Here is a 56,305-nt window from a genome sequence, read left to right on the forward strand (position 1 = left end):
TCCCCCTCCCCCCCCCTTTCCTTTTTTTGTCCCGCCCCCCGCCCGGGGGGGGGGGGGGGGGGGCGGGGGGGGGGGGGGGCCCGGGGGGGGGGGGGGGGGCCCCCCCCCGCGCGACCGGCCACGACGAAGCCGCGGCCGGGGAACGACCCGGGAGACGGGTCAGATGGTTATCGCATGCCCCACCAGGAGGCTCACCGCCGCGGCGATCGAGTCGGCGTCGATGCCCGCGTGGCGCAGCTGCTCCTCGGGGGTCGCCGAGGACGGCATGGTGCGCACGCCGAGCCGGACCATCCTCGGCTGCGGACGGCCGTCGGCGAACGCCTCCGCGACCGCGTCGCCGATCCCGCCCTCGGACCGGTGGTCCTCGACCGTCAGCAGGCAGTCCGTGGCCTCGGCCGCCGCCTGGAGCGTCTCCGCGTCGACGGGCTTGACCGAGTAGAGGTCGATCACCCGGACCGCGATCCCGGCCTCGGCGAGCATGCCGGCGGCCTTCAGCGCCTCGTGGACGGTGACACCGGCCGCGACGACGGTGACCCGGTCGTGCTCACTGGCGCGCAGGACGCGGGAGCCGCCGACGGGGAACTCCTCGTCGGGGCCGTACAGGACCGGTGTGGCGCCGCGGCTGGTGCGCAGGTAGCCGATCCCGGGGAGCTGGGCCATGTGCCGCACCAGCCGGGTCGTCTGGTTGGCGTCACAGGGGTAGAGCACGGTCGAGCCGTGCACGGAGCGCATCATGGCGAGGTCTTCGAGGCCCATCTGGGACGGGCCGTCCTGGCCGATGGCCACGCCTGCGTGGGAGCCGCAGAGCTGGATCGCGGTGCCGCTCACGGCGGCCATCCTGATGAAGTCGTGCGCCCGGGTGAGGAAGGCCGCGAAGGTCGTCGCGAACGGCAGGTAGCCCCGGGCCCGCATGCCCACCGCGGCGGCCACGAGCTGCTGCTCGGCGATGTAGAACTCGAAGTAGCGGTCCGGGTGGGCCTTGGCGAACGCCTGGACCCGCGTGGAGTCGGCGACCTCCCCGTCCAGGGCGACGACGTCGCCGCGCACCGCCCCGAGCGTGGCCAGGGCCTCGCCGTAGGCGTCGCGGGTCGCGACCTCGTCGCCGACGTCGTAGCGGGGGAACGCGGCCTCCCGGGACGGGGATGTCGGCCGGGGCGGCAGCTCGGGCGGCGCGGCCACCTCGACACGGATGTCGCGCACCCCGCCCAGTTCCTCGACGGCCTCCTGCGGGTGCGGCAGCGGCTTGCCGTGGAAGCCCTCCGCGTCCTCGGTCTCGGCGACGCCCCGGCCCTTGTGGGTACGGGCCAGCACCGCCGTGGGCCTGCCGGTCGTCGTGGTGGCCTCGGCGAAGGCGGCGTCGATGGCCTCCACGTCGTGGCCGTCGACCTCGATCGTGTGCCAGCCGAAGCCGCGCAGCCTGCGTTCGTAGGCGTCCAGGTCCCAGCCCTCGCGGGTGGGTCCGCGCTGGCCGAGCCGGTTGACGTCGACGATGAGGCCCAGGTTGTCCAGTCCGTCGTAGGCGGCGGCCTCGGCGGCCTCCCAGTTCGAGCCCTCGGCCATCTCGCTGTCGCCGCACAGCACCCACACGCGGTACGGCAGCCGGTCGAGGCGTTTGCCGGCGAGCGCCATACCGACGCCGATGGGCAGCCCCTGCCCGAGGGAGCCGGTGGCCACGTCCACCCAGGGGATGCGTGGGGTGGGATGTCCCTCCAGCACGCTGCCGTCGCGCCGGAAGGTGAGCAGTTCGGCCTCGTCGACGACGCCCACCGCGCGGTAGAGCGCGTACAGCAGGGGCGACGCGTGGCCCTTGGAGAGGATCAGCCGGTCGTTGCCCGGGTTGCCGGGCCGGTCGAAGTCGTAGCGCAGATGGTGGGCCAGCAGGACGGCTGCCAGGTCGGCGGCCGACATCGACGACGTCGGGTGGCCCGACTGCGCGGCGTCGGCCGCGCGGACCGCGTCCACGCGCAACTGCTGTCCCAGTTCCACCAGTTCCTCGGAGCGCATCGTGGGATTCCTCCTTCGGGATGGGTCGTCGGCGGCGCCCGGCCGACGGGCCGCGTCCCGCCGGCCTGCGGGAAGCCTCCTGTCCCGGACGGGTCCCCGGGTGTCCGCACGTCCTGGGCCGAAACCCGGGTACGGCCGCGGGCCGGTTCCGGCACCGCCGGCACCGCCGGCACCGCCGGCACCGCCGGTCACTCGTGGTCGTTCGGGTAGCCGCGCTCGCCCACGACCGGGGACGACGGCGGCACCATCACCTTGTAGCGGCGCGCGATGCTCGCGAACACCACCGTGCCGATCAGCCCGACCGCCATCAGGATCAGTCCGATCACATCGAGATTCGCGCCCTTGACGTGCCAGTCCGTCGCGAACGTGAGAATCGCTCCGACGGCCATCAGGACGATGCATCCTCCGAGACCCATGGAATATCACCTTTCTGTGCGATTGCCTCGCGGGCTCCGGGTACCCGGGGCGTGAACCGGTATGCGGCCGGTCGCTTCCGGTCGTCCGGTCCCTTCCGGTCATGGAGAGGAGTGAGCAGAGGTGAGGATCGCGTTTCTGGTGGCCCCCGAGGGCATCGAGCAGGTGGAGCTGACGGAGCCGTGGCAGGCCGTCGTCGCCACGGGTGACACACCGGTGCTGGTCTCGACGGAGCCGGGGCGGGTGCAGGCGTTCGACCATCTCGACAAGGCGGACACGTTCCCCGTCGACCAGGTGGTGGACGAGGCCGACCCGGCGGAGTTCGGCGGGCTGGTGCTGCCGGGCGGTGTCGCCAATCCGGACGCCCTGCGCATGAACGAGAAGGCGGTCGGGTTCGTGCGGTCGTTCTTCGAGTCGGGCAAGCCGGTGGCGGCCATCTGTCACGCGCCGTGGACGCTGGTCGAGGCGAACGTGGTCGACGGGCGGACCCTGACGTCGTGGCCGAGTCTGCGGACGGACATCCGCAACGCGGGCGGCACCTGGGTGGACGAGACGGTCCAGGTGTGCGGCGCGGGCCCCAACACACTCATCACCAGCCGCAATCCCGGCGATCTCAAGGCGTTCACGGACGCCTTCACCAAGGAATTCGCGAGGACGTCGACACCATGAGCGGTCCGGCGGCCCGGGAATTCTCCCGGCGTACGAACCTCGTTTGACGCGGGGGAACGAGGGGACGCGGGGACCATGCTCGAAATCGGATACACGATGATGACGGAACAGGTGACGAGCGACCACTATTTCCCGTGGCCCCACCTTCCGTTATCACCCCGCGGTGGTCGCGCAGAAGGCGGCGACCCTGCAACTGCTCTCCGAGGGCCGTTTCCGGCTCGGTCTCGGTGCCCCTCGGGATTGCGGTGTCCGGCGAGCAGTCCTGCGCCCTCGCGGGGCGGTACGCCGACCTCGTCATCGCCACGGAGCCGAAGGCGGGGCTGCTGGAGGCGTTCGACCGGCACGGGGGCGGGGGCAAGCCCCGGGTGGGTCAACTGCCCGTGTGCCACGACTCCGAGCTGCCGCACCCGGATTCCTTCGAGGCGGCGACCCGGTTCGTCACCGAGGAGGACGTGGCCGCGTCGATTCCGTGCGGCGACGACGTCGACGCGTTCGTGGACGCCGTACGCCCGTACGCAGAGGCCGGGTTCACCCAGGTCGCGCTGGTGCAGATCGGCGGCGACTCCCAGCCCGGCTTCCTGGAGTGGTCCGCCAAGTCCCTGCTGCCCGCGCTGCGCGACGCCTTCGGCTGAGGCACCGCGCGGTTCCGGGAACCCTCGCCGTCACGTGCCGAGCACACCTGGCAGCACCAGCAGGCCGAGGAGCACACCCGTGACGGTCCAGTGGGGCGAAGTGCCGCCGCCGGACGGGTGGACGGCGTGCAGCACCCCGGTGGCGAGGCCCGCGACGAGGTTCCCGGCGACCAGCAGGGCGCCGGTCAGCAGGAGTTTGACGGTGGTGCGGCCGGGCGGGGCGGCGAGGCAGAGCGGGACGAGCACACCGGCGGTGAGGACGGCCGCGAGCACGATCGTGACGTACATCTGCCGGCGCGCGGTGGGCAGGTCGTCGGCCAGCAGCCGGGCGAACACCAGGGTGCCGGCCGGTCCGAGGAGCGCCAGCAGCAGGGCCACGTCGGTGTAGGAGGGGCGGCCGTAGCCCTGGGCGAGCAGCAGCAGGACCAGGCAGAAGAGGAGCGTGGCGGTGTTCTGGCCGGTGACCCTGCGCCGCAGCGGTCCGGTCGTGACGGCCCGGACGGTCGGCGGGGCGCCGGCCAGGAGGAGAACGAAGGCGGTGGTGAGCCAGGGGTTCAACGGCGGTCACCGTCCCCGGGCGGAGGGTTCGGCGGGACGTCGTGGTGCTGGTCCCGGACGGCGCGTACGGCCAGGCAGGCCGCCCAGGCGCCCAGCGCGGCGGCCGAGGCGCCCACGACGACCTCCAGGACGTCGACGGGTCCGATCAGGACGAGCCACAGCCCGAACAGGGCGGGCCACCACACCACAAAGGTGACGGCGTCCCGCCGCGCACGCCGGAGTCCGCGGCCGTTCATCTCCCACACCACCCCCGACATCCGCATGGACCCTCGACATCCGGTACAGAACCATGCGCTTCGCCCGCCGTCCGGGTGCCACACCACGGTTCACCGCGTGTCGCGGACGACGAGGCGTCAACGCATCCGCATCCGGCACCGGCACCCCCGGCCCCCGGCGCACAGCCGCCACGGCGGCGTTCACCGCGGGTCGTCGGACGTGAGGCGGGCTCGTTGGGGGACGACGGTGTACTTCGGGTCCTCGGCGGAGGCGACGCCCGCGGCGAAGATCCCGAAGCGGGTGCAGGCCGACCCGGCGAGCAGGGCGAGTCCGCCGGCCAGCGCCGCCGGCCTGCTGCGTCCGGCGAGGGCGGCGCCCGCGGCCCCGGCGAGGGTCAGGACGCGTGCGGCCCGCAGCAGCCGTCCGCCCCTGCCCTCCCGCCAGGTCTCGGCGACGACCGGGCCCATGGCGCGTTCGGCGGCCCTGCTCGCGAGGGTCTCGCCGGCCGCGGCGAGCACGGCTGCGCAGCGTGCGGGCGTGTTCTCGGCACGCGGTCCGGCGACGAGGGCCATGCCGGAGGCGGCCGCGGTCGCGGACGCGGCGAAGAGGTAGGGCAGTTCGCGGTGGGCGCCGTGCCAGGCGGGGACGGCGGTGTCGGCGGCGAGCACGGCGGTGTAGGTGGCGAGGGCGGGGCCGAGGGCGGCGGCGACGGCGGTGGCGGCGGCACCCGACCTGGGGGCGCGGCCGGTGACCGCGCTCAGGGCCGCGGCGCCGGCGGCGGGGCCGTACGCGGACAGCAGCCAGGAGCCCATGCTCATGGGCGAGGTCGGTTTGACGACCCGGAGCATGTGGGCGAACCGCTCGGGCCGGCCGAGGTCGTGCACGAGGGCGGCGGCGGACAGCGAGACGGCCGTCAGCGAGGAGACCTTGAGCGCGGTCGCGGTCGTGCGCCGCCCGGTGAGCTGTGCCCCGGCGGCGAGCACGGAGCCCGCTCCGGCGAGCCCGCCGAGGAAGAAGTAGCCCGCGATGTCGCGCGGTGCCCACGACGGCGCCTTGATGACCGGGCGGCCGTAGTAGGAGGTGAACTCGGCGCGGTCCACCATCAGTTGCTCTCCCCTGCGGCGCCCGCTCACCGGCCCCGCCCCTTGTGTGCGAGGGCGGGCAGGGCGTACGAGACGGCGCAGCCGGCCAGCAGGGAGAGGGCCGCCGCTCCCGCGTGCTTCCACATGGCGGGCAGGTCGCGGGTGGTGACCTGCGGGTCGGGCGGGAGGCCGTAGGCCTCGGGTTCGGCGAGCAGCAGGAAGAACGCGCCGTCCCCGCCGACGCCGTCCTCGGGGTCGTGGCCGTACAGCCGCGCTCCGGGCACCCCTTCGTCCTGGAGCTGCGAGACGCGGGCGGCGGCGCGGTCGCGCAGTTCGTCGAGGGGACCGAACTGGATGGACTCGGTGGGGCACGCCTTGGCGCAGGCGGGCTCCTGTCCGGCGCCGAGCCGGTCGTAGCAGAGGGTGCACTTGAACGCCCGTCCGTCGCCCTCGCGTTGCTCGATGACGCCGTAGGGGCAGGCGGGTACGCAGTAGCCGCAGCCGTTGCAGATGTCCTCCTGGACGACGACCGTGCCGAACTCGGTGCGGAAGAGGGAGCCGGTGGGGCACACGTCGAGGCAGGCGGCGTGGGTGCAGTGCTTGCACACGTCCGACGACATCAGCCAGCGCAGTTCGCCGGGTGCGCTCCGCCCCCCGTCGGCGAGGGGGAGTTCGGTGCGGCCCTCGGGTGCGGGTACGCGTTCCTCGACGAAGGCGACGTGCCGCCAGGTGGAGGCGCCGAGGGCCTGGGTGTTGTCGTACGACATGCCCGTGAGGGAGAGGCCGTCCTCGGGGACGGCGTTCCACTCCTTGCAGGCGACCTCGCACGCCTTGCAGCCGATGCACACGGAGGTGTCGGTGAAGAAGCCGACGCGCGGCGGCGCGTCCTCGTGTCCGGCGTCCCCGGCCGGGTCCTCCTCGGGGCCGCTGAACAGGTTGCGGGTGAACAGGTCGCTGTCGAAGAGGTTCACGGGCGGGCCTCCGTCCCCGTGCTCGCGGTGATCCCCGCGCGGCGCCGGTAGTCGGCGACGAGCCGGGGCAGTTCCGGTCCGCGCGGGCGGCGGCCGGGGCGGATGTCCGCGGTCAGCGCCTTGTCCTCCTGGATGTGGGAGTCGGGGTCGAGCGCGATGGCGACCAGTTCGTTGGCGGCGTCGCCGGTGGCCACGCCGTTCGGCCCCCAGTGGAAGGGCAGGCCGATCTGGTGGACCCGGCGGCCGTGCACGGTCAGCGGGATGATCCGCTCGGTGACCAGCACCCGGGCCTCGACGGCGTTGCGCGCGGTGACGACGGTCGCCCATCCCCCGTGCTCCAGGCCGCGTTCGGCGGCGAGTTCGGGCGAGACCTCGCAGAAGAACTCCGGCTGGAGCTCGGACAGATAGGGCGACCAGCGGCTCATCCCGCCGGCGGTGAAGTGCTCGGTGAGCCGGTGGGTGGTGACGATGTACGGGTAGACGTCGGCGCCGGGCTCCGTGCCGCTCGGGTGGTAGCGGTTGCCCTCACGGGACATCGACCGGCGTACGGGAGAGCGGGACCGGTCGGGGTACAGGGCGTTGGTGAACGGCGAGTCCTGCGGCTCGTAGTGGGTGGGCAGCGGGCCGTCCTCGAGACCGGCCGGGACGTAGAGCCAGCCCTTGCCGTCGGCCTGCATGATGAACGGGTCGTCGCCGCGCAGCGCGTCGGGTCCCCTCGCCCCGTCCGGGGGTACGTGGTCGGGCGCCCGGTCGGGGATGAAGTCGGGCACGTCGTGGCCGGTCCAGCGCCGTTCTCCGGGGTCCCACCACACGTACGCCTTGCGGTCGCTCCACGGGGTGCCGTCGGGGGCGGCGGAGGCCCGGTTGTAGAGGATGCGCCGGTTGGCGGGCCAGGCCCAGGCCCATTCGGCCGCCACCCAGTCCTGTTCGGTACGGGGGGTGCGGCGGGCGGCCTGGTTGACGCCGTCGGCGTAGACACCGCAGTAGATCCAGCAGCCGCAGCGGGTCGAGCCGTCGTCCTTCAACTCGGTGTAGGCGCTGAGCGGCGCGCCGTCGGGGCCGTGTCCGTTGATCTCGGCGAGCACGGCGGCGGCCACCGGCTCGCGCAGCGGCCCCTCGACCGGGTAGTCCCAGGTCAGGTCCTGGATGGGCCGGTCCATGGGGTCCGTGGAGGAAGCGAGGCGTTCCTTGATGCGGCGGCCGAGGTGGTACATGAACCAGAGGTCGCTGCGGGCGTCCCCGCGCGGTTCGACGGCGGCGTGGTGCCACTGGAGCCAGCGGTTGGTGTTGGTGAAGGAGCCCGACTTCTCGGTGTGGGCGGCGGCCGGGAAGAAGAACACCTCGGTGGCGATGTCCTCGGTGCGCAGCTCGCCCGTCTCGATCTCGGGGCCGTCGCGCCACCAGGTGGCGGACTCGATGAGGGAGAAGTCCCGTACGACGAGCCAGTCCAGTTCGGCCATGCCGAGGCGTTGGAGGCGAGTGTTGGCGGAGCCCACGGCGGGGTTCTCGCCCAGCAGGAAGTAGCCCTTGCAGTCCCCGTCGAGCTGCGCCATGACCGTGTCGTAGGTGCTGTGCGAACCGGTCAGCCGGGGCAGGTGGTCGAAGCAGAAGTCATTGTCGGCCGTCGCCGCGTCGCCGTAGTACGCCTTCAGCAGGGACACGAAGTAGGCCCGCATCTCGCCCCAGAAGCCCTTGTCTGTGCGGCTGGCGGCGATGAAGTCGTCCAGCGTCTCGTGGGCGTGGGCGTGCGGCATGGGCAGATAGCCGGGGAGCAGGTTGAACAGGGTGGGGATGTCGCTGGAGCCCTGGATGGAGGCGTGGCCGCGCAGGGCCTGGATGCCGCCGCCGGGCCGGCCGATGTTGCCGAGCAGGAGCTGGAGGACGCTCGCGGCGCGGATGTACTGGGAGCCGGTGGTGTGCTGGGTCCAGCCCACGGCGTACACGAAGGCGCTGGTGCGTTCCCGCCCGGAGTTGGCGGTCAGGGCGTCGCAGACCTGACGGAACGTGTCCCGGGGGATGCCGCAGACCTGCTCCACGAGCTCGGGGGTGTAGCGGGCGTAGTGCCGCTTGAGGATCTGGTAGACGCAGCGCGGGTGCCGGAGCGTCTCGTCGCGGGCGGGCACGGGGTGGGCCTGGGCGCCGCCGGAGCCGTGGGTCTCGGAGCTGCCGGGCGGCCGGTCCGCGGCCTGTGCGGCGCGCTGTTCGTACTGCTCGTCCACCTCGCCGGTGGGCTGCTGGACCTGGCCGCTCTCGTAGCTCCAGCTCGTCGGGTCGTAGTGGTGGCGCTCCTCGTCCAGGCCGGAGAAGATCCCGCCCAGGTCCTCGGTGTCCTTGAAGTCCTCGCCGACGAGGGTGGCGGCGTTGGTGTAGGCGAGGACGTACTCGCGGAAGTCCTTCTCCTCGGTCAGGACGTGGTTGACGATCCCGCCGAGGAAGGCGATGTCGCTGCCCGCGCGGATCGGCACGTGCAGGTCGGCGAGGGCGCTGGTGCGGGTGAAGCGGGGGTCGACGTGGATGACGCGGGCGCCGCGCGCCTTGGCCTCCATCACCCACTGGAAGCCGACGGGGTGGGCCTCGGCGAAGTTGGAGCCCTCGATGACGATGCAGTCGGCGTGCTGGAGGTCCTGCATGAAGGTGGTGGCGCCGCCCCGGCCGAAGCTGGTGCCGAGGCCGGCGACGGTGGAGCTGTGGCAGACCCGGGCCTGGTTCTCCACCTGGACCACGCCGAGGCCGGTCAGCAGCTTCTTGATGAGGTAGTTCTCCTCGTTGTCCAGCGTGGCCCCGCCCAGGCTGGCGATGCCCATGGTGCGGGCGGTGCGCAGTCCCTCGTGCTCCCACTCCCAGCCGCGCCGCCGGGTCTCGATCACCCGGTCGGCGACCATGTCCATGGCCGTCTCCAGGTCGAGCGGTTCCCACTCGGTGGCGTACGGACGGCGGTGGAGGACCTGGTGGCCGCGGGCGGAGCCGGTGGTGAGCTGGAGGGTGGCCGAGCCCTTGGGGCACAACCGGCCGCGACTGACCGGCGAGTCGGGGTCGCCCTCGATCTGTACGACCTCGTCGCCCTTGACGTACACCTGCTGGCCGCAGCCGACGGCGCAGTAGGGGCACACCGACTTGACCACGCGGTCGGCGGTGTCCGTGCGCGGTCGCAGCCGCTCGGTCCGCGGCGACGTGGCGGCCCGGCCCCGGCCGAGCGGGTCGGCGCCGGTCAGCTGGCGGTAGACCGGCCAGCGGCGCAGGGGTTCGAACACACTCATGACGGCGTCCTCGTGTCGCGGGATGGTCCGGCTCCGTCCGGTGGTCCCTCGTCCAGGCTCGCGCGGCGACGGTGCGGTCGCGACCCGAGGGGCGGGCGGGTTCCGTGGCGCCGGGTACCCGGGAACGCATCCGGTACGCCGTACGACATACGCGCGCTCCCGTGGGGGCCGCGCACCCGGTGTCCCGACGGACCGGGGTGACCCTAGGCGGCGTTCCTCAGCACCTCGTCGCGCACCTGGTGGCACGAACGGCTGATCAGACGGGAGACGTGCATCTGGGAGATGCCGAGCTCCCGCGCGATGCTGCTCTGGGTCATGTCCTTGAAGAACCTCATGTAGAGGATGGTCTGTTCGCGCTCGGGCAGCGCCTCCAGATGGGGCCTGACGGCCTCCCGGTCCACGACGACGTCGTAGTCCGGCTCGGACTCGCCCAGGGCGTCGGCGAGCGAGAACCCGTCGTCGCCGCCCGGCAGTTCGGCGTCCAGGGACAGTGCGCTGTAGCTGTCCAGCGCCTCCAGGCCGGCGTGTACGTCCTCCTCGCTGAGGTCGGTGTGCGCGGCGATCTCGGCGACGGCGGGCCGGTGGTCCGTGACGCCGCGGGACAGCTCCTGGCAGGCGACGCGGACGCGGTTGCGCAGTTCCTGGACCCGGCGTGGCACGTGCAGGGTCCAGGTGTGGTCGCGGAAGTGCCGCTTGATCTCGCCGGTGACCGTCGGGACGGCGTAGCTCTCGAACGCCTTGCCCCGCTCCGGGTCGTACCGGTCGACGGCCTTGACCAGGCCGAGCGCCGCCACCTGGCAGAGGTCCTCGTAGCTCTCGCCCCGGCTGCGGAACCGCCCCGCGAGGCGTTCGGCCATCGGCAGCCAGGCTTCGACGATCTCCTCACGCAGCGTGTCGTGCCGCTGTCCTTCCGGCAACGCGGCCAGTTCCCGGAACGCCTCCCGTGTGTCGGGGGCGTCGTCGTGCGGATGGTGCTGCGCATGTGCAGTGGTTCGCATGATGCGTCGCAACTCCCTCGGGGACGAAACACTCTTTTTGCCCATGCCCGGGTCGGGGACGGGCAAACACGCGCGTGACGCGCGACATGACGTCGCAGCGCGAAAGGGGAACGAAAGGGGAGGACGCCTGATCCCCGAATTCCTGGGCACCCGAGGGTTCAGGAGGTTCGGATCATGGTTCCTATTCTGCTCGTTCTTCTTCTGGCACTCATTCTGTTCGGCGCCGGCTTCGCCCTGAAAATCCTGTGGTGGATCGCTCTCGTCGTGCTCGTGGTGTGGCTTCTGGGATTCCTCGTCCGCGGAACGTCGGCCAGTGGGGGCAGGGGCCGCTGGTATCGATGGTGAGGAAACCCACCAGCGTGGGGAAAGCCGGGGAATTCCGTTCCCCGGCTTTCTTCTGTCGGTGCCGCTCCCGGGACGTCAGTGCCGCTCGCCGGGCCCGCCGGGCACCCGCGCCAGTTCGGGCGACGAGGTGTCGAGCGGCACGGACCAGGACCGCACGAGGCCCAACTGCACGGCCTGGCGCGGCAGTACGGAGTCCAGCAGCCAGTCGGCGGCGACCCGGACGCGGTTTCCGGGCATCGCGGCCAGATGGTAACCCCGGGTGACTGCTCCCGCGAGCGGGACGGGCAGCGGGACTCCGAAGGGGTTGACGGCGGCCTTCGCCCCGCCGAGGTCGACCGCGAGGCCGAGGTCGGCGTGCCGGTAGGGCCGGCGCTCCCCGACACCGAGCGAGGCGGCCACGTTCTGCGCGGCGACCCTGCCCTGCCGCCAGGCGTGCTGCGCGGTCATCGCGGTGAACGACCCGGGGTCGTCGAGGTCGGGCACGGCCGCCGCGTCGCCGCAGGCGAACACGTCGGTCCGGCCCGGGACTTGCAGATAGGGGTCGACGACCAGCCGCCCGCGCTCCAGGGGTTGCCCGGTGCTCTCCACGAACGGGTCGGGGCGCACGCCCACGCACCACACCAGGGTGCGCGTGGGCACGAACTCCCCGTCGGTCAGCAGGACTCCGTCGCGTGTGGCCTCCTGCACGGAGGTGCCCATGCGCACCTCGACACCCCGTCCGCGCAGCACCCGGTCGGCGGTGGCGGACAGCCGTTCGTCCATCTCGGGCAGGACGCGCGGGGCGACGTCGAGCAGCATCCAGCGCGGCCGGTGACCGGAGCGCCGGAGGTCCTCGCGCACCTGGGAGTCGGTGTACATCTGGCCGTGCGCGGCGACCTCGGTGCCGGTGTAGCCGGCGCCGACCACGACGAACGTGGACCGCGCGGCCCGCGCCTCGGGTCCGGCCTCGGCGGCCAGTTCCATCTGCCGGGTGACGTGGTCGCGCAGATACAGCGCCTCGGGCAACCCCCGGAAACCATGGGCGTGTTCGGCGACACCGGGGATGGGCAGCAGCTTGTTCACACTGCCGACGGCCAGCACCAGCCGGTCGTAGGTCAGGGTGCCGTGGCCGCCCTCGGGGTCGGTGTGGCGCACGGTGCGTGCGTCGAGGTCGACGGACACGGCCTCGCCGAGCACCTGGCGCACCTGCGGCAGGGTGCCCGACAGGGACACCGTGACGCGGCGCGGCTCCAGGATGCCGGCGGCGACCTGCGGCAGCAGGGGGAGGTAGAGGAAGTAGTCGGTCGGGTTGAGCAGGATCACCTCGGCCCGGTGCCGGGTGAGCCGTGACAGGACGCGGGCCGTGCGGTACCCGGCGAAGCCGGCACCGACGATCAGGATGCGGGGTCGCCCCATGGCGTGCCTCCGGACGTTGCGGCGCGTAGGACCCGTCCCGCGTCCCCCTCACCCGGGCGGTCAAACGTGCCGGTGCGACGGCCCGGACGCACCCGGTTTCCGCCCCGGGCCGCTGGTTACTCGGAGGACGACCGGCCCCCGACCCCCGTGGAGGCGAAAGACACATGCCCGAGGACGGCTGCTCCCCGTCGTGCGAGGTCCTGTCGCGCGCGTTGCTTCCCTGCGAGTCGCCGTCGTGCGGGAAATGCGGCCCGCCGCCGCGACTGCCGGACGGCGACTGATCAGGGTGCACGGGGAGGTGTGATGAAACTGCGCCAGCCCGAAGTGTCCGTCTACACCGTGCCGACGGAGGCCCCCGAGGCGGACGCCACGCTGGCCTGGGACTCGACGACCGTGGTGCTGGCCGAGGTCTCGGCCGGCGGGTTGACGGGCACCGGCTGGACCTACGGCCCCGCGTCGGTCGGGCTGATGCTCGGCGAGCACCTGGCACCGCTGGTCGAGGGGCACGACGCGCTGGACATCCCGGCGCTGCACGACGCGATGTGCCGTTCCGTGCGCGACGCCGGCCGCCCCGGGATCACGGGCTGCGCGATCTCGGCGCTCGACCTGGCCCTGTGGGACCTCAAGGCGCGGCTGCTGGACCTGCCGCTGGCGCGGCTGCTGGGCTCGGCCCGTGCGTCGGTCCCGGTCTACGGCAGCGGCGGCTTCACGACGTACTCGGAGAAGCGGCTGGTCGCACAGCTGGCCGAGTGGGTGCACGGGCTGCTCATCCCGCGGGTCAAGATGAGGACGGGGCCCGGCCGGGGCGGGGAGCTGGACGGGGACCTGGCGCGGGTGCGCGCGGCCCGCCGGGCGATCGGTCCCGACGCCGAGCTGTACGTCGACGGCGGCGGCGCCCACACTCCCAAGCAGGCGCTGCGCGGCGGCCAGGCGCTCTCCCGGCTGGGGGTGAGCTGGTTCGAGGAGCCCGTGCCGTCCGACGACCTGGCCGGTCTCCGGCTGCTGCGCGACACGCTCGACTGCGACGTGGCGGCGGGCCGGCACGGCTACGACCTGCCGTACTTCGCCCGCATGATCGGCGCGGGCGCGGTGGACTGCCTCCAGATCGACGCGACGCGCTGCGGGGGCATCACCGAGTTCCTGCGCACGGCGTCGCTCGCGCACGCCCACGGCCTGGAGGTCTCCGCCCACGGCGCGCCGCACGCGCACGCCGCCGTGGCGGCCGCAATCCCGAACCTCCGGCACATCGAGTGGTTCCACGACCATGTGCGCATCGAGTCGATGTTCTTCGACGGCACCCTGGACCCGACGGGCGGCACGGTCCAGCCCTTCCAGGGCCCCGGCCACGGCCTGACCCTGCGCACCCAGGACGCGGCCCGCTACCGGGTCGCGTAGCGGAGGAGGTACGGCATGACACAGCGCGTACGGGAGATCATGACGCCCCACCCGGTGACGCTGACCGAGCGGGCGCCGATCCGTGAGGCGGCGCGGCTGATGCGGGAGCGGGGCATCGGCGAGGTCGTCGTCGTGGACGCGGAGCGGGTGCGCGGGGTGGTCACGGACCGGGATCTGACCGTCCGGGCCATGGCCGACGAGCGGAATCCCTCGCTGACGACCGTGGGGCAGGTGTGCAGCAGGGAGCTGGTCACCTGCGCGCCCGGGGACACGGTCGACGACACGGTCCGGCTGATGCGCGAGCACGCCCTGCGCCGGCTGCCGGTCGTCGACGGGGGCCGTCTCGTCGGCACGCTCACCCTGGGGGACGTCGCCGTGGCCCAGGACCCGGACTCGGCGCTCGCCGGCATCACCAGGGCGAGACCGAACCGCTAGTGCCCGGTCCTCCCCGGGGCGGGCCGGCCCCCTCCACTCAAACGGAAAGCCATTTCCGGTTACGTGCTACAGTCGACACATGACCGGAAAACATCTTCCGCATATCGCGGAGGGGATCGAGGGAGACGACATGACGACGACCGCGGACATCGTCAGCGCGATCGACACCGTGGCCCGCGGCTTCGTGCTCGCGGACGACAAGGACTGGGACGGCTACGAGGCCCTGCACGCCGAGCGGGTCTCGGTGGACTTCGGCGGCGTGAACGACAACGGCGGCGGAGGCGCCGGCGGCCCGATGACCGCCCGGGAGACCCGGGCCAACGCCGAGCGGGTGATCGGTCCGGTAACGGTCACCCAGCACCAGCTCTCCAGCTTCGTGGTGGACGTCGAGGGCGACGAGGCCACCGTCCGCTTCTACGAGGAGGCGCTGCACGTCCACCCCGCCCTGGGCGACGACCCCGCGCGCAACACGTGGACGATCTTCGGCAAGGGGACCCAGCGTCTCGTGCGGACGCCGGACGGCTGGCGCATCAGCCACGCGAGCCTGGTGCCCACCCACTCGACGGGCAACCCGACCTTCCTCGCCGACGTCGCCGCACTCGCTGCGTGACCGGCCCGAACCCCGTTCCCGGGCGGAACCGCGTCAGCCCGCCGACACCGCTGCCTCGCGGCCGAGCAGTTCCAGCATGCGGTGCAGTTCGACCGGCAGGTCGCCGGGCTTGCGCGAGGTGAGGAACGGGCCGTCCTCGACCAGCGGTTCGTCCACGTAGGTGCCGCCCGCCGCGACGATCTCGGGCGCCACCTCGTGCCAGGACGTCAAGGACCGTCCCTCCACGAGCCCGGCGGCGGCGAGCAGTTGGGGGCCGTGGCAGACGGCGCCGATCGGCTTCCCCGACCCGGCGAACTCCCGCACGAAGGCGAGGGCTTCCGGGTTCTCGCGCAGGGCGGTGGGGGCCAGGCCGCCCGGGATGAACAGCAGGTCGTAGTCGGCGGGTTCGCCCTCCGCGAGCGGCTTGGTCGCCTGGAGCCGCATGCCGCGGTAGGCGGTCAGCGGGCCGCCGTCCGGGGTGAGGACGTCGACGTCGTAGCCCTCCTCCACGAAGCGGTAGTAGGGGTAGAAGAACTCGACGTCCTCGACCTTGTCGGCGGTGAGGACGGCCACCCGGCCCGTGCGGGGCACGTCGGGGCGCAGGGCTGCGCGGTTGTCCACGGGGGTGTTCACGGGGGTGTTCACGACGGGATGCTCCTGTGTCACGGTCGTCTCCGGTGTTGCTGGTGTTCCGGTGTTTCTGGTGTCGCCGTCCGGCGCTTCGGATCGGCGGTGTCAGCGGTTGCTGGAGGCGAGGCCCGCCGGGGTGTTGCGGGCTCCCGCGACCTCGGTGTGCGGGACCGCCTCGTCGAGGGCGCGCAGTTCGTCGGCCGTAAGCGTGATGTCGGCGGCCGCCGCGTTCTCCTCCAGGTACGCGCGCCGCTTGGTGCCGGGGATGGGCACGGCGCCCTGTGCGGCCACCCAGGCCAGGGCGAGCTGGCCCGGTGTGACGTCCCGGGCCGCCGCGAGCAGTCGGACCTTCTCCACGAGGACCAGGTTGGCCGCGATGTTCTCCGCGGAGAAGCGGGGCAGCGTGCGCCGGGCGTCGTCCGGCTCCAGGTCGTCCGGGCTGCGGATGGCGCCGGTGAGGAACCCGCGGCCGATCGGCGAGAACGCGACCAGGCCGATGCCGAGTTCGTCGAGCGTGGCCTTGATCCCGTTGGTGAGCAGGTCCGGGCTGAACAGGGACAGCTCGGACTGCACGGCGGTCAGCGGATGGACGGCGTGGGCCCGGCGGATGGTCTCCGCGGACGCCTCGGACAGGCCCAGATGGCGGACCTTGCCCGCCCGGACCAGTTCGGCCATGGCGCCGACGGTGTCCTCGATGGGCACGGACGGGTCGGTGCGGTGCAGATAGTAGAGGTCGATGACGTCGGTGCCGAGGTGGCGCAGGGAGCGGTCGGCCGCCCGGCGCACGTACTCGGGGCTCCCGTTGATGCCGTGGGGCACACCGTCGTCGTCGAACTCGGTGGCGAACTTCGTCGCGAGGACGATCTCGTCGCGGCGTCCTCCCAGGGCCCGCCGCAGGAGCTTCTCGTTCTCGAAGGGGCCGTACGCCTCCGCGGTGTCGATGAACGTGACTCCGAGGTCGACCGCGCGGTTGAGGGTCGCGACGGACTCGGCCTCGTCCGCGCTGCCGTAGAACGCGCTCATGCCCATGGCGCCGAAGCCCTGGGCGGACACCTCCAGGCCCTGGCCGCCGAGATTGGTCTTCTTCAAGGTGCTACTCCTGATCGGGTCGTGCGAGTTGATCGCGATAGGCGTTGATCTTGCGGTCGATGGCGGCCAGATGCCGGCGGGTCTCGGCCATGCGGGTCCGCACGCGCTCGCGGTGCTCCTCCAGCAGCCGCATGCGCGCGGCCTCGGTGCCCGGCCGGCGGGCGAGTTCCACGTACGCGCGGATCTCGCCGATGTGCATGCCGGTGCCGCGCAGCATGGCGAGGCCGCCCAGCCAGCGCAGGTCGCGGGTGTGGTAGCGGCGCTGGCCGACGGCGTTGCGCGGGGTCGGCGAGAGGAGCAGCCCCTCGCGTTCGTAGTAGCGCAGGGCGTCGATGCTCAGGCCGCAGGCCGCCGCCGCCTCACCGATGGGCAGTCCCTCGTCGGGGACCGTCACGGCGACGTCCGGCATGATCAGGTCGCTCATGACTGTCAGCTTGCACCCTGGTGCGCACACCAGGGCAAATCTCGGTGCCGACCCGGCGGAGCGGTTGTGTACCGGGCGGCCGGGCGGGGGCTACGGCTCGGGGTGGGCGCCCGCCGGCTCGCGCACCGGCTCACGGCCCGCGGGGAGCGCGGGCACGTCGACGAGGCGGGGCAGGCGTTCCGCGCGGAGCACGGCGCGGGCCGCCGCGAGGACCTCCTCGTCCGACTCGGCGCCGGCCGCGTTCAGCGCGCGCAGCAACCGGTTGCGCCACACGTCGGGGTCCGTCTCGTACGCGTTCAGCACCCGCAGCCCGTATCCGCAGTCGCCGTCAAGGCGTCGGCGCAGCAGGTCCCGCAGGCCCGCGTGCAGCTCGCGCACGGGACCTCGGGTGCTGTCGGTGAGCGCGGCCGCCGCCCCCGTGGCCAGCGCGGTGGCCACCAACTCCGCCTCGGTCACTGTCTCCCCCACGGATAGTGCTGTGCCGTCGGCTTCCATCCTGGACCGCGCTGCTGAGCTGCCGATGAAATTCCGATGAGGTACGGGCCGCCGCCGTGAAATTCTTCGGTCACATGACAACGGCACGACCGGAATCGCCGATCCCGGTCGTGCCGCGGTGCTTCAGCCGGTGCCCCCGCCGCACGCGGTGGGGGGCGGGCCGGTCAGGGGAACTGGGTGATCTTGGACGGAACGGTGCTCGTGCCCGACGTGGGCGCTCCCGTGTTGTTCACGACATGGGCGTACTGACCCATGCCGCCGAGGGAGATGACCTGGATGTCGTGCAGCTTGACGCCCGTCTTGACGGGCACCTGGAAGCCGTGCGCCTGGACGATGGACGGGTCGGCCGTGAAGTTGCAGTAGCTGCCCAGACCCCACGCCTCGTGGACGTTCACGGTGTCGGCGACCTTGTAGGCCGCGTAGCCGACGATGCCGTCGTGGCTGATGGCGGCGGCGTTCGGGGCGTCGTACGCCTTCTCGTTCTGGAAGAAGATGGTGCGGCCGCGCTCACCGCTCCACAGCACGTCGTACTTGTTGAAGTGCTCGACGAACAGACCGGTGGCGAGGACGTCGTCGCCGTTGACCTTCAGTCCGTAGTCGGCGCGGTTGGTCTCCCAGCCGACTCCCGCACCGTGGTCGGCACGCCAGATCCAGGTGTGGTCGATGACGACGTCGTCGCTGTTGACCACGACGGAGTTGGTGGCCAGGCCGGGGCCCGCGCCGCCGATGCGGACGAACACGTCCTGCATGGTGGTCGGGTTGGCCGAGTGGTCGGCCGCCGCACCGTTCGGGCCGATCTGGAGCAGGGTGTCGGAGTTGGCGCTGCCGGCGTCGATGAGGAAGCCGGCGAGCCGGACACCGTCGACGTCGGCGACGTGCATGGCGTCGACGCCGTTGTCCGGGACGATGGTGGCCAGGCCGAGACCGAGCACGACGGTGTTCGCGCGGTTCACGTTGATGGTCTGGTCGAGGTGGTAGACCCCGGGCGTGAACAGCAGGTTGAGGCCCTGGGCCAGCGCGGTGTTGATGGTGGCCGCGGTCGCGCCCGGCTTGACCACGTAGAACTGGTCCAGCGGGAGCGAGGTGCCGGCGTTGGCGGGCCAGGAGACACCGCGCGCGTTGGTGCGCTTGGCCGGGACGAAGACCTTGTACGTGTTGCCGTCCAGGTAGAGGAACGGCTTCTCACGCGAGATCGGGGTGGTGTCCAGCGTGGTGTACGGGCCGTTGTCGAAGTTGGTCGCCGGGGCCCCCTGGACACCGGTGAACGTCATGTTCCACACGCCGTTGGTCCAACCGCCGACGGAGCTGTCGCGGGTGTACCACTGCTGCTGGGAGTACGGGCCCACGGTGCCGTCGATCTTCGAGTCGGCGATGTAGCCGCCGGAGGCCCAGCCGAAGCCGTTCGGGGCGAGGTTGAGACCGCCCTGGACGTGGATCCGGCGGAACGGCGCGGCCTGCGCGACGGCCCAGCGGTCGTCGCCGTTGACGGGCCGGATGGCGAGGTTCTCCGCCGAACGCCAGAAGTTCTGCGTGGCGTTGCCGTTGAACCAGCCGGCGTCGACGGTCACGTCACCGTTGATCTGCGTGTCGTCGGGGTTGAGGCCGAGACCGGAGATCGAGGTGTAGAAGCCGATCTGCGCGTTGATGCCGTTGTACGTGCCCGGCTTCAGCAGGAACTGGTAGCGGGCGCTGCCGAACTGGTTGGACTCCTGCTGCGCGAAGACCTGGTCGAACTTCTGCTGGAGGTTGGGCGTCGACGGGTCCACGACGATCACGTTGGGACCGAGGTCACCGCCGCCCTGCACCGGGGGTGTCCCGGTGGTCGAGCCGGTGTGGACGGCGACCTCCCACAGGGAGTAGCCGAACGCGGTGCCGCGTACGGTGCCGTTGATGCGGACGTAGCGGCCCTGGCCCGAGACGTCGTAGGAGGCCGTGCCGCCGGTGGCGCCGGTAACGCTCTTGAGGTTGTTCCAGGTCTGGCCGTCCGTGGACGCCTGGATCTGGAACTCCTTGCCGTAGGCGGTCTCCCAGTTCAGGTCGACCTTGCAGATGCTCTGCACGGAGCCCAGGTCGACCTGGACCCACTGCTGGTCGGACGCCTGGCTGGACCAGCGGGTGCCGGTGTTGCCGTCGAAGGCCGCGGAGGCGGGGGTGCCCGCGTTCTCCGTGGAGGAGGCGGAGGCCGGCCGGCCCTGGGCGGCATTGGCCGTGCCGCAGGTGGGCGCGGTGCCGCCGGCGCTGCCGAAGACCTGGAACTCCCAGAGGGAGTAGCCCCATTGCGTGGCGCGGTGGACGCCCTGCATCCGGACGTAGCGGCCCTGGCCGGAGACATCGATCGTGTCGATGCCGCCGTCGCTGCCGGTGACGGACTTCAGGTCGTTCCAGGTGCTGCCGTCCTGGGACGCCTGGATCTTGTAGTCCTTGCCGTAGGCGGCCTCCCAGTTGAGGACCACCTGGGTGATCGAGGCGGAGGCGCCGAGGTCGACCTGGAGCCACTGGTCGTCGCTCACTCCGGACGACCAGCGGGTGCCGGTGTTGCCGTCGACGGCACTGGCGGCCGGGGTCCCGGCGTTCTCGTCCGACGACGAGGTGGCGGTCTTGCCCTGGGACAGCGGTGCGTCGGCCGCGGCGGCCGGCAGCTGGGTGACGGGCAGGGTGATCAGCGCTGCCGTGGCGGCCAGCGCGACACCCAAGGATCTGAGTCTCATAAGAGGTCCCTGCGGGTGCGAAGAAGCTGAACAGGCCCGTGATTTCGCTTAGTTCACGTCTTGATTTAACTGATGAGGTCAGTCGTCGGGCAAGCCCTCGGCACCAGAAATCTTTCAACTACTGACTGCGGGCCGGGGGTTGGCACCGGCCCGCGCCTTCAAGAAGTGGCGTTCGCTTCGCTCGGGAGACCCGCGGCCCGCGTCAGGTCGCGATGTCCGGGTACGGCAGGGACATGTGCGCGAGCCGTCGCGCGTACTCGGTCTGGAAGCCCAGCGGGGGGTGGTCCCGCTCGAACATCCCGATGAAGAGGGTGAGCGTGAGGAAGGGGTGGGCGCCCATCTCGAACAGTGCGACGTAGTCGTGGGTGGCCAGCGCCTCGCGCTCGGTGTCGTCGAAGGCCAGCCAGGTGGACCGCTCCCCCGAGACGCAGTTCAGGATGCGGTTCGCGTACCGCTCCTCCCACATCGCGACGGTGCCGCGCGGGTCCTCCCGGTAGGACTCGACCAGCTCCGGGTCCCGGTCGACGGTGAACAGGAACTTGTTCAGCAGGTACTTGCTCACGACCGGCCGCCCTTCGGGTACCAGGTGAAGTACGCCTCCATCGTGTGGAAGAGGTCGAACGTGTCGACGTAGTCCGCCTTGCGCCCCTCCCCCGCCACGCCCATCATCAGCATGAAGTCCATGAAGCCGTGGGTGGCGTTGCCCGGCAGGTGGAGGCTGTCGAGGGTGACCTCGGACAGACAGCCCTCGATGTCGCCGGACGCGATCCACTCGACGGCCTTGCGGTCGAACTCGGGGTCGGGGCCGGTGGGCCCGAACTGCCGCGGCCCGCCCAGCTCCAGCGACAGATGCCCGGTGCCGATGATCGCCACCCGCTTGTCCTCGGGCCACGACTCCACCAACTCCCGGAGTGCCCGGCCCAGTTGGACGAAGCGCTGGGGGCGGGGCAGCGGGGGCGCGAAGATGTTGGTGTAGACGGGGACGATCGGCAGGTCGTTCTGCGGGCGCAGCGTGATGATCGGGCACGTGATGGAGTGGTCGATGCGCAGCTCGTTGGAGAAGGCGAGGTCGAAGCCCGCGTCCAGGCCACCGCGCAGGATGTGCGCCGACAGGTCCTCCTGCCCCTGGAGGACCATCCTCGGCAGGCCGAACTCCCGTTCCTCGTTGTAGAAGTTGGCGTCGTACACGGGCGCCTTGCCGACGAGGAACTGCGGCATGTTGTCCAGCCACAGCTGGTGGAAGTGGTCCGAGCCCACCATCACCAGTACGTCCGGGCGTGCCTTCGTCAGGGTCTCGCGGAACGCCTCCACCTTGCGCACCCATTCGTCCGCGAACGGCGGGCGGTCCTCGCCGGTGGAGGTGCTCGCGCGGTGGTAGAAGGGGTGATGGGTGGACGCGATCACCGCGACCAGTTCAGCCATGCGTGCCTCCGGGGGTGGGCGGGTGCGGCTCGGGCCCGAGCGGCTCGGGTGCGTAGGGGTCGGGGTCGACGGAGCGGTTGTTGAGGTCGACCGACAGGAACACGTCGTTCGCGACGGGGTGGCGCAGTTCCTCGGCGAGCTGGCCGATCAGTCCGGCGGTGCGGGCCAGCAGGGCGAAGCCGCGCAGGAGTTCCAGGGGCAGGCCGAGGTCGGCGAGCGCGGCGCCGCAGACACCCGCGCCGTTCAACGGCAGCGTACGGCCCAGCACCCGCGGATGGACCCGGCCGATCGCCGCGAACAGCGCGAGGTGCGGCCCGAACAGACCTTCCTCGGCGGCGATGTCGAGGAGCCTGGGGGTGCGCGGGTCGCCGTTCTTGTGGACGTGGTGGCCGAGACCGGGGACGAACCGGCGTGCCTCGCGCCGCTCCCGCACGGTCCGCAGGGCCAGTTCGTCCCATCCGGCGTCGTCGTCCGGGAGGGGGCCGTCGACACCGGTGAGCACGTCGTGCAGGAACCGGCCGCAGTCCTCGGTCACGCCGAGGAAGCGGGAGCCGCCGCCGAGCAGTCCGGCCGCGAGGGCGCCCTGCACGGAGTCGGGCGCCGACAGGTAGGTCAGCCGGGTCACGATCGCGGTGGGTGTGTAGCCGTGGTCGGCGAGCGCGGCGAGGACGGCCTCGAAGACCCGGGTCTCGCCGGGGGTCGGCCGACGCTGGGTGGCCAGCCAGAAGGCCAGTTCGCCGAAGCCGACCCGGCCCATGACGTCACGGGCCAGGTCGTGGCCGAGGAGCGTGATCGACTCCGGGGACGACGCGCCGAGGGCGGTGGGGTAGACGGGGCGTTCCTCAGCCATCGCCGTTCTCCTGCGGTTCCCCGAGCCAGGCGCGGATCTCGGCGCCGTGCTCGTCGAGTTCGGGTGGGGGCAGCCGGTAGGCGGCCGGGGTCGCGGAGAAGCGGATGGGGTGCCGGGTGGTGGGCACCGCCCGCTCCCCCTCGCCGACCTCCACGATCGGCTCCAGTTCGAAGCGCTCGGCCATCGCGAAGCCGCCGTCGATGGTGTTGATGGGGCCGCACGGCACCCCGGCCGCGACGAGCAGGTCGAACCACTCGACGGCGCCGTGCGTGACCAGCCGCTCGACCAGCAGCGGCCGCAGTTCCTCGCGGTGCTCGGTGCGGTCGGCGTTGCGCGCGAACCGGGGGTCGTCGGCGGCCTCCGGGACGCCCAGCACCTCGCAGAGCCTGCGGAACTGGCCGTCGTTGGCGGCGGTGACGATGAGGTCGTTGTCCGCGGTGGGCAGCGGCTCGTAGGGGAAGACGCTGGGGTGGGCGTTGCCCATCCGGTAGGGGACGACGCCGCCCGCCGCGTAGGCCGAGCTGTGGTTGACGAGGCCGGTGAGCGCCGACGACAGCAGGTTGACCTCGACGTGCTGGCCGGTGCCGGTGGCGTCGCGGTGGCGCAGCGCGGCGAGGATGCCGATGACGGCGTGGTTGCCGGCCATGACGTCGAAGACCGAGATGCCGGCCCGGTAGGGCGGTCCGTCGGGGTCGCCCGTGAGGCTCATCAGCCCGGAGATCGCCTGCACCATCAGGTCGTAGCCGGGCACGTCGCGGCCGGCGCCGGTGCCGAAGCCGCTGATCGAGGCGTAGACGAGCCCGGGGTTGGCGGCCCTGACCGTCGCGAAGTCGAGGCCGTAGCGGGTGAGTCCGCCGGGTTTGAAGTTCTCGATCAGCACGTCGGCGCGGCGGGCGAGTTCCCGGGCCGCCGCCGCGTCGTCGGGGTCGCGCAGGTCCAGTGCCACGGAGCGCTTGCCGCGGTTGACGCCCAGGTAGTACGTGGACACCCCGTCGCGCACGGGGGGCGTCCAGGTGCGGGTGTCGTCCCCTCCCGGGCCCTCGACCTTGACGACGTCGGCGCCCATGTCCGCGAGGAGCATGGTGGCGTAGGGGCCGGCCAGGATCCTGGAGAAGTCGGCGACCAGGACGCCCGACAGGGGGCCGCCCTCCCCCGTCCGTGCCGATCCGGTGCCGTCAGCCATCAGAGACCGCCTCCTCCCGCGCCGTCCGCTCTCCGGACGACCGTCCGCAACAAGCCTCGAACACGATCACGCCACGCGTCAAGAGCCGACGGGAGGGGGCGGGGGTCGGTCGCGGGGGTCAGCCGCGTACGACGTGGGGCGCGGTCTCCAGACGGGCGAAGTCGGCGCTGATCTCGCCCGCGGCCTGGAGCAGCAGCGGCAGATGGTGGTCGAGGAGGCGCTCCACGGAGGTCTCGGCCGCGTGCACGTTGACGTTCAGCGCGGCGACGACCCGTCCCGCGCCGTTGCGCAGCGGCACGGCGACCGAGCGGATGCCCAGCGTGAGCTGCTCGTCGGTGAGCGCCCAGCCGCGCGCCCTGACCTCGCGCAGCTCCGCCTCGCGCTCGGCGCTCCCCGGCTGCCAGCGCGGCACCAGGCCCGAACGGCTGGGCTCGGCGAGCACCGCGTCCACCTCGCCCGGGTCCAGCGCGGCGAGCAGCACCTCGCCCAGGGAGGTCTGGAGGGCCGGGAAGCGGGTGCCGATCTGCACGGCGAGGGAGACGATCTTCGGTACGGAGACCCGTGCGACGTAGACGATGTCGGAACCGTCGAGCTGGGCGACGGACACGGACTCGCCGGTCTGCGCCGACAGCTTCTCCATGTGGGGTCTGGCCACGTCCCACAGCCCCATGGACCGCACATAGGCCACGCCCAGGTCCAGGACGCGCGGCGTGAGCGTGAAGCCCGCCCCCTCCGCGCGCACGTACCCGAGTTCCTGGAGGGTGAGCAGGATGCGGCGGGCCGTGGGGCGGGCGAGGCCGGTCGCGCCGGCGACCTCGCTGAGCGACATGGCGGGCCGGTGCGGGGCGAAGGCGGTGATCACCTCCAGGCCGCGGGCCAGCGCCTCGATGAAGTCCGGTCCGGTGCCCTCGCGCGGCATGACGTCTCCTCGGAATGTCGGAATGGGTGGGTTCGGGACGGTGCGGGCGTCACCCTACTGCACCTGTCCGCCAGACGGACGGCGAGGACAATGGCACGACACCCCCTCCGCACCGGGACAGGCGCAGGTCGTACGGCGTCCACCGGCACCACGGCCGGCACCCTCCCTCCTCCCCGGCCCGACCGGCGGCCGGTGTGCGGACGGTCCGCCCCCGAAGTCCCGCCAGGACCGCCTCGATCGGCCCCGCGTACTTCCTTGACAGCGCTCCGGAACCTGCCCAGAGTGACACCCACCACTATTTGACCGCAGGGCGGACGCTCGTCCGGGACTCGGAGAGGTGTCCGGCCGTGGTCGCGCACCCGCGGTGAAGGAGTCCACTGATGAGCGAGTCGAGCGAGTTCCGGCCGGGGCGGCCCCTGGTCCTGCGCGGCGGGACGGTGCTGCCGATGGACCACACGCGCCAGGTGCTCACGGGCGCCGACGTCCTCGTCGTCGACGACCGGATCGCCGCGGTCGGACACGGGCTGGAGGTGCCGGAGGGCACCGCCGTCATCGACGCCACGGACGGCATCGTGATGCCCGGCATGATCGACACGCACCGCCACATGTGGCAGACGGCCATGCGGGGGTACGGCGCCGACTGGACCCTGACCCAGTACTTCGTCTGGTACTACCTGGAGTCCGGCAGGCTGTTCCGCCCCGAGGACGTGCACGCGGGCAATCTGCTGGCCGCGATCGAGGCGATCGACGCCGGTGTCACGACGGTGGTCGACTGGTCGCACGGCCTGCAGACCGTCGAGCACGCCGACGCCGCCGTGGACGCCCTCCGGTCCGTGCCGGGCCGCTTCGTGCTGGCGTACGGCAACATCCAGCAGCCGCCCGCCGAGTGGACCGGCAGCCCCGAGTTCCGGGAGTTCGTGCGCCGCCGGATCACCGGGGACGACATGCTCGGCTTCCAGCTCGCCTTCGACGTCACCGGCGACCCCGCCTTCCCGGAGAAGCCGGCGTTCGAGGTGGCCCGTGAACTGGGCGTGCCCGTCACCACGCACGCCGGTGTGTGGGGTGCCACCGGCGACGACGGCATCCGGCTCATGCACGACAACGGGTTCATGACGCCGGAGACGGTCTACGTGCACGCCGCGTCGCTCTCCGCCGACTCCTACCACCGCATCGCGGCCACCGGCGGCTCCGTCTCCGTCTCCACGGAGAGCGAGCAGAGCGCGGGCCAGGGCTACCCTCCCACCTGGACGATCCGCGCCCACGGCATCCCGGTGTCGCTGTCCATGGACACCAGCGTCTGGTGGAGCGGCGACCTCTTCTCGGCGATGCGCACCACACTGGGCGCCGACCGCTCCCGCGAACACCTCCGGGCGCACGAGAACGGGGAGACCGTCACCCAGGCCGCGCTGCGCGCCGAGCACGTGGTGTCCTGGGCCACGCGGGGCGGTGCGCACGCGCTCGGCCGCGGCGACCTGGGCACGCTGGAGCCGGGCCGGAAGGCCGACCTGGTGCTGATCAAGAACGAGCACTCGCCGGTGTCGTTCCCGCTGCTCAACCCGTACGGCCATGTGGCGTTCCAGGCGCAGCGCGGCGATGTGCACACGGTCGTGGTGAACGGCAGGGTCGTGAAGCACGACCACCGGCTGGTCGGCGTCGACCTGGGCGCCGCGCGCCGGGAGATCGAGCGGACGGTGGAGCACCTGCGCTCCTCGCTGGGCGAGGAGGGCTGGGCCAAGGGCATGAACCCCGACATCCCGGAGACCAAGGTCCTCGACAACCCGTACACGTACACGGACTACCGCAGCGACTCGACCCACGGCGGCTGACCCGGCGCGGTGGGGTGGGGTGCGGTGCGGAACGGTCGCGACCGGGTACGTGTGATCAGGCACCCGTGACACGCACACGAAGGGGACGCCAGCACATGCGCATCGACCTGTCGGACCGCACCGCACTCGTCACCGGCTCCACCCAGGGCATCGGCTACGCGATCGCCGCCGGACTCGGCCGGGCCGGCGCCCGGGTGGCCGTCAACGGCAGGCGCCGTGAGTCCACCGAGGAGGCGGTGGAGAAGCTGCGCGGCGAGACCGGCGGCGACCTGTTCCTGGCGGCGCCGGGCGACCTGTCGACCGACGAGGGCGAGCGGGCCGTGCGGGAGGTCGTGCCCGACGTGGACATCCTCGTCAACAACCTGGGCATCTTCGGCGCCGCCCCGGCCCTGGAGATCGACGACGCCGAGTGGCGGCGCTACTTCGAGGTCAACGTCCTCACCGCCGTCCGGCTGATCCGCGCGTACCTGCCGGGGATGACGGAGCGCGGCTGGGGCCGGGTGCAGTCCATCGCGAGCGACTCCGCGGTGGTCACCCCGGCGGAGATGATCCACTACGGCATGACCAAGACCTCGCTGCTGGCCGTGACGCGCGGGTTCGCCAAGGCCGCCGCGGGCACCGGGGTCACGGTCAACTCGGTGATCGCGGGGCCGACGCACACGGCGGGCGTCGAGGACTTCGTCCACCAGTTGGTCCCCCGCGAGCTGCCGTGGGACGAGGCCCAGCGCGAGTTCATGCTCAACCACCGGCCGCAGTCGCTCCTCCAGCGGCTCATCGAGCCCGAGGAGATCGCGAACATGGTGGTCTACCTCGCCTCCCCGCAGGCCTCGGCCACGACGGGCGGCGCACTGCGGGTGGACGGCGGCTACGTGGACTCGATCCTCCCCTGACGGACAGGATCGTCGAGCACCGGGCACGGCCGCGTATCGCCGTGCCGAACCGCGATCGGTGCGGATGCCCTCCCCCGGGAGCGGGGCACCCGCACCGACGCGGGGTGGGTCAGGCCAGGCCGAGCTGCTGGAAGAAGTTCTGGTTGTCCCAGAACAGGAATTCCTCGTCCATGGTGCCCTGGCGGTTCCAGATGCCGACCGTCGCCATGTTGATCGCGTACTTCTTGCCGGTCGGCTGGATGAAGCCGCCGTTGCCGTCCGGCATGGGCCGGGTGAAGGTGCCCTGCATCACGCCGGTGACGGCGGTCAGTTCGTTCTTGGCCACCCGGAACGGGTGCGACTCGACACGGGTGTCGGGTGCCCAGACGAACAGCGCGGCCAGATCCTGGATGTGCTTGTCGATGCCGTCGGTGAAGTGTCCGTCGGGCCAGTGCACACGGATGTTCCGCGCGTGGCTCTCACCCAGCCGCGCCCAGTCGGCGTGGGTGAAGATCTCGAAGTCCAGCTCGTCGAACTTCTCCAGGTGGTAGCGCTCGACCGCCGTGAGGTTGGCGGGGAAGGGTGGGTTCGGCACGGGGGTGGTGGCCGGGTCCGGGTAGAGGCTCGGGTGGTTGTGGGAGGTCGCCGCGAGGCTGGTTCCCTCGGCGACGGCGGTGAGGGCGAGCGCGCCGAAGGCGGCGGCTCCGCCCTTGATCAGCGAACGACGTTCCATGACGACTCCTCGGTCGGGATCGGTCGAACAGAAGGAAAGGTGCGAGAAGGAGCAGGAAGGAGAGAGGGAGAACCGGAGAGAACGGGGGAAACGTGGGTGACGGTCCGTCAGACCGGCAGGTCGGTCGGCAGGTCGCGGCGGGCGTTCACCCAGATCACATCGGTGAAGTCGGCCAGGGCGTACGGCCCCGAGCGTCCCCAGCCGCTGTCCCGCACCCCGCCGATCGGCGCCTGGATCTCGTCGTTGACGGTGGGCAGGTTGATGTGCACGGCGCCGGACTTGATGCGTCCGGCGAGTTCGAGGGCACGGTAGGTGTCGCCCGACAGCACGGACGCCGTCAGTCCGTACAGCGACCGGTTGACGATTTCGACGGCCTCCTCCGCGTCCGCGACGGGCTGGACGAGGACCACGGGACCGAAGGTCTCCTCCTGGGCCACGGTCGCGTCGTCGGGGACGTCGACCAGGATCGTGGGCTCGTAGACCCGGCCGTCGTAGGTGCCTCCGGTGACCAGGCGCGCGCCCTTGGAGACCGCCTCGGTGACCCGGGCGTGGACGAGATCACGGGCCCGGTCGTTGATCAACGGCCCGATGAACGTGCCGGGTCGGTGCGGGTCGCCGGACACCAGCTCGCGGGTGCGGGCCGTGAAGCGCGCGAGGAACTCCTCGTACAGGCTCTCCTGCACGAAGATGCGGCGGGCGTTCAGGCAGACCTGGCCCTGGTGGATGAAGGCGCTGTAGACGGCCACGTGCACGGCGTCGTCGAGGACCACGTCGTCCAGCACGATCAGCGGGTTGAATCCGCCCAACTCCATGACCGAGCGCTTCAGTTCACGTCCGGCGCGCTCGGCGAGCATGCGTCCGGTGGGCACGCTGCCGATGAAGTTGATGCAGCGGACCTCGGGGTCCTCGAAGAAGCGGTCGGCGATCGGACCGGCCGCCCCGGGGGCGTGGGTGACGACGTTGACGACACCGGGCGGGAAGCCCGCCGCCTCGGCGACCTGGGCGACGATCAGACCGGCGGAGATCGGCGCCTCCTCCGAGGGCTTCACCACCACCGTGTTGCCCGCGGCCAGCGGCGCGAGGACGGTGCGCCAGGCGAGCACGTTGGCCCCGTTCCAGGGTGTGAACGAGGCGACCACACCGAGCGGCCGGCGGACGGCCGTGGAGTAGGTACCGGGGGCGTCGGTCCGGAGGAGTTCCCCGGCCGGCAGGTAGACCCAGTTGGCGGCCTGGCGCAGCATCGCCTTGACCAGGTCCTGCTGGAAGTCGGCGAACGGCAGGGTGCAGCCCGTCTCGCGGGCCATGACCTCCGCGATCTCCTTCCGGCGCTCCTCCACGATCCGCGCCGCGGCGAGGAAGAGGTCGGCCTTGGCGGCCGGGGGCAGCGCCGCCCAGTCCGGGAAGGCCGCGTTGGCCGCCGCCACGGCCCGCTCCGCCTCCTCGGCGCCGCCGGCCGATATCTGCGCGTACACCTCCCCGGAGTACGGCTCGAAGTCGTCGAAGGTCTTCTCGGAGCGGATCCACTCGCCGCCGATGAAGTGGCCGTAGGTGGTGACCGCGACGGTCTCGCCGGTCCGTGTCATGCCGAACTCCGTTCCGCTCCAGGAAGCGCGCCGGGCGCCCACACGCCGGGAACCGGTCCCGGGGGGCGACGCGATGAATGTAGACTATACCGTATAGTATAGTGAAGGGCGGCGGAATCCCGAGAGTGCCGGCAACCCGCCGGTATGCTGCTGTCCTTCAGCGCAAGGGCAGTGAATGGGGAGTCTGATGCCGGGCCGAGCCACCGCCGCACCCGAGGAACGACAGCGGCGGCCCCGCGGTCAGGAGCTGCGGCGACGCATCCTGGACGCGGCGCGCAACACCTTCCTGGCGGAGGGTTTCGAGGCCAGCATGGACACGGTCGCGGCGACCGCGGTCACCACCAAGGCCACCGTGTACAAGCACTTCGGCAACAAGGAGGCGCTGTTCGTCGCGGTCATCGGGGAGGAGCTCGACCACGCGCTGGAGGAGCCCGTCAACCTGGTCGCCTCCCGGCTGGCACAGTCCTCGCACGTCCGTGAGGACCTGATCGACGCCTGCCGCGCCTGGGTCGCGGGCATCGCCGCACCCGACATGATCAGCCTGCGCAACCTGGTCGCGGGCGAGGTGCGCCGCTTCCCCGAGGTCGGCGAGGCATGGCGGGAGCGCGGTCCGCGCCGCTTCCACCCCGTGGTCGCCGACGCCCTGCGCCGGCTGGTCGCCTCGCACCGCCTGAGCATCGCCGACGTCGACCTGGCCGTGCTCCAGCTCTCCGGGCTCGTGGTGTCCCCGAACCTCGTCTACGGCGCCTACGGCGACCCCGTGGACGCGGAGACCCGTGAGCGCCTGATCACCGCCGGTGTCGACATGTTCGTCAGTCACTACCAGTACCGGGCCGACGTCTGACGGCGGCGGCCCCCGACCGAAGGGGCCGCCGTGGCCGATGACGACGCGATCGCCCGTCTGTCCGCCGTCGAGCTGACCGAGGAGTACGCACGGGGACGGCTGTCCCCCGTGGAGGTCGTGGACACCCTGCTGGAACGCGCGGAGCACCGGCGCGGGCTCAACGCGCTGCTCGCCGTCGACGCCGAGCCCGCCCGCGCCGGGGCACGGCAGGCGCTGGAGCGCCATCGCGCGGGCCGGGCCCGCCCGTTGGAGGGGGTGCCCGTCGTCGTCAAGGACCTCATCGACACCGCGGGGCGGACCACCACCTACGGGTCCGCCCTGTTCGCCGGGCACGTCCCGCCGCGGGACGCGACCGTGGTGGCACGGGTGCGCGCGGCGGGCGGCATCGTGCTCGGCAAGGCCGCGACCCACGAGTTCGCCTGGGGCATCACCACCGACGGCGGCATCGCGGGCCCGACACGCAATCCGTGGGACCCCGCGGTGGTGCCGGGCGGCTCCAGCGGGGGCTCGGCCGCGGCCCTCGCCGCCGGGCTCGCACCGCTCGCGCTGGGCACCGACACGGCGGGGTCCGTCCGCATACCGGCCGCGTTCTGCGGGGTGGCGGGGCTCAGGCCGACGTTCGGGGCGGTGCCGGCGGACGGGGTGTTCCCGCTGGCCCCGTCGCTGGACACGGTGGGGCCCATGGCGAGGACGGTGGCCGACCTCGAGCTGCTGCTGTCGGTCCTCGCACCGGGCGGTGCGGCGCGGACCCCCGGGTCCCCGCTCACGGTCGGCCTGTGGGAGCAGTCCCACCAGGCGCCGCGCACGCCCGCCACGACCCGTGTGTTCGACGCCGCCGTCGCCGCCCTGGAGGGCGCGGGCGCGCGGATCGAGCGGGTGGACTCGCCCCCGCCGCCCGCGCTGTACCCGACCATGGCGACGTGCATCGGGGCGGAGGCCGCCGCCGTGCACCGGGCGGCGGGGCTGTGGCCCGACCGCGCCGCCGGCTACCACCCCGGGGTCCGCCACCGGGCCGAGCGGTCCGCGGCGATCCCGTTCGAGCGGTACGCGCAGGCCCAGCGCGACCGGGCCCTGACGACCGCGCTGGCGGGGCGGGTGCTGGGGCGGGTCGACGTGCTGCTGACGCCGGTCTCCGGTGTGTCCCCGGCCCCGATCGGCCACGACGCCGTGCCGGACGCCCCGGAGGCGGTGGAGTTCCGGGAGCGGGTGATGGCGTACACCGCGTTGCAGAGTCTGACGGGCCTGCCCTCGTGTGTCGTACGGGCCGGCTTCGACGACGCGGGACTCCCCGTGGGTGTGCAGATCACCGCGGCCTGGGGCCGGGACTCCACGGCCCTGGCCGCGGCCCGTCTGCTGACGGACGCCCTGCCCGAGGTGCAGCGGCGGTGGCCCCGGTAGCCGGCCCGGTCACCAGATGGAGGCGAGCAGGCCGGTCAGGTCCGTGCCGGTGCCGTCGAGTTGGGCGGTCGACTCGGGGTAGCGGTCCATGACCTGGCGGGCGATCGCCGCGAGGTCGGTCCGCCGGATGCCCACCTGGCGCAGCCGGGTGGGCAGTCCGGCCCCGGCGGCCAGCCGGGACAGCGCGGCGGCGGCGTCCCGCGCGCCGCCCGTCGCCGGGGAGCGCGGGTCGACGGCGCCGAGGGCGCGGGCGACCAGGTCGAGGCGCCGGGGCACCACCGGGCCCATGGCGGCCGTCACGGCCGGCAGGGTGAGCCCGGAGGTGTGGGCGTGCGGGACGCCGTAGGTGCCGCCGAGGACGTGCCCGATGCGGTGGCTGAGGCCGAGGGTGAGGCTCGCCGGGGTGAAGTAGCAGTACCAGGCGGCGATCTGGCACTCCTGGCGGGCGTCCCACGACCGCGGGTCCAGCGACTCGGGGAGCGCCTCGGCGAGCCGGTGGACGCCGGCCTGGGCGAGTTCGTCGAGCACGGGCCGGACGCCGGAGCACAGCAGCCCCTCGACCGCGTGGTCCAGCGCCTTGAGCGCGGAGCCCGCCCACAGCCACTGGGGGGTGGCCTCGGTGAGTTCGGCGTCCAGGACCACCACGGCCGGGGTGACGTCCTCCCGTGTGTGCGTGTGCTTGGCCGTCGCTCCGTCCCGCTCCTCGGTGACGCCGTAGTGGTCGGCGAACTCGGCGCCGGACAGGGTGGTGGGTACGGCGACGAGCGCGACCGGCGGTCCGCCGTCCTCCTCGGCCAGGCGGGCCGCCACCGCCTTGCCCGCGTCGATCACCGAACCGCCGCCGCAGCAAACGACGGTGTCGGCGCGGGCCGCGCGCACGGCCGCCGCGGCGGCGTCGACCGCCGACCGCGGGACATGGGCGGGGAGGGCGTCGAACCCGCCCGCGTACCGGGCCCCGCAGTGCGCGCGCACGCGCCCGAGGGACACGCCCTCCTGCACCAGGGACCGCGACGTCATCACCAGCACCCGCTCGGCCCCGAGGCCGTCGAGCAGGTCCGCCAGCCGGTGGATCGAGCCGGGTCCCCACACGACACGGCGGGTGGGGAGGAACGCCAGCTCCCCCGGCGGGAGTTCGTGCTGCCAGGCCGTTTTCACTTCGGGCTCCGTGGTGCTGGTGGTGGACGGGTCACACGGACAGTCGGTCGAACCGCGGCAGCAGCGCCGCGGCGTTGTTCCACTCGACGTCCACGACGGTGTCGGCGTCGAAGAAGTCGCGGACCGCCGCGACCGACTCCGCCGTGGTGGACTCCGGCATGAACGGGTAGTCGGTGCCGAACAGGATGCGGTCGCCGCCGACGAACGTGCTCAGGGCGGCGAGCGCGGGCCGGTTCGCGGCCATCGCCGTGTCGTAGTACAGGTTGCGCAACGAGCCGAGCACGTCGCGCGGCTGACGGTCCTCCAGTCGCGGGTTGATGGTGGCGGCGTAGGTGAGCCGGTGCGCGAGGAAGGGGACCGCTCCCCCGGCGTGCGAGACGATCATGCGCAGTCCGGGGTGGCGGTCCAGGGTGCCGCTGTAGAGCAGGTTCGCCACCATGCGGGTGGTGTCGAAGGTGAACTCGTAGAGCGACGGCGGCAGTCCGAACGTCGGCTGGTCGGTGGCGGCCGGCTGGGCGGGGTGCACGTGGATGAGCGCGTCCCGCTCGGCGAGGGCCGCGAGGACGGGCTCGAAGTGCGGGTCCCCCAGATAGGTGCCGCGGTGGTTGGTGAACAGGCCGATGCCGTCGAGGCCCAGCACGTCCAGCGCGAAGTCGATCTCGGCCAGCGCGGCGTCCACGTCCGGCAGCGGTATCAGCGCGAACGCGCCGTACCGCTGGGGGTGGTCCGCGCACAGCTCGGCCATCGCCTCGTTGGTCGCGCGGGCCACGTACGCGGCCTCCTCGCCGGTGGCGAAGGCCACGCCGGGCGCCGTGATGGAGACGATCGCCGTGCGGATGTCGTAGCGGTCCATGAGGTCGAGGTCGGTGTCGACGTCCCAGCGCGGGTAGGCGACGCCCGCGATCGGGTCGTCGAGTCCCGCCCGGTCCATGGCCCGCAGATAGGCGTCGGGGATGACGTGGTGGTGCACGTCGATACGGTGGGGCGCCATGGGGCGTCCGCCTTTCTGTGCGTGTGTCGGTGGGGTGCGTGGGCCGGGCGCGGTGCTCAGTCCAGCGGCTGGGTGCGCTGGAGTTCGGCCAGCAGGTCGTCCTGCCGCTCCTCCAGCCAGCGGGGCAGTTGGAGACAGCTGCCGAGGCTGTCCAGGCTCTCGTCCTTGAGGAAGCCCTCCGGGTGGCTGCGGGTCGCCTCGAACATCGCGCCGGCCGGGGTGCGGAAGTAGACGGAGTAGAAGTAGTTGCGGTCCCGGGGCTCGGTGACGTCGATGTAGCCCATCGCCTCCAGGTGGTCCTTGAACTCCAGCTGGACGTCGGCCTCGCGGACGTCGAAGGCGACGTGGTCGACGGTGTTGCGCATGTAGCCCCAGGTGCCCTGCGGGACCTCGGGCCGGTGGTCGATCTCGACGACCTGTCCCGCGGCGCCCTCGGCCATGCTGTACGAGGTGACCGCGCCGTCCTTGTCGCGGGTGCGCAGCCCCATGCCCTCGTGCAGGAACATGTCCAGCTCGTCGACCTCGCGGCTGCACACGGTGACGCTGTGCACCCCGCGGATCGCCGCCGCCTCGGGTATCCCGCCGCCGGCCCAGGGCAGCCGCCCGTCGACGGGCACCTCGACCATCTGGTACTCGATGCCGTCCGGGTGCGCGAACCGCAGGCGCCGCTCGCCGAGCCGCTCGAAGGGTACGGCGTCCACCCCGAGCGTGTTCAGCCGGTCGTGCCAGTACGTGACGCTCCCCGCCGGGACCGACAGGGCGATGGAGCTGACCTGGCCGGAGCCCCGGCGCCCCTCGGGCCGGTCGGGGCCGAAGGCGAACGAGGTGAGCAGGGTGCCCGGCTCGCCGTACTCGTTGCCGTAGTACAGGTGGTAGAAGGGCCGGGCCCCGTCCAGGAGCACGGTGCGCTTGACGTTGCGCAGCCCCAGGACGCGGACGTGGAAGTCGACGTCGCCCCGCGCGCTGGTGACCGTCGACGTGATGTGGTGATAGCCGTGGAACGCCACGGTGAACCTCCCTTGCCGGTGCCCGGAGGCCCTGACCGCGTCCGGGCGTGCCTGACAGCCGATGACGATATACTATACGGTATAGTCTAGATATCCGGGAGGCGACGTCGCGCAGGCCCCGGAACGCCGAGCGGTGCCGGCCCCTTCAGGGACCGGCACCGCAAGATGAACTCGGCTGTGCGAACCGTCAGTTGAGGCTGAGCACGGTCCCCGCGCCGTTGGGGTACTCGATCCACGCCGTGGACCGCGCCCCCGTGCCGAGGCCCGACCAACCGGCGGTCAGGTCCAGCGGGGTGCCCTGCGGGCCGTCGGAGCGCCCCGGGGTGACCGTGACCGATCCCGTCGCCCTCGCCCCGACCTGGTTGGTCTGGAGGGTGAAGGGTGTCGAGGTCGTCCCGGCCGCGTCGCCGAGGGTGACGACCGCGGCCAGGTAGTCACCGGCGTCCGGGTGCGGAACCGTCACCACGGCGTCCGAGGTGGGCAGCACCACCCAACCCGTGGACAGCGGCTGCCCGTTCACGACCCGGCCGACCACCAGGGCCACCTGGGCGTCGGGGTTGTCGGGCCGGGCGGTGAACTCGACGGCCCTGGTGCCCGCGGCGACCCGCACGGCGAAGTACTGCTCACTGTCCGTCGGGGAGCCGTGGCTGGTCACCGAGCCGTGCTCGGCGTCCGCCGACACCGGGCCGTAGGCGGTGGCGGTGAAGGGCCGCACGCCCGGCGTCGCGGAGTAGGTGACGGTGCCCCGCTCGCCCGTGCCGGTGACCCGGTCAGGGGCCCGGACGCTCTGCGGGGTGAGGACGATCGGGCTGCGCACGGCCTTGTGGGCGCCCGTCCAGGTCAGGGAGCCGGTGACGGTCGTGCCGACCTGCGCGGTGCCGATGTCGAAGGTCACCGTGAAGGAGTGGGTCTGTCCGGGCCTGCTGAAGTGGAGCACGGCCGGGCTGACCGTGGCCCGCACGCCCGACGGCACGTCGACGCGCGCCCGGTAGCTGCCCGGGGTGACGGCGGTGACGGTGCGGGTGACGGTCTGCCGACCGAACAGGTCGCCGATCGCGATGGACGGGTAGTTGAGGTCGCTGGGGTCGATCGCCTTGACGTCCGTGCCGGTGTCGACGCCCTGGCCTTCGAGATAGGCGAGCCAGTCCCGCTCGCCGGAGTCGTAGACCAGTCCGGGCTTCAGCATCGCGGCCGGGTCGACCTCGCCCGCACCCTGTGCGAAGACGTCCGAACCGGGCTTGCCGTCCGGCGTCTCGGTCGCGGTCGCGGTGGTCATCATCGCGGACTTGACCCGCATCGGCGACCAGGTCGGGTGCTCACCGAGGTAGAGCGCGGCCAGGCCCGACACGTGCGGGGTCGCCATCGACGTGCCCGACTCGAACGCGAAGGAGTGGCCGTCGTTGGTGGGCGGGGCGACCGCCGCCAGGATGGACACGCCGGGGGCGGTGAGGTCGGGCTTGAGGAGGTCGCCGCGATTGACCGTGGACGGGCCGCGCGAGGAGAACCCGGCGACCTGCGGGTACGGGATGTCGGTGCCGCCGGTGGTCAGCGTGGCGGTGGCTCCGGCGGTCGCCGCGTAGGCGCGTACGGCGGTCGCGCCGGGGACGTTGAGGTGGACCGTGGGCAGGGAGTGCAGGTCCGCGTCCATGCTGAGGTCGGTCAGGTTGACCAGCACCATGCCGACGCCGCCGGCCCGGGCGACCTCGGCGGACTTGGCCGTACGGGCGTTGACCCCGCGGTCGCAGACGACGATCTTCCCCGCCGTCTTCGCGGGATCGAGGGTGCCGTCCTGGCACAGGGCCGCGTCACCGGCCGTGGCCTGCGCGGTGCGCACGGACTCGGCGAGCACGAGCGGCTCGGGACCGAGCGTGCTCGTGACGCTGGTGCTGACCCCGGTGTACCGCGTGCCGTCGCCGAGGACCACCGTGGCCTTGTACGGGGCGACGGTCCCGGCGGCGACGGTGGTCACCCAGGGCGGGGTGTTGTCCAGCGAGCTCTCGGTGGGGCCGCTGTTGCCGGCCGCGGCCGACACGAACACCCCGGCCGCCGCGGCGTTGCGGAAGGCGACCTGGACCGGGTCGGTGAGGTTGGACTCGAACAGGGAGCCCACCGAGTAGTTGATGACGTCCACGCCGTCGGCCACGGCCTGTTCGATCGCGGCGACGATGTCGGAGGTGAAACCGCCGGACTGGTTGCCGTCCTTGCTCTCCCACAGGGCCTTGTAGACGGCGACGGTGGCGCCGGGCGCGACGCCCGACACGGTGCCGAAGTCACGGTCGCCGATGGTCGCGCGTACTCCGGCGTTCCCAGCCGCGGTGGTCGCGGTGTGCGTGCCGTGTCCCTCGCCGTCCCGGGGCGAGACGTAGTCGGCCCGGTTGGCCTCGGGCACCGCGTTCAACCACGCCTGTCCGAAGTAACGGGCGCCGATCAGCTTCTCGTTGCAGTCGCTCGCGGCGAACCGCTCACCGGTCTGGCAGGTGCCGGTGAAGGTGGTGCCGTCGGCCTTGCGCATGACGGTGGTGGTGCCGCTGCGGTAGGGCCGGTACGGGTCGGCGGCGGACGGCCGGGAGGTCTTCAGGGCGGGCGCGGCGAGCGAGGCGCTCTCCGGCCAGATCCCGGTGTCGATGTCGCCGATGACAACGCCCTTGCCGGCGGCGCGCGTTCCGCCCAGCGCCGCCCACAGTCCCTTGCGTCCCGAGAGGTTCAGGAAGTCGGTGGAGTTCCTGTCGTCGGTCACGTGGTGCAGGACGTCGGGGACGACCGAGACGACACCGCTCGTGGCGCGCAGGCGGACCACCTGGGTGGCGGTGAGTGTGGTGGTGAAGGTGTCGGTGGTGACCGCGTAGTGGCGGCCGACCTCGGCGCCGACGCTGCGGGCCACGGTGGTCTGACGGCCCTCCAGACGGGCGCGGTAGCGCTTGGCCGCGGTCGTGGTGGTGTCCAGGTCGGCGCCGGGCGCGGGCTTGGTCGCGGCGATGCCGTCGACTCCGCCGTCGTAGGTGGCGATCGGCCGGTCGGCGAGCGTGACGAGGTAATGGCCGCTCGTCGCCGGGTCCTTGGGCGCCGCGTCGGCTCCGGGTGCGGTGAGCGGCAGGACGGCCATGGCCAGGGCCACCGCCGCCGCGGCGCCGACTCGCCTGTCCCCACGGCGTATTGATCTTCGTGACTGGGACGTCACGGATTCCTCCCCATCGTGCGAGGTGTCTGTCGCGAGCGTGTGCTCGTTACCGGAAAGGGGCCCCGCGGTTGCCGGTGCGGACGTGCGGTGGGCCGGTCGGGTGACGGACGGTGCGGGGATCCGACAGAAGTGAACGCCGCCCCAACTGATCTTGTCCAGATAGTCTCGTGGCGTCTTTGGCCACGGTGACCGAAGACGCCAGCGGCGCCGAACGGTCCGGGCGCCGTCCCGCCTCGGGCGGTCGACTCCCCCGTCCGCCCCGACCGGAGAGGTGAGCCGTGCTCGAAGCTCTGGGCGTCAGCGCCTTCGACGAGACCGTCTACCGCGAACTGTTGGCGGACGGCGAGCGCAAGGTCGGCACGCTCGCGGGGCTGGTCGACGCCTCCGCGGCACGGGTGACGCACGCCCTACGGCGGCTGGCCGCGCTCGGTCTGGCGCAGCGGGTGGGCCCCGGCCGCTGGGAGGCCACGAGACCGCGCACCGCGCTGACGACCCTGCTCAACCAGCGCCGGGTGGCGGCCGCTTCGGCGTTCTCCGAGGTGGAGTCGGCGGTGGAGCTGCTGAACGGCGTCTATCAGAGGGGACGGCTGCACACCGATCCGGGCAGTCTGGTCGAGGTGCTGACGGGCCGGGAGAACGTGGCCCGGCTGGTGGTGGAGCTGAGCCGGTCCGTGACCAGCCATCTGTGGATCCTGGACCGGCCGCCCTATCTCGGGCGGCCGAACGGCCGCCCGCACGACGACACCACGGAGACGGCGGTCACCAGCAGTTGGCTCGACCGGGGCGTCGACATCAGGTCGATCTACTGCCCGGAGTCCATGGCCTACCCCGGTCGCTTCGAGACGATCCTGAAGCTCAACGCGCTCGGCGAGCAGTCCCGGATGCTGCCCCACCTCCCCTTCAAACTGCACATACTCGACCGCAGCGTGGCCCTCGTCCCGCTGGCCGGGACGGAGTACGACAGCGTCGCCGTGGTGCACGCGTCCGGGCTGCTCGACGCGCTGATGGAACTCTTCGAGGCGTACTGGAACAAGGCCGAGCCACTGGCCGGCGACCGGGGGCGGAGCCCGTCCGAGCCGGGCGGCGACGAGCCCGGCGAGGCGGACCTGATCCTGCTGCGCATGCTGCACAGCGGGCTCAAGGACCAGGCGATCGCACGGCAGTTGGGCATGAGCACCCGGACGGCCACCCGCCGGATCGCCGATCTGATGCACCGTCTCGGCGCCCGGACCCGTTTCCAGGCGGGGGCCAGGGCACGCGAGCGGGGCTGGCTGACTTGACGCGGGGCGGCCCGACTCGAGCCGCGCGACGCCCCGTACATGGCACGGCACGCGCGACGCCCGTACGGCGTCAGACCCCCCGGCGGGCCCGGCGCAGCGGCGACCGGGCGAGCGCCACGGCGGCTCCCGCGAGTGCCACCGGAAGCACCCCCGTCCAGGCCGGCGCCTCCCGCAGCAGCACCACCGAGGCATCGGCCCCGACGATCATGGCCCCGAGCCGGGCGGGCACCCACCGGTCCGGGCGGGCCGCGCCGACACCCTTGACGATGTACGTGGCGAGCGTGCCGGTGAGATAGGTGGTCGGCGCCGCCGCGTGACCGGCCGCGACCATGGCGGCCGCCTGCATGCCCATCACCAGGGCGGCACCGAACTGGAGGACGTCACGGGCGAGTCCACCCGGCGAGCCGCCCACGGCCGCCCAGACCCCCGCGCCCACGGCGAGCAGGACGACCTCGGCGAGCAGGGAGAGCAGCACCCGGGGCGACCAGTGCGCCACGGTCCCCCCGCCGGCCCCGGTGAACCGCGCGACCGCCACGGCCCCGACCCCGAACCCGGCGAGCGCGAGCACCGCCGCGGTCACGGCGGTCTCCCCGCTGCGCCCGATCGCCATGCCGAGCAGGGCGAGGTTGCTCGTCATGACACCGGCGAACACATGCTCCAGGGCGATGAACGACACGGTCTCCACCGCGCCGGACGCCGCCACCAGCAGCACCACGGCGACACGCAGTTCCCGGCCGGGTCCGGTCCTGTCCCGCATACGGTCCTCCACGCCTTCTCAACGACACACACCGGGCGGGGGCACGTCGTCCGCGCCCGGGAACCGCCCCACCCCGGCCCGGCTGCCCGCCGACAGCACATTCCACCCCGCTCGTCACGGCGTCCACGACGGCGAGTTGCCCGGTGCTCACGCAAACCCGCCCCGCGGGGCCACACCCGTCACACGGGCGACGATCCCTAAGCCCCGGACCTGACAGCACGTCCCGCCCGACCACCGTGCACCGCACACATATCTGCTGCCGCAAACCTCGACACCAGCTCAACCCACCCCGCGGGTCCCGCTTTCACGACGATCCCGACATCAGGGGTTGACAGGACCCTCCTCACACCAGAGCCTTTGGCAACGTTGTCATTTCGTTGGCACCGGGCGTGCCGAGCCGGTCGGTCAGGCGCACCGGCCCGCGCCACAGTTTTCTCGATGGGACATCACGCTCATGAAAGATCAGTCGAGCCCGCCGCGGCACATGTCACGGCGGTCGGTCGTCACTACGGGCTCCACACTGCTGGCGGGGTTCGGCCTCGGTTCACTGATGCCCGTGTCGACCGCCGCGGCCGCCGGCGCCGACGCGCCGACCGTCTCCTCCTCGCCCCGTGAACTCGCGCTCTACCGGCCCGTCACGGTCTCCTCGACCGCGTACGCGCCCACCCCGGCGGAGTTCGTCGTCGACCGGCTCGGCTCGCAGGGCGTGCGCGGCAGCGGCTGGCGGGCGGAGGCGAGCGACCCGCAGTGGATATCCATCGACCTCCAGGCCGCCTGTGAGGTGTCCTGGGTCCGGCTGACCTTCGAGGGCGACGCGAGCGACCCCGTCTTCACCCCGCCCACCAGCGGAAACCCCAACAGCGGCACCACGGGCAAGGAGATCCTCTCCAGCTACGCCGTGGAGTTCGTGGTCGAGACCTCCAAGGACAACAAGTCCTGGACGAGCGTGTACCGCACGACCGCGGGCACCGGCGGGGTGGTGAACATCCAGCTGGCGCGCCCGGTGACGGCCCGCTGGGTCCGGATGACCTCGCGCCGGCGCTCCGGCGCGAACCCGCTCGGGCTGAACGGGTTCGAGGTCTACGGCACCCCGCAGGGGCACCGCCCCTCGGCCACCGGCTGGACCGACTGGGGCACCCACACCGAGCACGCGCCGAAGCTGGCGGTGGCCTCGGACGGCACCGTGCCGCTGGAGTCGGGCTGGCGGCTGACCATGGACGACTGGGCCGACGGCGACGGCGCGAAGCTGTCGCAGGCGTCCGTCGACACGAGCGGCTGGCTGCCGGCCACCGTGCCGGGCACGGTCCTGGCCTCGCTCGTGGACCAGGGCAAGCTGCCCGACCCGGTCGCGGGCCTGAACAACCTGCACATCCCGGAGGCGCTGTCGCGGCACTCCTGGTGGTACAAGCGTGACTTCGACCTGCCGCGCGGGCTGCGCACCGGGTCCGGCCGGCGGGTCTGGCTGGAGTTCGACGGGGTCAACCACAAGGCCGAGATCTGGCTCAACGGCAAGCAGGTCGGCGGTCTGACGTACCCCTTCGCGCGCTCGGCGCACGATGTGACCAAGCTGCTCGCGGCGGACGGGGACAACGCGCTCGCGGTGCGCATCGACCCCATGCCGGTGCCCGGCAGCCCCGGTGACAAGGGTCCGGCGGGCGAGTCCTGGGTGGACGCGGGCGCCAACCAGATGAACCTCAACTCGCCGACGTACCTGGCCTCTTCGGGCTGGGACTGGATGCCCGCGGTGCGCGACCGCGCGGCCGGCATCTGGAACCACGTCCGGCTGCGCTCCACCGGCCAGGTCGTCATCGGCGACCCGCGGGTGGACACCTCCCTGCCGAACCTGCCCGACGTGTCGGTGGCCGAGCTGACCGTGGTCGTCCCGGTGCGCAACGCCGACACCGCCGACCACAGGGCGACCGTCGTCGCGTCCTTCGACGACGTGCGGGTGAGCAAGGTCGTCACCGTCCCGGCCGGACAGACCGTGGACGTCACGTTCGCACCCGACGCCTTCCGGCAGCTGCGGCTGCGCAACCCCAAGCTGTGGTGGCCCAACGGCCTCGGCGACCCCGATCTGCACCGGCTCACGCTCGTCGCGTCGGTGGACGGCACCGAGAGCGACCGCCGCACCACCCGCTTCGGCATCCGCCAGTACGGCTACGAGTACAAGGTGCCGCTGCCGTTCGCCGCCTCCGGCGACTCCTACACGCAGACGGTGACCTTCGACCGGCAGCAGGCCCGCCACGTGCGTGTCCGGTGCCTCACCCGGGCCACCTCCTGGGGCTCCTCGCTGTGGACCCTTTCGGTGTTCGACAGTGCCCGCACCGGCATCGACCTCGCGCTGCACGCGCCGGCCGAGGCGTCCAGCTCGGACGGCGACGACCACGGCGCGGCGAACGTGACCGACGGGAACCCGGACAGCCGCTGGTCCTCCTCCTACGAGGACGACCAGTGGATCCGGGTCGACCTGGGCTCGCAGCAGTCCTTCGACCGGCTCGACCTGACCTGGGAGCAGGCGTACGCGAAGACGTTCGTCGTCCAGGTCTCCGCCGACGGCTCGGCGTGGACCGACGTGCTGTCCGTCGACAACACCGCCGTGCCGCTGCCCTTCAACAACGGCAACGCCAGCCTCCAGGTCGAGGACTTCGACGCCCGGACCGCCCGCTACGTGCGCCTGGCCTGCGGGCTGCGCAACACCAGCTGGGGCAACTCCCTGTGGTCGCTGGGTGTCATCGACAGCGCCGACCCGGGCACCGACCTCGCCCTGCACAGGACCGCCACGGCCTCCACGGAGGACTCGGGCAACCCCGCCTCCAACGCCACGGACGGCAACCCGGGCAGCCGCTGGTCCTCCGCCTACGAGGACAACCAGTGGATCCAGGTCGACCTCGGCTCGTCGCGGCGGTTCGACCGGGTGGCCGTCGTGTGGGAGTCGGCGTACCCGAAGACGTACGTCATCCAGGTCTCCGACGACGGCAGTTCGTGGACCGACGTGAAGTCGGTGTCCAACAGCCCCGACCCGCTGACCATCACCGTGAACGGTGTCCGGGTGCTGGCCCGCGGCGGCAACTGGGGCTGGGACGAGCTGCTGCGCCGCATGCCGGCGGAGCGCATGGACGCGGCGGTGCGGATGCACCGGGACATGAACTTCACGATGATCCGCAACTGGGTGGGCACGTGCGACCGCGAGGAGTTCTTCGCGGCCTGCGACGAGTACGGCATCCTGGTGTGGAACGACTTCCCCAACGCGTGGGGCATGGACCCGCCGAACCACGACGACTTCAACTCGATCGCCCGGGACACCGTGCTGCGCTACCGCATCCACCCCAGTGTGGTCGTGTGGTGCGGCGCGAACGAGGGCAACCCGCCCGCGGCGATCGACAAGGGCATGCGCGAGGCGGTCGAGCAGGGGGCACCGGGCCTGCTCTACCAGAACAACTCGGCCGGCGGCATCATCACCGGTGGCGGCCCCTACGGCTGGGTCGAGCCGGACAAGTACTTCGACCCGACCACCTACGGCAGCAAGGACTTCGGCTTCCACACCGAGATCGGCATGCCGGTGGTGTCCACGGCGGCGAGCACCCGCAGCATGACGGGCGACGAGCCGGAGTGGCCCATCCGCGGGGCGTGGTACTACCACGACTGGAGCGAGCGCGGGAACCAGGCGCCGCAGACGTACAAGGCGGCCATCGAGACCCGGCTCGGCGAGGCGCACGGCCTCGACGACTTCGCCCGCAAGGCGCAGTTCGTCAACTTCGAGAACACGCGCGCGATGTTCGAGGCGTGGAACGCCAACCTGTGGGACAACGCCACGGGTCTGATGCTGTGGATGTCCCACCCGGCCTGGCACAGCACGGTCTGGCAGACCTACGACTACGACTTCGACGTCAACGGCACCTACTACGGCGCCCGCGCGGCCTGTGAGCCCCTGCACGTGCAGGCGGACCCCGAGGGGCGGGTCATCGCGGTCAACCACACCCGTCAGGCCCTGAAGAACGCCACGGTGACGGCCACGCTGTACGACCTGTCGGGCCGCAGGCTGGGCAAGGACCGCACGGTCCGCCTCGACGTGGCGGCCGCGGCCACCGCGGAGGCGTTCACCGCCGCGTGGACGGACGACCTGCCCGACCTGCACCTGCTGCGGCTGACGCTGGAGGGCCCGGACGGCCGGGTGCGGTCCGGCAACACCTACTGGCGCTACCGCAAGCCGGAGGCCATGCAGGCGCTGTCGAAGGCGCGGCAGGTGAAGGTGACCGGCTCGGTCACCGGCCAGAAGCGCTCCGGGGACCGCCAGGAGCTGACCGTGACGGTCCGCAACCGCGGTTCCGTGGTCGCCTCCATGGTGCGGCTGTCGCTGCTGGACGACGCCACGGGACACCGTGTGCTGCCGACCCTGTACAGCGACAACTACCTGTGGCTGCTGCCCGGCGAGTCCCGGACGGTCACCCTGTCCTGGCCGGCCCACGCGCTCACCTCGCACCGTCCGCGCGTCGAGGTGACGGCGTTCAACGGAAGTTCCTCCTCGGTCCGTCCGTAGCGGTACCCGGCCCCGGCGCTCCCCCGCCGGGGCCGATGCTCTTCCTCTCTCCCCCCACGGGACGCACGGCGGCCCGCGACCGGATCGACGGCGCGGGCCGCTGTGTCATGTCCGGCCGGGTCGGGTCCCGCTGCGGCGCGCCGTGGTGCACACCCACAGCAGCGCGGCCAGGGCGACCGTCCCGAGGCCGGTCAGGCACACGCCCGTCCAGCCCGCGCGCGTCCACATGACGGGCGCCACGGCCGAGCCGAGGGCACCGCCGACGAAGTAGAAGGTCATGTAGACGCTGTTGACGCGGTTGCGGGCGGCCGGGTCGACGTCGTAGACGACACGCTGGTTGAGCACGTGCAGGGCCTGCACTCCGATGTCGAGGAGCAGGACGCCCGCCATGAAGCCCGCCAGGGAGCCGTCCGTGCCCCAGAGCACGGCGTAGGCGAGGCCGACGGCGGCGAGGGCGAGGGCGGTCGGGGTGCCGCGGGTGTGCCGCCGGACCCGTCCGGTGAGGTTGGCGGCCAGGGCGCCCGCGGCGCCGAGCAGTCCGAACAGACCGATGACGGCCGGGGAGTAGCCGAACGGGGGGCCGCTGAGCCGGAGCGCGGCGGTCGACCAGAAGACGCTGAACGCGGCGAAGCCGAGGGCGCCGTACGCCGAGCGGACCCGGACGGCGGAGCTGGTGCGGTAGAGCCGGACGGTGGACGTCAGCACGGCGGTGTAGCTCATCCGCCCGGACGGTGCCGCGTCCACACCGCGCAGGGCCCGGCGCAGGACGGCGGTCACGACGAGCATCAGCGCGGCGGCACCGAGGAAGAGGGGCCGCCATCCGACGAGGCCGGTCACGGCGCCCGCGACGGTACGGGCGAGCAGCATGCCGGTGAGCAGGCCGCTGATGACGGTGGCGACGGTCCGGCCGCGCTGGTCGTCGTGGGCCAGGTGCGCGGCGGCGGGCACGAGCACCTGGGCGGCCACGTTGGCCAGGCCGAGGACGGCGAACGCCCCCAGTGCCAGGGGCAGGTCCGGGGCGAGGCCCACCGCGGCCAGTGCGGCGGCGTCGAGGAGCAGCAGCCCCGTCAGCAGGGCACGGCGCCGGACCAGGTCGCCGAGCGGCAGCACGAACACCAGGCCCGCGGCGAAGCCGAGTTGGGTGACCGTGACGACGAGTCCCGCGGTCCCGGCGGAGGTGTGGAGCGAGCGGGCCAGCACGTCGAGCAGTGGCTGCGCGTAGTAGAGGTTGGCGGCGATCGCGCCCGTGGCCACCGCCAGGAGCAGGGTCATGGAGCGGGTGAGACCGGGGGCCGCGGTGGACGTGCCGTGCGCCGGCGCGGCGGTCGTGGACATGGAGTGTGTCTCCTCTTGCGGGTGAGGGCGGTGCGCGGAGGGCGCACACCCAGCGTCGGCGGGGTCTCCCGCTGCCGTCCAAGACCTGTTGCGTGCGGATCGATGCCCTGCCGGTATCAGGCCGCGCCCCCGCCCCCGCGGTGTTGATGCCCGTCGGGCATCACAGCCGCCGGAACAGGTCTTGGACCGGTCACCGGCTCCCGGCGCAGTCTGGAGACACGTTCCGAACCGAGCGAAGGACGAAGGTCATGAAGGTTTTCCTCACGGGTGGTTCCGGTTACATCGGCAAGGCCGTGATCGGTGCGCTGATCCGGCACGGGCACACCGTGGAGGCGCTGGCCCGCAACGAGCGTTCCGCCGACGCGGTGCGCGCGCTGGGCGCGGTGCCGGTGATCGGCGGCCTGGGCGACCTGGGGGTCCTCAACACGGCGGCGGCACGGGCCGAGGCGGTGGTCCACCTGGCGCAGGCCGACTCCGGGGAGGCCGACCTCGCGGCCGCCACCGCCATGCAGGACGGCATCGGCACCGGCACCTATGTGCACACCGGCGGCAGCTGGGTCTACGGCGACACCGACGGGGTGGTCGACGAGACCGCGCCGTGGAACCCGCCGGCCCTGGTCGCCTGGCGGCGGCCGGTCGAGGAGGCGGTGCTCCGGCGCGCGGAGCAGGGCGGCCGTCCGGTCGTCGTCCAGCCCGGTCTGCTGTACGGCGGCGAGAACCGGCTGATCGACCTCTTCTACACCGCGCCGGGCAAGGCGGCGGGAGCGATCCCGTACATCGGCGACGGCGCCAACCACTGGGCGCTGATCCACGTCGAGGACGTCGCGGAGCTGTACGTCGCCGCGCTGAGGGCGAAGGCTGGCTCGGTCTACGTCGGCGTGGGCGGGGTGAACCCCACCGCCGAGGACGTCGCCGTGGCCGTGAGCCACAGCGTGGGCCTGGAGGGCAAGGTGGAGTCGATCTCCCTGGAGGAGGCGCGCGAGCGCATGGGCGCGGTCGCGGACGCGTTCGTCCTGGACCAGCGGTTCACCCCGGCCAAGGCCCGCACCGAGCTGGGCTGGTCCCCCGCGCACACCGACCCGCTGGCCGAACTGGCGCGTGGCTGACCGTCCAGCCGGACGTCCGCGCGGGGGCCGGACGGGTAGATTCGGGAGCGGTGGGCCGACGGGTCCTGCGGGGTCCGCCGGGGCGGTCGGCCCCGGTGGCGCGGCAAGGAAGTGGACGGTGAGTCACGGTGGACGTCGATCTGCGCAAGCTCCGGTACTTCGTGGCGGTGGCCGACGAACTGCACTTCGGCCGGGCGGCGGAGCGGCTGCACATCGCCCAGCCGGTGCTCTCCCGGCAGATCCGCGCCCTGGAGGACGAGCTCCGGGTCGAGTTGTTCGCCCGGGACCGCCGGGGCACCTCGCTGACCCCGGCGGGCGAGCAGTTGCTGGAGGACGCGCCCGCCCTGCTGTCGGCGTCGCAGGCGCTGCTCAGGCGGGTGCGGACCGCGGCGGAGGGCACACCGAGGTTCACGATCGGCTTCATGCCCGGGATCACGGTGACCCCGGCGATCGTCGCGCTCACCGCCCGGCATCCGGGACTCGACGTACGCCTCCTGCGCACCAGTTGGGACGACCAGGTCGAGGTGTTGCGGGACGGCCGGGCGGACGTGAGTGTCGTCCGGCTCCCCGTCGACCAGCGGGACCTCCAGGTGCGGCCGCTGTTCGAGGAGCCGCGGGTCGTCATGCTCCCGTCGGCGCACCGGCTGGCGGGGAAGGCGTCGGTGGCCATCGCGGACCTGGCCCACGAGCATCTGCTCCAGGACCCGGACGCGGTGCCGGAGTGGCGTGACGTGGCACTGGAGATGCGGGACACCGAGCGTCCCAAGGTGCCGGTGATCCACCAGGTGGAGGAGAAGCTGGAACTGGTGGCCGCGGGGGCCGGGATCTCGGTGCTGCCGCTGTCCACGGCGAGCTTCTACACCCGCCCGGACGTGGTCCCCGTACCGATCGAGGACATCGGACCCAACCGGGTGTGCCTGGCCTGGGTGGCCGCCAGGCGTTCGCCTCTCGTCCACGACTTCGCCGAGGCCGCGGAACGCGCCTTCGCCGGACCCGAGGAGCACACGTCGCCGTGACCGGATGACCGTACGACCGCTTCACCGTTGGGGCCGTGGTGTGACACCACGGCCCCAACGGCTTTGTGCGGCCCGGTGGTTCGAGGTCGGTCGCAGACGATCGCCGCAGATGTGAACTGTTTCGGTGGTCCGCCTCGTGTACGTGGCGTGAGCAGACAGTGAGGTCGCCGTCACGGCGTGACCGCCCTTCGAAACCAGGCCATCACGAACCCGAGAGCGGCTGATGAAGGACTACGCACCGCCCCTGACCCTGCGGGAACTCGGCAGAATCCTCGGGGAGGAGTTCGGCACGCCGCGGGAGGACATCCGCATGGACGCCGTGCTACGGGACCTGCGACTCAACTCCCTGGACCTCATCGAGCTGGTGAACGCGCTGAACATCCGGTACGGCACCGCGGTCGCCGCCCGCGACGTCGATCCGGACGGCACCGTGCGCGACGTCCTCCACGCCTTCTCCCGATGCCGGTGAGCGCCCGGCCGGGCGGTTGCCGGGGACGGCGCCGAGTGCAGACCCCCGTCCGGCACTCGCCGCCGTCCCTTCGTCCCCCGGACACCTGCATCACGACACGGGACCCACGAAGGGTTCATTTTCCGATGTCGTCGCGGTGTCGAGGATTGAACCGGGGCCCCACTGGGCATGTGTTCGGTGTTTGAATGGTCAACATCAGTGACCCATGTCACGTGAACCGTCCGAACCCTGCTGCTCGTCTGCCTCGTGTTCCTGGTGAACCCACGGGGATGGAGTAGCTAGATGGCGATCCTACGGTCTCGTGCCCCACAGGCCACGAGTCATGAAGCGTTGATCCGCACGCTCTACGCGGAGCACGGGAAGGCTCTGCTGGCGTACGCGACACGATTGACCGGTGACCGGCAGGCCGCGGAGGACGTGGTCCAGGAGACGCTGATCCGTGCCTGGAAGCACCCGGAGGTCATCGCCAATCCGCAGGGCTCCCTCCGTGGCTGGCTGCTGACGGTCGCCCGCAACCTGGTCACCGACCACTACCGGGCCAAGGCGGCACGGCCCACCGAGGTGACCGAGACGGAAGCGACCGCGCCCGTCCACCACGACCACGCCGAGGACGTGGTCGACTCCCTGGTGATGATGGACGCGCTCGACCGGCTCACGCCCGAGCACCGGGCCGTCCTGGTGGAGATCTACTACCGGGGACGCACGGCGTCCGAGGCCGCGGGACGCCTCGGCATACCGGAGGGTACGGTGAAGTCCCGTTCTCATCACGCCCTCAAGGCATTGCGCAAGCTGTACACAAGCGGCAATTCGGGGAGCGGCTTGAAGCTTCGAAAGGTGGGGGCGGCGTGAGCACACAGCAGCATCCGAACGACGAACTGCTCAGCGCGTACACGCTGGGCCTCATCGAGCCGGACGACCGCTCTTCGGTCGAGGTGCACACCGCCGAGTGTGAGGCGTGCCGCATGGAACTCGCAGCTCTGCGGGAGATGGAGGAGGCACTCGGCGAAGTGCCTCCGGAGGCGTTCCTGGAGGGGCCGCCCGACGACGGCGACCTGCTGCTCCAGCGCACCCTGCGCCAGGTCCGCCAGGAACAGGCGGGGCAGCGCCGCCGCCGTTCCTTCGCCGTGGGCCTCGGGGCCGCCGCGTCGGCGGCGGTGCTGTTCTTCGGGGGGTATCTGGCGGCCGGGGACGACGGCTCCTCCGGCCTGGCCGGTCCCGCGCCGACGTCGAGCGCGCCGCAGGCCGGGGTCCGGGTGGCCTCGGCCAAGGACAGCGGGACCGACGCGGGCATGACCGTGCGGCTCACCCCGGCGACGGGCTGGGTCCGGGTCAACGCCTCGGTCAGCGGGGTGCCGGCCGGCGAGCGCTGCCGCCTGGTGGTCGTCTCGAAGGACGGTGCCCGGGAGATCGCGGCGAGCTGGGTGGTCCCGGCCCGGGGCGCGGCGCACAAGGTGCCCCCTGGCGCGGCGCGCGGCATCGACGGGTCGGCCGCGGTGGACCCGGACCAGGTGAAGTCCGTCCTGGTGGAGAACGAGGCCGGGAAGCGGTACGTCGACGTCGCCCTGTAGGACGCCGTCCCGACGCGCCCGCCCGACGCCTCGCGGAAGCCCCGTGGCCACGAGCCACGGGGCTTCCGTGTCAGGGGTCTCCGCGCCACGGGCCCGAGGCGGCGCGGGGAAGTGTCACACACAGCGGGCATTCGGTGCCGCATATGCCGCATGCATGGGGCGCAATACCTCACATCCGGCATCTCACCGTGACTATAGTGGACGGATGAGATCCGACGCCGCACGCAATCTGGAACTGGTGCTGACGACGGGTGCCCGTATGCTCGCCGTCGACCCGGGAGTGAGCATCGCGGCCATCGCGGCGGAGGCCGGTGTGGACCGGCGCACCGTCTACCGGCGCTTCGCCACCCGGGAGGCCCTGCTCGCCGCCGTGTACGCGGCGCGGCTGACCGCCGTCGAGGAGGCCGTGGCCGCCGCCCGGCTGCGCGAGGCCCCGGTCACCGTGGCGCTGCACCGGTACATGGAGGGGGTCATCGCGGTCAACCGCGCCTGGCCGGTCGAGCTGACCCGGATGCGGGCCGAGGAGTCGATCCGCGAGCGGCGCGGCCGGATGATCGCCGAGGTGGACGTCTTCCTGCGCCGCGCCGTCGACGAGGGGCTGCTGCGCGCCGACCTGCCCGAGGGGTGGGCGAGCGGGCTGCTGACCCAGGTGATGCACCTCGCGTCGGAGCGGCTGCCCGAACTCTCCGCCGCCCAGGCCGCCGACATCGCGGTGGACACCCTGCTGCGGGGCATCGGCACATCCTGAGGGCGCCGCCTCACCCGCGCTCCCCGTCCTCCCGGCGTCTGCGGTGGCGCGCGACCGCGTCGTTGTTGGCGCAGCGCACGGTGCAGTAGGTGCGTCGGCCGTTGCGCGAGGTGTCGACGAAGGCCAGCCCGCACCCCTGGCGGGCGCAGCGGCCGAGCCGGTCGGCGCCGGCGAAGCACACGACGTAGGCGAGCCCGGCCGCGGTCACGGCCCGCAGGTGTGCGACGGCGTCGGCGCCCGCGGCGCTGTAGTGGAGGTGCGGCACGCCGTCGTGCAGCGAGACGTACGGCCGGCTGGAGGCGTCCGCCAGCAGCGCGTTGACCGTGTCGCAGCGCCGGTCGATCTCCTGCGGGCCGAAGCAGCCGGCCAGGCGCCGGCTCCATTCCCACACCTCGCGCGTCTGCGCCTCGCCGAGTGCGCGGTCCACGATGCCGTGCGCCGCGAGCAGGGGTTCCAGTTCCCCGGGTCCGGGAGACGCCCCGAGATTGGCCAGGTCCGCGCCCAGCCGGGCCGCCTCTCCCCCGTAATGGTTGAAGTGCACAAAGGGATTACAGCACGGTGGGTGGGACAGCGGAAGCGGCGGCGCCCGCCGTGGCCCCGTGCCCGGCGCGGGCGCCCGGGAGCGAACGGGGACACGATCCATGGCGGACAGGGCGGCACCTTCGGCACGGGCTGGCGGGTGGGTGGCCCCGGCGCTGATGCTGGGTCAGGCGGTGAGTCTCCAGGCCGGTGCCGCGGTGGCCAAGGACGCCTATGCGACGGTGAGTCCGACGACGCTCGCCGGGCTGCGGCTCGGGCTGTCCGCCGTGGTGATGTGGCTACTGGTCCGGCCCCGGCCGCGTGCGGTGACCGCACGGCAGTGGGGGGCGGCGGCCGGCCTCGGGCTGGTCCTCGCGGCGATGAACCTCGCCTATTTCCAGGCGATCGGCCGACTGCCGATCGGTGTGGCCGCCACGCTCGAACTCCTCGGTCCGCTCGGCCTGTCGGCGGCGCTGTCCCGGCGCCCCGGGCACATGGGCGCGGCCCTGCTGGCCCTCGCGGGTGTGCTGCTGCTCGCGGCGCCGGGTGCCGCCCTGCCCGCGGTGGGCATCGCGCTGGGCTGCGCCGCGGCCGTCTGCCGGGCCGGGTACGTGGTGCTCAACCGGCGCGTCGGCCGCCTCTTCCCGGACTTCACCGGTCTCGCGCTGGCGCTGGCCTGCGGGTCCTGTGTGCTGGTGCCGGTCGCCGCGTTCGCCGGGGGCCGGGACGTCGTGGCCCGCCCGTCGGTGCTGGGCACGGGTCTCGCGGTCGCCCTGCTGTCCTCGCTGATCCCCTACACCCTCGACATGACGCTCCTGCGGCGCGTCGACACCCGGGCGTTCGGGGTGCTGCTCGCGCTGAGCCCGGCCGTGGGCGCGCTGGTCGCCTTCGCCGCGCTCGGCGAGCACCTCACGGTCCGCCAGTTGCTCGCCATGGTGATGGTCGTGACCGCGGGAGGCTGGGCGACGCGCCAGCAGGCGCGGGAAAGGGCGCGCTGAACTCCCGTGACGCACACGGCCGTTGCACGGAGCCCGGCGCCGGGACCGGCGCTCGCGCGCGGTCAGTTCGGGCGGTCGGCCAGGCGTTCCAGGACGTCGGTGGCCAGCCGGAGCGCGGCGTGCAGCTCCCGCACCTCGGCCACGGTGGGGCGGACCACCTCGGACCACTCTCCGCCGAGCGTCGGCCAGGTGGCGAGCAGGACCTCACCGCCGGGCAGCGCGAGCCGGGCGGTGACCTCGGTGAGGTGGTGTCCCACGGGCCGCCAGGCGAGCAGGATCCGGCCCGCGGGCAGCCGGGACCGTGCAGCGGCCGGGAGCCAGACGACCTGGAGTCTGCCGTCCGGCGACGCGTCCACCGCCGTCACCAGCGCACCGCGCACACCGGGCGGCATCGGTGACGTGCTCACGGTGCGCAGTTCCACCGGTCGCCGGAAGGGGTCCTCGCCGCTGTCGCCCACCAGCGTGAGCGTCGGCCGGCCGGGGGCGGCGGCCCTGCGGGGCAGGGGCGGGCGGTCCGTTCCGGAGTGGGATCGGGTGCCGGGCGTCGTCATGTCCGTCTCCAGGGGTCGTGGCGCGGTGGCCGGGGGCCGGGGGCTGAGGCCGGGGTGCGCGGTGCGCGGGGGCCGGAGTGTGAGGTCGCGGTGCGGGGGCCGGGGTGCGGGATCGGGCTGTGCGGCGCGCGGTGTCATCGGCCGTCCAGGAGTCCGTCGAGGAGGGCGTCCCAGTCCACGCCGTCCAGTTCCGTGCCCGGCGGCACGAGGTCCCAGGTGTCGAACAGCCACTCCTCCAGGGCGCGGCGGTCGATCTCGAACAGGGCACTGGCCCCGCGGGCCGCGAGCATCAGCCGCAGCACGGCCCGCCCTCTGGCGCGCTCCGGCCAGACCCGGACGTCCCCGAGGCCGCCGGCCTCCAGCAGGCCCTCGCACAGCAGGTCGCGGCCCAGGTGCCAGGTGACGTCGGGGCCGTCCTTCGGCCGGAACACGACGGTCACCAGCAAGGGGGACCCGGGGTCGAACCGGAACTCGGCGCCGAGCGGGATCCGGACGTCCTCCCGCACCACACGGTGCACGGTGAGCGACAGCGACAGGGGGGACGCCGGCCGCGTACCGAAGTCCTTCGCCCGTGGTTCGAAATGGTTCCCGCTCATGGTGGCCTCCCGTGGTGTGCGCTGTTCCGCTCCTCCTCAACATGACCGCCCACCGGCGTAGTACGCATCAGTCAGGCGACTGGGAATCGTTCTGGATCAGGCCACCGCGATCGTGCCGCGCGCGTGCGCCGCGAAGACGTCGGCGAGTGCCATGAGGTCCGGGTCGGTGTTCCCCGGCGCCCAGCAGAAGGCCAGGGTCGTCGGCGGCAGGTCGGCCACCGGTACGGCGGCGACGTCCGGCGGGAGCCGGTCCGCCGCGGCCGAGCCGACCACCGTGACGAGCCGGCCGAGCGCGACCCGGTCCATGATCTCGTCGAGGCCCGCCTCGGGGCACTCCCCCCGGTACCCGGGCTCGCCCCGCAGGTCGGCGACGGTGACCGCGGTCCGGCGGGCGAGGGGATGGTCCCCGCGCAGCAGCGCCACCGGGTTCTCCTCCGTGACCTCCACGGCGCGCAGCCCCGTGAGGTCGTCGCTGCCCACGCAGAGCAGCGCCGCGTCGGCGACGCCCTCCCGCAGCGCCGTCCCGCGGTCGTGGGTGAAGACGAGTTCGGGCTCGGGCCCGGTGTGCCGGCGCAGCAGCCGGGCGAAGAGGCCGGTGCCCGTGCCGGGGCGGACCGCGACGACGAGGCGGGAGGCCCGCCCGGCCCGCCGGGTGCGGGTGACCGCCGCGTCCAGCTCCCCCAGGAGCCGCCGGCACTCGTCGAGGAAGACCCGGCCCGCGTCGGTGAGCTCCACCCGCCGGCTCGTGCGGTCCAGCAGGGTGACGCCCATGCGCCGCTCCAGCCGGGCGACGGCGCGGGACAGCACCGGCTGGGTGATGCCGAGGTTCTCCGCCGCCCGGCTGAAGTGCAGCTCCTCGGCGACGGCCGTGAAGTACACCAGCTCGCGGGTCTCCAGACGATCCATGTCCTCAGGGTATCGCCGCATGTCCGAACCGTCATGGCTCCCCGGCCCGCCGGCTGGTCGACTGGAGCGCGGACGGAGACCGGCCCCACCGGCCGCCCCCTCCGCCCCTTGTTGCCCCACCCACCTTCATCACGTTCCTCACGAGGAGAACCAGCCATGAGCGACGAGCGCCGGGTCCAGGAAGTGCTGGCCCGTTACGTCCGCGCGACGGACCGCCGCGACGGCAAGGCCCAGGGGGCCCTGTTCACGGACGACGCGGTCGTACAGATCCACATCAAGACCGGGCCCGGCACCCACGAGCCGTTCGGTGAGCCCCTGATCGGCGGGGCCGCGGTGGAGTACGCCGTCGACCACTACATGGCCCCGCACCCCGAGGGCGGCTCCAGCCACCACACGACCTCGGACCACATCATCGAGGTCGACGGCGACCGGGCCCATCTCAACGCGCAGTTCATCGTGTTCCGGGTGCAGGCCGCGCGGCGCCCCGGGACCGGCTGGCCGGAGGGCACGTTCGGGGCGCAGGGCACGGTCGAACCGATCGAGTCGGGGTACTACGACACCGAGCTGCGCCGCGTCGACGGCGAGTGGAAGATCGTGCGCCACGACGTCCTGATGGACATGCCGATGGCCGTGCCGGGGGTCTGAGCATGAAGGCCATGGTCTACCGCCGCTACGGCGGCCCCGAGGTCCTCGAACCCGCGGACCTGCCCGAGCCGAGGACCCACGTCGACTCGGTGCTCGTGCGGGTGCGGGCCGCCGCGCTCAACCCGGCCGACCTCGCCCTCCAGGCGGGTGCCCTCGACGACGCCGTGGAGACGTTCTTCCCTGTCGTGCCCGGCTGGGACGTCGCCGGGGTGGTGGTGCGCTCCGGCCCGGCCGCCGCCGAGTTCGCCCCCGGCGACGAGGTCGTCGGATATGTGCGCGGCGAGGTGCAGCGCGCGCACGGCGGGCTCGCCGAGCTGATCTCGGCGGACGTCCGCACCCTGGTCCACAAGCCCCGCTCCCTGGACTTCACGGAGGCGGCCGGGCTGCCGCTCGCGGGGCTGACCGCGTACCGGGCGGTGGTGCACGCCCTGGACGTACGGCCCGGCGAGTCGCTGCTCGTGCACGGCGCAGCGGGCGGCGTCGGCTCGCTGGCCGCGCAGATCGCCGTGGCGCGCGGCGCCCGGGTCGTCGGGAGCGCCGCTCCCCGCGACGCCGCGTACGTACGGTCCCTCGGCGCCGAGCCCGTCGCCTACGGTCCGGGCACGGCCGAGCGGGTGCGGGCGCTGGTCCCGGCCGGGGTGGACACGGTGCTCGACACCGTCGGCGGCGGTGTACTGGCCGCGACGGCGGGCGCGGGCCGGGACGGCACCCGCACGGCGTCGGTGGCGGACATGGGACACCCGGGTGTGGTGCCGGTGTTCTGCCGTCTCGACGGCGCCGACCTGCGGGCCGTCGTGGAGCTGGCCGAAGCGGGCCGGCTCCGGGTGCGGGTGGGTGCCACGTTCGCCCTGGAGCACGCCGCCGACGCCCAGCGGGCGCTGGCGGCGGGCGGCACCGGCGGCAAGGTCGTCGTGACGATGGCGCCCTGTCCCTCAGCAGCGTCCTGTGGGTGCCGCACAGGCCCGTGACACGGAGGGGCGGAAGCAGTGCAGCGTGTGTCTCCAGTGGAG

The 56,305-nt window shown here is 72.6% G+C and carries 51 protein-coding genes and 1 pseudogene; 21 read left to right on the forward strand and 31 right to left on the reverse strand.

From position 1 onward, the window contains the following. Positions 1 to 159: 159 nt before the first annotated feature. Together AB0F77_RS36685 and AB0F77_RS36690 are read right to left on the reverse strand one after the other, a co-directional pair. A complete protein-coding gene (locus AB0F77_RS36685) occupies positions 160 to 2,004 on the reverse strand; it encodes a transketolase (protein WP_361957008.1) in 1,845 nt (614 codons plus the stop codon). Between the two features lie 188 nt (positions 2,005 to 2,192). Further along, entirely contained in the window at positions 2,193 to 2,420 is a 228-nt protein-coding gene (locus AB0F77_RS36690) for a hypothetical protein (RefSeq protein WP_361957011.1), read from the reverse strand. Positions 2,421 to 2,541: 121 nt separating this feature from the next. Between AB0F77_RS36690 and AB0F77_RS36695 the strand changes: the two genes are divergently transcribed. Then, the gene (locus AB0F77_RS36695; protein ID WP_361957014.1) at positions 2,542 to 3,087 is read left to right on the forward strand and encodes a type 1 glutamine amidotransferase domain-containing protein; all 546 of its coding nucleotides are present in this window, start codon (positions 2,542 to 2,544) and stop codon (positions 3,085 to 3,087) included. A gap of 75 nt (positions 3,088 to 3,162) precedes the next feature. Further along, positions 3,163 to 3,719 (forward strand): annotated as a pseudogene (locus AB0F77_RS36700) (LLM class flavin-dependent oxidoreductase). Between the two features lie 30 nt (positions 3,720 to 3,749). Here AB0F77_RS36700 and AB0F77_RS36705 read toward each other — a convergent pair. The 6 genes from AB0F77_RS36705 to AB0F77_RS36730 form a co-directional block, all read right to left on the reverse strand. Continuing rightward, positions 3,750 to 4,277, reverse strand: a complete 528-nt coding sequence (locus tag AB0F77_RS36705) for a monovalent cation/H+ antiporter complex subunit F (RefSeq protein WP_361957017.1) — start codon at positions 4,275 to 4,277, stop codon at positions 3,750 to 3,752. Then, positions 4,274 to 4,540 (reverse strand): hypothetical protein, encoded by a 267-nt coding sequence (locus AB0F77_RS36710; RefSeq protein WP_361957020.1) that lies wholly within the window; start codon positions 4,538 to 4,540, stop codon positions 4,274 to 4,276. The genes AB0F77_RS36705 and AB0F77_RS36710 overlap by 4 nt, the downstream gene beginning before the upstream one ends. Before the next feature lie 153 nt (positions 4,541 to 4,693). After that, a complete protein-coding gene (gene nrfD / locus AB0F77_RS36715) occupies positions 4,694 to 5,596 on the reverse strand; it encodes an NrfD/PsrC family molybdoenzyme membrane anchor subunit (RefSeq protein WP_361957152.1) in 903 nt (300 codons plus the stop codon). Between the two features lie 26 nt (positions 5,597 to 5,622). After that, the gene (locus AB0F77_RS36720) at positions 5,623 to 6,510 is read right to left on the reverse strand and encodes a 4Fe-4S dicluster domain-containing protein (RefSeq protein ID WP_361957155.1); all 888 of its coding nucleotides are present in this window, start codon (positions 6,508 to 6,510) and stop codon (positions 5,623 to 5,625) included. Between the two features lie 32 nt (positions 6,511 to 6,542). Beyond that, positions 6,543 to 9,803, reverse strand: a complete 3,261-nt coding sequence (fdh, locus tag AB0F77_RS36725) for a formate dehydrogenase (RefSeq protein ID WP_361957022.1) — start codon at positions 9,801 to 9,803, stop codon at positions 6,543 to 6,545. Between the two features lie 203 nt (positions 9,804 to 10,006). After that, entirely contained in the window at positions 10,007 to 10,801 is a 795-nt protein-coding gene (locus AB0F77_RS36730) for a SigB/SigF/SigG family RNA polymerase sigma factor (RefSeq protein WP_361957024.1), read from the reverse strand. 174 nt (positions 10,802 to 10,975) lie between these two features. On the opposite strand from AB0F77_RS36730, the gene AB0F77_RS36735 reads away from it, so the two are divergent. Further along, on the forward strand, positions 10,976 to 11,146 hold the full coding sequence (locus tag AB0F77_RS36735; RefSeq protein ID WP_361957027.1) for a hydrophobic protein: 171 nt from the start codon (positions 10,976 to 10,978) through the stop codon (positions 11,144 to 11,146). Between the two features lie 75 nt (positions 11,147 to 11,221). Here AB0F77_RS36735 and AB0F77_RS36740 read toward each other — a convergent pair whose 3' ends face one another. After that, complete coding sequence (locus tag AB0F77_RS36740) at positions 11,222 to 12,541, reverse strand: NAD(P)/FAD-dependent oxidoreductase (protein ID WP_361957030.1); 1,320 nt, start codon at positions 12,539 to 12,541, stop codon at positions 11,222 to 11,224. A 303-nt stretch (positions 12,542 to 12,844) separates the two neighbouring features. Between AB0F77_RS36740 and AB0F77_RS36745 the strand changes: the two genes are divergently transcribed. From AB0F77_RS36745 to AB0F77_RS36755, 3 genes are all read left to right on the forward strand, one after another. Continuing rightward, positions 12,845 to 13,936: an enolase C-terminal domain-like protein gene (locus tag AB0F77_RS36745; RefSeq protein ID WP_361957033.1), complete on the forward strand. Its 1,092-nt coding sequence runs from the start codon at positions 12,845 to 12,847 to the stop codon at positions 13,934 to 13,936. A 15-nt stretch (positions 13,937 to 13,951) separates the two neighbouring features. Then, complete coding sequence (locus AB0F77_RS36750) at positions 13,952 to 14,371, forward strand: CBS domain-containing protein (RefSeq protein ID WP_361957036.1); 420 nt, start codon at positions 13,952 to 13,954, stop codon at positions 14,369 to 14,371. 130 nt (positions 14,372 to 14,501) lie between these two features. After that, positions 14,502 to 14,981: a nuclear transport factor 2 family protein gene (locus AB0F77_RS36755; RefSeq protein WP_361957039.1), complete on the forward strand. Its 480-nt coding sequence runs from the start codon at positions 14,502 to 14,504 to the stop codon at positions 14,979 to 14,981. Between the two features lie 33 nt (positions 14,982 to 15,014). Here AB0F77_RS36755 and AB0F77_RS36760 read toward each other — a convergent pair whose 3' ends face one another. From AB0F77_RS36760 to AB0F77_RS36805, 10 genes are all read right to left on the reverse strand, one after another. Beyond that, complete coding sequence (locus tag AB0F77_RS36760; protein ID WP_361957042.1) at positions 15,015 to 15,605, reverse strand: type 1 glutamine amidotransferase domain-containing protein; 591 nt, start codon at positions 15,603 to 15,605, stop codon at positions 15,015 to 15,017. Positions 15,606 to 15,695: 90 nt separating this feature from the next. Beyond that, entirely contained in the window at positions 15,696 to 16,679 is a 984-nt protein-coding gene (locus AB0F77_RS36765) for an aldo/keto reductase (protein WP_361957045.1), read from the reverse strand. Between the two features lie 4 nt (positions 16,680 to 16,683). Then, the gene (locus AB0F77_RS36770; RefSeq protein ID WP_361957048.1) at positions 16,684 to 17,103 is read right to left on the reverse strand and encodes a MerR family transcriptional regulator; all 420 of its coding nucleotides are present in this window, start codon (positions 17,101 to 17,103) and stop codon (positions 16,684 to 16,686) included. A 90-nt stretch (positions 17,104 to 17,193) separates the two neighbouring features. Next, on the reverse strand, positions 17,194 to 17,571 hold the full coding sequence (locus AB0F77_RS36775) for a hypothetical protein (RefSeq protein ID WP_361957051.1): 378 nt from the start codon (positions 17,569 to 17,571) through the stop codon (positions 17,194 to 17,196). A 191-nt stretch (positions 17,572 to 17,762) separates the two neighbouring features. After that, positions 17,763 to 20,306: a discoidin domain-containing protein gene (locus tag AB0F77_RS36780; RefSeq protein WP_361957054.1), complete on the reverse strand. Its 2,544-nt coding sequence runs from the start codon at positions 20,304 to 20,306 to the stop codon at positions 17,763 to 17,765. Between the two features lie 202 nt (positions 20,307 to 20,508). Beyond that, entirely contained in the window at positions 20,509 to 20,868 is a 360-nt protein-coding gene (locus tag AB0F77_RS36785) for a hypothetical protein (protein WP_361957057.1), read from the reverse strand. Further along, positions 20,865 to 21,728, reverse strand: a complete 864-nt coding sequence (locus AB0F77_RS36790) for an extradiol ring-cleavage dioxygenase (RefSeq protein WP_361957060.1) — start codon at positions 21,726 to 21,728, stop codon at positions 20,865 to 20,867. The genes AB0F77_RS36785 and AB0F77_RS36790 overlap by 4 nt, the downstream gene beginning before the upstream one ends. After that, positions 21,721 to 22,578, reverse strand: coding sequence for a citryl-CoA lyase (locus tag AB0F77_RS36795; protein ID WP_361957063.1), 858 nt, complete (start codon positions 22,576 to 22,578; stop codon positions 21,721 to 21,723). Before AB0F77_RS36795 ends, AB0F77_RS36790 begins: the two co-directional genes overlap by 8 nt. Next, positions 22,571 to 23,761 carry a CaiB/BaiF CoA-transferase family protein gene (locus tag AB0F77_RS36800; RefSeq protein WP_361957066.1) on the reverse strand — a complete coding sequence of 397 codons (1,191 nt, stop codon included), beginning with the start codon at positions 23,759 to 23,761 and terminating at the stop codon, positions 22,571 to 22,573. The genes AB0F77_RS36795 and AB0F77_RS36800 overlap by 8 nt, the downstream gene beginning before the upstream one ends. Before the next feature lie 118 nt (positions 23,762 to 23,879). Next, positions 23,880 to 24,680 carry an IclR family transcriptional regulator C-terminal domain-containing protein gene (locus AB0F77_RS36805; protein ID WP_361957069.1) on the reverse strand — a complete coding sequence of 267 codons (801 nt, stop codon included), beginning with the start codon at positions 24,678 to 24,680 and terminating at the stop codon, positions 23,880 to 23,882. A gap of 380 nt (positions 24,681 to 25,060) precedes the next feature. On the opposite strand from AB0F77_RS36805, the gene AB0F77_RS36810 reads away from it, so the two are divergent. Both AB0F77_RS36810 and AB0F77_RS36815 read left to right on the forward strand, forming a co-directional pair. Further along, positions 25,061 to 26,506, forward strand: a complete 1,446-nt coding sequence (locus tag AB0F77_RS36810) for an amidohydrolase family protein (RefSeq protein WP_361957072.1) — start codon at positions 25,061 to 25,063, stop codon at positions 26,504 to 26,506. A gap of 95 nt (positions 26,507 to 26,601) precedes the next feature. Beyond that, positions 26,602 to 27,396, forward strand: a complete 795-nt coding sequence (locus AB0F77_RS36815) for an SDR family oxidoreductase (RefSeq protein WP_361957075.1) — start codon at positions 26,602 to 26,604, stop codon at positions 27,394 to 27,396. Positions 27,397 to 27,505: 109 nt separating this feature from the next. Here the strand turns inward: AB0F77_RS36815 and AB0F77_RS36820 are convergent, their stop codons facing one another. Beyond that, the gene (locus AB0F77_RS36820; RefSeq protein ID WP_361957078.1) at positions 27,506 to 28,108 is read right to left on the reverse strand and encodes an ester cyclase; all 603 of its coding nucleotides are present in this window, start codon (positions 28,106 to 28,108) and stop codon (positions 27,506 to 27,508) included. 107 nt (positions 28,109 to 28,215) lie between these two features. Then, positions 28,216 to 29,691, reverse strand: coding sequence for an aldehyde dehydrogenase family protein (locus AB0F77_RS36825; protein ID WP_361957081.1), 1,476 nt, complete (start codon positions 29,689 to 29,691; stop codon positions 28,216 to 28,218). 187 nt (positions 29,692 to 29,878) lie between these two features. On the opposite strand from AB0F77_RS36825, the gene AB0F77_RS36830 reads away from it, so the two are divergent. Continuing rightward, entirely contained in the window at positions 29,879 to 30,535 is a 657-nt protein-coding gene (locus AB0F77_RS36830) for a TetR/AcrR family transcriptional regulator C-terminal domain-containing protein (RefSeq protein ID WP_361957084.1), read from the forward strand. Positions 30,536 to 30,565: 30 nt separating this feature from the next. Then, entirely contained in the window at positions 30,566 to 31,933 is a 1,368-nt protein-coding gene (locus AB0F77_RS36835; RefSeq protein WP_361957087.1) for an amidase, read from the forward strand. 9 nt (positions 31,934 to 31,942) lie between these two features. Here the strand turns inward: AB0F77_RS36835 and AB0F77_RS36840 are convergent, their stop codons facing one another. The 4 genes from AB0F77_RS36840 to AB0F77_RS36855 all read right to left on the reverse strand — a co-directional run bounded on the left by AB0F77_RS36840 (position 31,943) and on the right by AB0F77_RS36855 (position 38,189). Beyond that, positions 31,943 to 33,088, reverse strand: a complete 1,146-nt coding sequence (locus tag AB0F77_RS36840) for an iron-containing alcohol dehydrogenase (RefSeq protein WP_361957089.1) — start codon at positions 33,086 to 33,088, stop codon at positions 31,943 to 31,945. A gap of 31 nt (positions 33,089 to 33,119) precedes the next feature. Then, complete coding sequence (locus AB0F77_RS36845) at positions 33,120 to 34,079, reverse strand: amidohydrolase family protein (RefSeq protein WP_361957092.1); 960 nt, start codon at positions 34,077 to 34,079, stop codon at positions 33,120 to 33,122. Between the two features lie 56 nt (positions 34,080 to 34,135). Then, the gene (locus AB0F77_RS36850; RefSeq protein ID WP_361957095.1) at positions 34,136 to 35,086 is read right to left on the reverse strand and encodes a hydroxyquinol 1,2-dioxygenase; all 951 of its coding nucleotides are present in this window, start codon (positions 35,084 to 35,086) and stop codon (positions 34,136 to 34,138) included. 187 nt (positions 35,087 to 35,273) lie between these two features. Next, positions 35,274 to 38,189 (reverse strand): S8 family serine peptidase, encoded by a 2,916-nt coding sequence (locus AB0F77_RS36855; RefSeq protein ID WP_361957098.1) that lies wholly within the window; start codon positions 38,187 to 38,189, stop codon positions 35,274 to 35,276. 353 nt (positions 38,190 to 38,542) lie between these two features. Between AB0F77_RS36855 and AB0F77_RS36860 the strand changes: the two genes are divergently transcribed. Beyond that, positions 38,543 to 39,544 (forward strand): LuxR C-terminal-related transcriptional regulator, encoded by a 1,002-nt coding sequence (locus AB0F77_RS36860; RefSeq protein WP_361957101.1) that lies wholly within the window; start codon positions 38,543 to 38,545, stop codon positions 39,542 to 39,544. 70 nt (positions 39,545 to 39,614) lie between these two features. Here AB0F77_RS36860 and AB0F77_RS36865 read toward each other — a convergent pair whose 3' ends face one another. Beyond that, entirely contained in the window at positions 39,615 to 40,301 is a 687-nt protein-coding gene (locus tag AB0F77_RS36865; RefSeq protein WP_361957104.1) for a YoaK family protein, read from the reverse strand. A 454-nt stretch (positions 40,302 to 40,755) separates the two neighbouring features. On the opposite strand from AB0F77_RS36865, the gene AB0F77_RS36870 reads away from it, so the two are divergent. Continuing rightward, positions 40,756 to 44,838 carry a discoidin domain-containing protein gene (locus AB0F77_RS36870; RefSeq protein ID WP_361957107.1) on the forward strand — a complete coding sequence of 1,361 codons (4,083 nt, stop codon included), beginning with the start codon at positions 40,756 to 40,758 and terminating at the stop codon, positions 44,836 to 44,838. Between the two features lie 105 nt (positions 44,839 to 44,943). Here the strand turns inward: AB0F77_RS36870 and AB0F77_RS36875 are convergent, their stop codons facing one another. Continuing rightward, entirely contained in the window at positions 44,944 to 46,173 is a 1,230-nt protein-coding gene (locus AB0F77_RS36875) for an MFS transporter (protein WP_361957110.1), read from the reverse strand. Between the two features lie 248 nt (positions 46,174 to 46,421). On the opposite strand from AB0F77_RS36875, the gene AB0F77_RS36880 reads away from it, so the two are divergent. From AB0F77_RS36880 to AB0F77_RS36905, 6 genes are all read left to right on the forward strand, one after another. Further along, the gene (locus AB0F77_RS36880) at positions 46,422 to 47,279 is read left to right on the forward strand and encodes an NAD-dependent epimerase/dehydratase family protein (protein WP_361957113.1); all 858 of its coding nucleotides are present in this window, start codon (positions 46,422 to 46,424) and stop codon (positions 47,277 to 47,279) included. 128 nt (positions 47,280 to 47,407) lie between these two features. Continuing rightward, positions 47,408 to 48,295, forward strand: coding sequence for a LysR substrate-binding domain-containing protein (locus AB0F77_RS36885; protein WP_361957116.1), 888 nt, complete (start codon positions 47,408 to 47,410; stop codon positions 48,293 to 48,295). Positions 48,296 to 48,518: 223 nt separating this feature from the next. Further along, positions 48,519 to 48,764, forward strand: coding sequence for an acyl carrier protein (locus AB0F77_RS36890; RefSeq protein WP_361957119.1), 246 nt, complete (start codon positions 48,519 to 48,521; stop codon positions 48,762 to 48,764). Positions 48,765 to 49,046: 282 nt separating this feature from the next. Then, complete coding sequence (locus tag AB0F77_RS36895; protein WP_361957122.1) at positions 49,047 to 49,613, forward strand: sigma-70 family RNA polymerase sigma factor; 567 nt, start codon at positions 49,047 to 49,049, stop codon at positions 49,611 to 49,613. After that, positions 49,610 to 50,332 carry a zf-HC2 domain-containing protein gene (locus AB0F77_RS36900; protein WP_361957125.1) on the forward strand — a complete coding sequence of 241 codons (723 nt, stop codon included), beginning with the start codon at positions 49,610 to 49,612 and terminating at the stop codon, positions 50,330 to 50,332. The genes AB0F77_RS36895 and AB0F77_RS36900 overlap by 4 nt, the downstream gene beginning before the upstream one ends. 205 nt (positions 50,333 to 50,537) lie before the next feature. Next, on the forward strand, positions 50,538 to 51,080 hold the full coding sequence (locus AB0F77_RS36905; RefSeq protein WP_361957128.1) for a helix-turn-helix domain-containing protein: 543 nt from the start codon (positions 50,538 to 50,540) through the stop codon (positions 51,078 to 51,080). 10 nt (positions 51,081 to 51,090) lie between these two features. On the opposite strand, the gene AB0F77_RS36910 is transcribed toward AB0F77_RS36905, so the two are convergent. Continuing rightward, complete coding sequence (locus AB0F77_RS36910; protein ID WP_361957131.1) at positions 51,091 to 51,621, reverse strand: CGNR zinc finger domain-containing protein; 531 nt, start codon at positions 51,619 to 51,621, stop codon at positions 51,091 to 51,093. 172 nt (positions 51,622 to 51,793) lie between these two features. Between AB0F77_RS36910 and AB0F77_RS36915 the strand changes: the two genes are divergently transcribed. Then, on the forward strand, positions 51,794 to 52,597 hold the full coding sequence (locus tag AB0F77_RS36915; protein ID WP_361957134.1) for an EamA family transporter: 804 nt from the start codon (positions 51,794 to 51,796) through the stop codon (positions 52,595 to 52,597). A gap of 62 nt (positions 52,598 to 52,659) precedes the next feature. On the opposite strand, the gene AB0F77_RS36920 is transcribed toward AB0F77_RS36915, so the two are convergent. The 3 genes from AB0F77_RS36920 to AB0F77_RS36930 form a co-directional block, all read right to left on the reverse strand. After that, complete coding sequence (locus AB0F77_RS36920) at positions 52,660 to 53,148, reverse strand: hypothetical protein (protein ID WP_361957137.1); 489 nt, start codon at positions 53,146 to 53,148, stop codon at positions 52,660 to 52,662. Positions 53,149 to 53,282: 134 nt separating this feature from the next. Beyond that, positions 53,283 to 53,744: an SsgA family sporulation/cell division regulator gene (locus AB0F77_RS36925; protein ID WP_361957140.1), complete on the reverse strand. Its 462-nt coding sequence runs from the start codon at positions 53,742 to 53,744 to the stop codon at positions 53,283 to 53,285. A gap of 96 nt (positions 53,745 to 53,840) precedes the next feature. Next, positions 53,841 to 54,650, reverse strand: coding sequence for a LysR family transcriptional regulator (locus tag AB0F77_RS36930; RefSeq protein ID WP_361957143.1), 810 nt, complete (start codon positions 54,648 to 54,650; stop codon positions 53,841 to 53,843). Positions 54,651 to 54,806: 156 nt separating this feature from the next. Between AB0F77_RS36930 and AB0F77_RS36935 the strand changes: the two genes are divergently transcribed. Together AB0F77_RS36935 and AB0F77_RS36940 are read left to right on the forward strand one after the other, a co-directional pair. Then, complete coding sequence (locus AB0F77_RS36935) at positions 54,807 to 55,295, forward strand: nuclear transport factor 2 family protein (RefSeq protein WP_361957146.1); 489 nt, start codon at positions 54,807 to 54,809, stop codon at positions 55,293 to 55,295. 2 nt (positions 55,296 to 55,297) lie between these two features. Further along, on the forward strand, positions 55,298 to 56,263 hold the full coding sequence (locus AB0F77_RS36940) for an NADP-dependent oxidoreductase (protein ID WP_361957149.1): 966 nt from the start codon (positions 55,298 to 55,300) through the stop codon (positions 56,261 to 56,263). The last annotated feature ends 42 nt before the right edge of the window (positions 56,264 to 56,305 follow it).

The sequence above is a fragment of the Streptomyces sp. NPDC026672 genome, assembly GCF_040638185.1.
In the GTDB taxonomy this organism is placed as follows: domain Bacteria; phylum Actinomycetota; class Actinomycetes; order Streptomycetales; family Streptomycetaceae; genus Streptomyces.

Excerpts from the sequence above, each read along its gene's own strand:
- AB0F77_RS36690 (WP_361957011.1), bottom strand. The coding sequence starts at position 2,420 with ATGGGTCTCGGAGGATGCATCGTCCTGATGGCCGTCGGAGCGATTCTC.
- AB0F77_RS36735 (WP_361957027.1), top strand. The coding sequence starts at position 10,976 with ATGGTTCCTATTCTGCTCGTTCTTCTTCTGGCACTCATTCTGTTCGGC.
- AB0F77_RS36745 (WP_361957033.1), top strand. The coding sequence starts at position 12,845 with ATGAAACTGCGCCAGCCCGAAGTGTCCGTCTACACCGTGCCGACGGAG.
- AB0F77_RS36895 (WP_361957122.1), top strand. The coding sequence starts at position 49,047 with ATGGCGATCCTACGGTCTCGTGCCCCACAGGCCACGAGTCATGAAGCG.
- AB0F77_RS36770 (WP_361957048.1), bottom strand. The coding sequence starts at position 17,103 with ATGAGCGACCTGATCATGCCGGACGTCGCCGTGACGGTCCCCGACGAG.
- AB0F77_RS36830 (WP_361957084.1), top strand. The coding sequence starts at position 29,879 with ATGCCGGGCCGAGCCACCGCCGCACCCGAGGAACGACAGCGGCGGCCC.
- AB0F77_RS36880 (WP_361957113.1), top strand. The coding sequence starts at position 46,422 with ATGAAGGTTTTCCTCACGGGTGGTTCCGGTTACATCGGCAAGGCCGTG.
- AB0F77_RS36755 (WP_361957039.1), top strand. The coding sequence starts at position 14,502 with ATGACGACGACCGCGGACATCGTCAGCGCGATCGACACCGTGGCCCGC.
- AB0F77_RS36855 (WP_361957098.1), bottom strand. The coding sequence starts at position 38,189 with ATGGCCGTCCTGCCGCTCACCGCACCCGGAGCCGACGCGGCGCCCAAG.
- AB0F77_RS36820 (WP_361957078.1), bottom strand. The coding sequence starts at position 28,108 with ATGGAACGTCGTTCGCTGATCAAGGGCGGAGCCGCCGCCTTCGGCGCG.
- AB0F77_RS36875 (WP_361957110.1), bottom strand. The coding sequence starts at position 46,173 with ATGTCCACGACCGCCGCGCCGGCGCACGGCACGTCCACCGCGGCCCCC.
- nrfD (WP_361957152.1), bottom strand. The coding sequence starts at position 5,596 with ATGGTGGACCGCGCCGAGTTCACCTCCTACTACGGCCGCCCGGTCATC.
- AB0F77_RS36930 (WP_361957143.1), bottom strand. The coding sequence starts at position 54,650 with ATGGATCGTCTGGAGACCCGCGAGCTGGTGTACTTCACGGCCGTCGCC.
- AB0F77_RS36865 (WP_361957104.1), bottom strand. The coding sequence starts at position 40,301 with ATGCGGGACAGGACCGGACCCGGCCGGGAACTGCGTGTCGCCGTGGTG.
- AB0F77_RS36790 (WP_361957060.1), bottom strand. The coding sequence starts at position 21,728 with ATGGCTGAACTGGTCGCGGTGATCGCGTCCACCCATCACCCCTTCTAC.
- AB0F77_RS36935 (WP_361957146.1), top strand. The coding sequence starts at position 54,807 with ATGAGCGACGAGCGCCGGGTCCAGGAAGTGCTGGCCCGTTACGTCCGC.
- AB0F77_RS36730 (WP_361957024.1), bottom strand. The coding sequence starts at position 10,801 with ATGCGAACCACTGCACATGCGCAGCACCATCCGCACGACGACGCCCCC.
- AB0F77_RS36780 (WP_361957054.1), bottom strand. The coding sequence starts at position 20,306 with ATGAGACTCAGATCCTTGGGTGTCGCGCTGGCCGCCACGGCAGCGCTG.
- AB0F77_RS36685 (WP_361957008.1), bottom strand. The coding sequence starts at position 2,004 with ATGCGCTCCGAGGAACTGGTGGAACTGGGACAGCAGTTGCGCGTGGAC.
- AB0F77_RS36825 (WP_361957081.1), bottom strand. The coding sequence starts at position 29,691 with ATGACACGGACCGGCGAGACCGTCGCGGTCACCACCTACGGCCACTTC.
- AB0F77_RS36870 (WP_361957107.1), top strand. The coding sequence starts at position 40,756 with ATGAAAGATCAGTCGAGCCCGCCGCGGCACATGTCACGGCGGTCGGTC.
- AB0F77_RS36805 (WP_361957069.1), bottom strand. The coding sequence starts at position 24,680 with ATGCCGCGCGAGGGCACCGGACCGGACTTCATCGAGGCGCTGGCCCGC.
- AB0F77_RS36920 (WP_361957137.1), bottom strand. The coding sequence starts at position 53,148 with ATGACGACGCCCGGCACCCGATCCCACTCCGGAACGGACCGCCCGCCC.
- AB0F77_RS36925 (WP_361957140.1), bottom strand. The coding sequence starts at position 53,744 with ATGAGCGGGAACCATTTCGAACCACGGGCGAAGGACTTCGGTACGCGG.
- AB0F77_RS36740 (WP_361957030.1), bottom strand. The coding sequence starts at position 12,541 with ATGGGGCGACCCCGCATCCTGATCGTCGGTGCCGGCTTCGCCGGGTAC.
- AB0F77_RS36905 (WP_361957128.1), top strand. The coding sequence starts at position 50,538 with ATGAGATCCGACGCCGCACGCAATCTGGAACTGGTGCTGACGACGGGT.
- AB0F77_RS36815 (WP_361957075.1), top strand. The coding sequence starts at position 26,602 with ATGCGCATCGACCTGTCGGACCGCACCGCACTCGTCACCGGCTCCACC.
- AB0F77_RS36795 (WP_361957063.1), bottom strand. The coding sequence starts at position 22,578 with ATGGCTGAGGAACGCCCCGTCTACCCCACCGCCCTCGGCGCGTCGTCC.
- AB0F77_RS36940 (WP_361957149.1), top strand. The coding sequence starts at position 55,298 with ATGAAGGCCATGGTCTACCGCCGCTACGGCGGCCCCGAGGTCCTCGAA.
- AB0F77_RS36800 (WP_361957066.1), bottom strand. The coding sequence starts at position 23,761 with ATGGCTGACGGCACCGGATCGGCACGGACGGGGGAGGGCGGCCCCCTG.
- AB0F77_RS36810 (WP_361957072.1), top strand. The coding sequence starts at position 25,061 with ATGAGCGAGTCGAGCGAGTTCCGGCCGGGGCGGCCCCTGGTCCTGCGC.
- AB0F77_RS36890 (WP_361957119.1), top strand. The coding sequence starts at position 48,519 with ATGAAGGACTACGCACCGCCCCTGACCCTGCGGGAACTCGGCAGAATC.
- fdh (WP_361957022.1), bottom strand. The coding sequence starts at position 9,803 with ATGAGTGTGTTCGAACCCCTGCGCCGCTGGCCGGTCTACCGCCAGCTG.
- AB0F77_RS36845 (WP_361957092.1), bottom strand. The coding sequence starts at position 34,079 with ATGGCGCCCCACCGTATCGACGTGCACCACCACGTCATCCCCGACGCC.
- AB0F77_RS36710 (WP_361957020.1), bottom strand. The coding sequence starts at position 4,540 with ATGCGGATGTCGGGGGTGGTGTGGGAGATGAACGGCCGCGGACTCCGG.
- AB0F77_RS36750 (WP_361957036.1), top strand. The coding sequence starts at position 13,952 with ATGACACAGCGCGTACGGGAGATCATGACGCCCCACCCGGTGACGCTG.